Origin of the sequence: Kitasatospora sp. NPDC058218 (assembly GCF_042882445.1) — a bacterium.
Lineage (GTDB): Bacteria > Actinomycetota > Actinomycetes > Streptomycetales > Streptomycetaceae > Kitasatospora.
This window is the reverse complement of the sequence record NZ_JBHVWC010000035.1, coordinates 1-57,671: the sequence shown is the minus strand read 5'-3', so window position 1 is coordinate 57,671 and position 57,671 is coordinate 1. Positions and strand designations below refer to the sequence as shown.

Here is a 57,671-nt window from a genome sequence, read left to right as displayed (position 1 = left end):
GCGGGCGCCGGGCTGCTTGCGGATGATCTGCTTGCCGTCCTTGCTGACCTGCCGGACCTCGACGACCTCCTCCTCGACGGTCAGGCCGCTGATCTCCTGGATCGACTCGACCAGGTAGCCACCGAGCTGCACGCCGAAGATATGGGTGGAAAGAGCATCGCCCTCTGCCATGACTGTCTGTCACCTTTCCTTGCTGCTCGTCCCGGCCGTTCCGGGACCGCCGGACCTGCGGGTCACTCGTCGATGAGGCTGGTGCTGTCGGAGAACTGCGCCAGCCGGAACACCACGAACTCGGCCGGCTTGACCGGCGCCACGCCGATCTCGCAGATCACGCGGCCCTGGTCGATCGATTCCTGCGGGTTGTTGTCCCGGTCGCACTTGACGTAGAACGCCTCCGCGGCCGTCCGCCCGAACAGTGCGCCGCCCCGCCACTCCTCGGTGAGGAACGCGGTGACGTTGCGGCGGATGCTCGACCAGAGCCGGTCGTCGTTCGGTTCGAAGACCACCCACTGGGTGCCCAGGAGGATGGACTCCTCCAGGTAGTTGAAGAGGCGGCGCACGTTCAGGTAGCGCCAGGCCGGATCGGAGGAGAGAGTGCGGGCGCCCCAGATCCGGATGCCCCGGCCGGGGAAGGCCCGGACGCAGTTCACCCCGATCGGGTTGAGCAGGTCCTGCTCGCCCTTGCTCAGGCGCAGTTCCAGGTCGACCGCGCCGCGGATCACCTCGTTGGCGGGGGCCTTGTGCACCCCACGCTCGGCGTCGCTGCGCGCCCACACGCCGGCGATGTGGCCGCTCGGCGGGACGGTGGTGTTGCGCCCGGCGGCCGGGTCGAAGACCCGGATCCACGGGTAGTAGAGGGTGGCGTAGCGGGAGTCGTAGCCCGCCTCGTCGTTGCGCCAGGTCCGCACCTGCTGCGCGGAGAGACCGGGCGGGGCGTCCAGGACGGCGACCCGGTCGCCCATCTGCTCGCAGTGCGAGATCACGGCGAGCTGGACGGTGCGCACGCCCTCGGCGTCGATCTCACCGCGCTGGTGGGAGCCCATCAGGTCGGGCACCGCGACCATGGTGATCTCGTCGATGGTCTCCAGGCCGCCGAGCCCGGTGCGGGCCGCCGCGTCGCCGACGTACTCGGCCGGGTCGAGCCGGGTCACCGCGTCCTGGCCGGCGGCCGGGGCGGGCACGGCGGCGGGGGCGTCGGGCAGGGCCGCGGTCTGGTTCGCGGGCCGGCCCTGGGCGGTGCCGCGCTGCTCGGTGACCTCGATCAGCGCCGAGCCGCGGGCCTGGGTGACGAGGTAGCCCTTGACGTTCCGGCGGGCCGACACCTCGAAGGTCTCGACCACCGCCCCGTCGCGGTGGACCAGCAGCCTGAACCGGTCCTCGGGCGGGTTCTCGCCGTCCGCGTCGGCGATCTCCACCGAGACGCCGGTGAGGCCCGGCCGGGCCGCGAGCAGGAACCCGCCGAGCTCGACGGGTTCCGCCGCGCGCTGCTCGGGGCCCGCGGCGGCGGGCGCGGAGCTGTCCCGGTCGGAGCCGCCGACCCGGACGACGTACGCGGCGCCGCCGCCGTTGGCGAAGTACCCGTAGACCGCGTGGGGCAGGTAGGCGCCCTCGGTGAACCCGCCGAAGCGCTGGGAGTACTGGTCCCAGCTGGTGACGAGCGTCGGCTCGTGGAACGGGCCGGTCGGGGCGAGCCCGACGAACGCGGCGACGGCGGTGCCGACCCCTTCGATCGGGCGGGCACCGGACTGCACCTCCTCCACGTAGACCCCCGGGGTGAGGTACGTCGGCATGCTCGCTCCTTCGTGTCACCGGTCTTCGGTGGACGGTCTTCGGTGGATCTCCGGCCAGGTTCGGCGGACGGCGGACGGCGGACGGCGGACGGCGGAACGCCGTCGACGGACCAGGTCGCGCGCCGTCGCGCCCCCGCCCCCAGCCTTTCCGGCGGGCCGCCGCCGGCGGGAGGGACCGGGGGACCTGCCCGGGGGCAAGGGCGCTGCCCTCCCCGGCCCGCCGCGACGGCCCGCCGGCCGCCCCGGCTCAGACCCGCGTGACCTGGGCCACGTACGGTCCGAACTCGCCCTCCAGCACCAGCCGGCCGAGCTTGCGGTACTCCTGCGCGACCGCCGTCACCGTCTGGGCCATCGTCAGCGGTCCACCCGACTCGGCGGCGAGGTACGCGGCGGTCACCGCGCAGGCCCGGATGGAGCCTCCGGCCAGGTCGAACCGGTCCGCGCAGAAGTGGAGGTCGAGGTCGTCGCCCCGGGGCACCCGGTCGCCCAGGCAGCGGTCCCACAGGGCGAGGCGCTGCTCGGCGTCGGGCACCGGGAAGTCCGCGATCACGTCCAGACGGCGGGTGAAGGCCTCGTCCAGGTTGGCGCGCAGGTTGGTGGTCAGGACGGCGATGCCGTCGAAGGACTCCATCCGCTGGAGCAGGTACGCCGACTCCATGTTGGCGTGCCGGTCGTGGGCGTCCTTGACCTCCGAACGCTTGCCGAAGATCGCGTCCGCCTCGTCGAACAGCAGCACCGCGTTGACGGCGGAGGCCTCGGTGAAGATCCGCTCCAGGTTCTTCTCGGTCTCACCGACGTACTTGTCGACCACCGTGGAGAGGTCCACCACGTACAGGTCCATGCCCAGGTCGGCCGCCACCACCTCGGCCGACATCGTCTTGCCGGTACCGGACGAACCCGCGAACAGCGCGATCACCCCGCGCCCCCGCCCGCCGCCGGGCCGCATGCCCCACTGCCCGAGCACCTGTTCGCGGTGGCGGGCGCGCACCGCGAGCTCCCGCAGGCTGCGGTGGGTGGGGGCGGGGAGCACCAGGTCGTCCCAGCCCACCGCGGGTTCGACCCGGCGGGCGAGGCGGGCGAGCCCCGCGCCGTTCTGGGCCCGGACGGCCGTGCGCAGGTCGGCGGGGGAGACCGGGCGGCCGTCGAGCGCGGCCGTGCGCACCGCGGTGCCGGCGGCCCTCCGCAGCTGCCCGGCGTCCAGGCGGTGCGCGGCGACGGACCGGGCGAGCGCCTCGGCCCCGTCCTCGCCGACGCCCTCGTCGCCCCCCGCGCCGTGCTGCTCGCCGGCCCGCTCCAGTGCGTGCCGCCAGCGCGCGACCTGCCGGTCGGGGGAGGGGGCCGCCACCGTCAGGGTGACGGGGGTGTCGGCCGCCCAGGCGGGTTCCCAGCCGCCGGTCCCGTGGGTGAGGAAGGGGAGGCCGCGCAGGGCGTCGCACAGCGTGCGCAGGACCCTGGCCCGCTCGTCGGGCCGGTCGGGCAGCTCCTCCAGCGGCCCCAGTACGACACCCGCGCCCAGCAGCCGGGCCTCGCGGGCGACGGCCCGGGCGACGCCCGGCACGCCCCGGAGGTCGTGGGACAGCGCCGCCGGGTCCAGGGCCAGCGGCGGCAGCCCGCCCGCCCGCAGCGCGGCGACGGCCAGCCCCTCGGGATCGCCGCCCCGGCTGCGCAGGTGGACATGGCCGGTGCCGGTCCCGGCCGCGGCGGCGGCCCGGCGCAGCTCGGCCGGGTCGACGGCCGGATCACCGGCCGGACGGCCGAGCACACCGGTCAGCAGCGGGTCGGGCGCGGTGTCGCCCAGCAGGTGCGCGGTGACCCGGTCCGGGACGGTCAGCACCCGGGACAGGGGCGGCCGTTCGGGTTCGGTGACCTCCAGCAGACCGCCCGCGACGAGCGGCGCGGAGGGAGCCAGCCGGAACCGGGCCGCCGCCACCCCGCGGTGCCCGCACAGTTCGAGGGCGAGCCCGACGGTGGGCCGGCGGCGCGTCAGGTCGTCGTTGAGGTAGCCGTAGAGCCGCTCGAAGCGGGTGTCCAGGTCCGGCGCCAGGGCCACCAGCAGTAGGTCCAGGTCCAGGGGCGCCAGGGCGAAGCGGGCGGCGAGCACGGCCAGCGGCGAGCCGGGCGGCGGCGCGTCCGGACCGGGCAGGGCGGGCGGAGCGGGCCGGTGTCCCTCGTCCAGGACGCGGGCGACCGCCTCGGGGGTGAGGAACTGGCCGCGGTACGGATCGTCCGGATCGGGATCGAGCGCGCGCCGGATCGCGACGGCCTCGCGCACCCGCTCCTCGACGACCCGCAGCCGCGTCCACAGATACGGGGCCGGGGCCGGGGTCGTCGTCGCGGCCGCGGGTTCCAGCGTCCGCGTCACGGCTGCCGCTCCCCACGTCGGCGGCGGGCGGGGGCCGGCCCCCGTTCCCGGGAGCCGCCGAAACCCTCCGGACCGGGCTCGGCCACCTCCGTGTAGCGCAGGCGCCGCGCGGCCCCCGGCTCCTCCGGTGCGGTCCGGGCCGCGGCGCGGACCACGAGCCCCTCGGTGACCGGTGGGGCGACGGCGGTGGTGGCCCCGGCCAGCGGCGCCCTCACCCGCAGCCCCAGCGACGGCTTCAGCTCGCCGCCCAGCGCCGACCACACGTCGGAGGCGGCGGGCGCGTCGAGCCCGGTGCCGCCGCCGTCCAGGCCCACGATGAGGCCGAGTTCGGCGAGCGAGCCGGTGAGCAGGCGCGGGGGCAGCGCGTCGGTGGACACCAGACACCTCAGCACCTGGGAGAGCAGCCGGTGTTCGTCCTGCGGCCGGCTCGCCCACGCGGTGACGAGGTACGTCAGCTCGAACCAGCGGGCCGGGGCGCGGCGCGCGGCGAGGAAGCCGTCCGCGTCGTACACCTCGCCCGCGCCGCTGGCGCGCCGGGTGTGGTCCTCGCGGACGTCGTACAGGAACACGCACACCGTCGGGGCGCTGCGGCGGGCCGCCCAGTCGCGGGTCGGCGCGTCGAACACCACGTCGACGCCCGACGCGTCCAGGCCGGACTCCGCGAGCAGTCGGCGCAGCCCCTCGTCGACCTCGTGGATCATCGGCGGATCATCTCGTTGGGCGGCTGGACCGTGCCGCTGACCACCAGGAAGTCGGTCCGCACCGGGGAGAAGCCGGGGCCGTTCGCGGTGATGACCCGGGGCCCGGTCTGATCCTTGGCGAGGATCAGCAACTGGCCGATGAACCGGCCGTCCGGCCCGGGGACGGTCGGCGCCGCCGCGGCCGTGATGCCCGGCTGCCAGGTGAACCGCACCGGCGCGCCGGGCGGGAAGTCCTCACCACGTACCGAGGTGACGAAACCGGGCTTGCCGATCGGCGGGACCGCGACGATGCGCGGCTGGAGGATCCGCAGCTGCTGACGGGCTTCGTTGTCCCCGGGGTCGGCGTCCGTGCCGGTGGTGGTCAGGGAGCCGGTCACCAGGCCGGTGAGGGCCTGATCGGGGCTGAGGACGACCTGGACGACGGTCCGGGCGCCCGGGGCGAGGTCGGGCAGGGCGCACACCCAGGCCCGGTCGCAGCCCGGCGGCGGCCCGTCGTGGGGCACGCCCCCGGGCAGGCCCACGCGGAGCCGCAGACCGGTGGCCAGCCCTTCGCGGCCGTTGCGAACGGTGTACGTGAGGACCACGCGACCACCCACGTAACCGGGGTTCGGCTGCGCCGTGAGGCTCAGCCCGGGGCCGGCCGGCGGCGCGGGCGGCAGCGGCGGGGGCGTGCCGACCGGCGACGGGGCCGGCGGAGCGGGGGCGGGTGCCGGGGTCGGCGGCGGTACCGGGGTCGACGGCGGATCCGCCGTCGGCGTCGGCGTCGGGGTCGGGCTCGGACCGGGCGTCGGCGGGGTCGGCGCCGGGCGCACCGGCACCACGGTCCGGCCGGTGTTGTCGCTGGGACGGGGGTCGAGGACGGCACCGGTGACCGACCAGTCCAGGGGCTGGTCGCCGGGCTCGACCCCGGTGACGGTGACCGTGACCGGCACGGTGGCGCCCGGGCGCACCACGCCCAGGGCGCAGACCAGCGCCGCCGCGTCACAGGCGGCGCCGGGCGTGGCGAGGCCCGTGACGGTCACCCCGGTCGGGGGCGCGACGGTCAGCCTGGTCCCGGGCGAGGCGGCCGGGCCGTGGTTGACGACGTCCACCCGGACGGTCCCGGAGTCGCCCGCGGTGAGCGGCGCGGCCGTACCGGGTGCCTGGACCGCGAGGTCCACGGACTGCTGGACGCCCGGTTCCTTCTGGCGGCCCGGCAGCCCGGCGGTGAGCGGGGTGCGGGCTCCGGAGACCGCGTCCACCAGGGACAGCTTCTCCGGGCTGTTGGCGGCGAGGGCGGCCCGGGAGCTGATCACCAGCGTCCTGCCGTCGGAGCTCCAGGCGGCGTCGCGGGGCTGGAAGGGCCCGGTGGCGGTGGTGTCGGGCAGCTCCCGGCCGCAGGCCCCCGGCCGGTCGCGGGCCGCGTCGGGCAGCAGCACCCGGCAGCCGCCGCCCGCCGCGGCGACCAGCAGGATCCCGTTGCGCTCGTCGACCCGGCCGGCGCCGTTCTTGCGGTTGAAGGCGATGGTGGCGCCGTCCGGTGAGAACGCCGGGCTGTCGTCGACGACCTCGCAGGCGCCGGGGCAGTGGGCGGCACTCAGGTCGCGCTGCCGGTCCAGATGGTCCACGGGCACGGTCCACACGTGCTTGTTGCCCCCGCCGCCGTTGATCACCTGGTTGCGGGTGAACGCCAGGGCCGAGCCGTCGGAGGACCAGGTGGGCTGGGCGTCGCCGCCCTGGAGCTGCCCCTCGGGCGGGACGATCACGCCCCGGACCGCGCCGGTGGCGGCGTCCGCGATCAGGATCCGGCCGGGACCGGAGGCGCCGCCGGCCCCGCCGGGGGAGGTCCGGGTGAAGGCCAGGTACCGGCCGTCGGGGGAGAACGTCGGATCGGTGTCCCAGTCCCCGGGGCCGCGGTCCGCCAGCGGGAGCGCCGTCGGGCCGGAGCCGTCGGCGTCCGCGATCCAGATCCGTTCGATCCGCCCGGCCGGCAGGTCCGGTCCGGCCGGCGCGTCCTCGAAGCGGGTCACCACGATCCGGCGGCCGTCGGGCGTGTAGTTCTGCCGCTCGGTCCACGGGTCGTAGCCGGCGGCGGGCCGGAACAGCGGGTCCTTCGCCGGATCCGTCTCGGTGTCGGCCGCCGGGTCCTCCTTGAGGACGGTCCGGTTGAGGTCACGGGGGTCGGAGCCGTCCGGCCGGACGTCCTGCAGGGTCACCACGTGCGGGCCGTCCGCCGAGACGCGTTCGACCACCGCGCCACCGCCCTGGAGCGGGCCGAGCCAGGCGGCCGGTCCGACCTCGCGGTCCTCGCTGAGCACCACCTTCGGTTCGTCCTCCGAGAGCGCTTTCACCCGGAAGACGTGGTCCCAGTCGCCCTCACAGCTACAGGTCCGGTCCGGGCTAAGGAAGAGCAGGTCGTTCCCGTCGGGCAGCCAGGCTGCCCCGTGCGTGCGCCACTGTGCCCGCGGGCCCGCCAGCAGCGGCCCGCCGGTGCGCCCGTCGGTCCACCGCAGCCGGGGTCCGTCCGGTCCGGTGGCGGTGTACGCGATCCGGTCCCGGGTCGCCGGCCCGTCCACCGGGTTCCACACCGGCTCGGTGCCCGCGCCGTCGGCGGGGTCGGAGACCCGGGTGGCGGGCCCGCCCCGCAGCGGCCGGACGTAGACCTGCCGGCCGGCGGCCCGGTCGGCGTCGGAGGAGTACGCCAGCCGCGCGCCGTCGGGCGAGACCGTGGGGTGCTCCTCGTTCGCGGGGGTGTCGGTCAGCCGGGTGAGGCCGGTGCCGTCGGTGCGCACCAGCCACAGGTCGCGCTGGGTGCCACCGGCCCCGGCGGGCCGGGCCGCGTCGAAGACGACCGACCGGCCGTCCGGCGTCAGCCGTGGGTTCGCCGCGTCCAGACCGCTGGTCAGGCGGTGCACCGAGCCGTCGGCGGAGCGCAGGTAGACCTGCGGGGCCTGCTCGTCGCGGCGGCTCGCGAAGACCAGCCGGTCGCCCAGGGCGGCCGGCTGGACGTCGAAGTGCGCCGGGCCCTCGCCGAACAACGGGGGGCTCGTCGTGTCCGTCGCCACCCGGCCGAGGCTCCGGTGGCGGGTACCGGCGTACGCGATCCGGCTCTCCCCGGCGTCGGCCGCCGCGGCCCGGGCCCCGGTGCCGGCCGCGGGGGGCCGGGCCCCGCTGCCGCCCGGGCCGGCGGCCGCCGTCACCGCGAGCAGTGGCGCCAGCAGCAGCAGCGCCGCACCGGCCCTGCCCCAGCGGTGTCGCCGACGGCCGGAGCCACCCGTGCCCATCACGGTCCACCTCACAGTCCGGTCCAGCATCCATGTCCGACGGTGCCACCCTGCCGCCCCGCGGCCGCGGGGCGGCAGGGCCCCGGGGCCGCGCCCGGGGGAAGCACCGGCTGCGCTTTCGGGCAGCCGGTGCCGGTCCGGTCAGATCAGCCCGTTGCGCAGCGCGTAGCCGACGGCGTGGGAGCGGTTGCGCAACTGGAGCCGGGTGATGACCTCGTGCAGGACGTTCTTGACGGTCCGTTCGGAGTAGGAGGTGTTGCGCGCGATCTCCGCGGTGTCCAGGCCCTCCGACACCAGGCGCAGCATGTCCGCCTCGCGCGGGGTCAGCGTGGACAGGGAGACGGCGTGCGGGTCGAGGGCCGACCGCTGCAGGCTGCCGACGTGGTCGAGGAGCTTCGCGAGCAGGTCGCCGGGCAGGACGCCCTCACCGTTCGCCATCGCCAGGACCAGCCGCAGCAGCCGGTCCTGGTCGGCCTCCGCGCGCCGCAGCACCGCGGTGACCCCGCACTCGATGGCCCGCTGTAAGGCGTCACCCGAGTCGAAGGTGCCGACCACGAGCCCGGTGCGGGTGGCGGAGTTGTGGCGCAGCCGGTACAGCAGGGCGGTCGTCTCGTCGTCCACGCTGTCCACGGCGACGAGCGAGACCCGCGCCTCGTGCGCGTCGGCGTCGTCGACCAGTTCCACCTCGGGCCGCTGGCGCAGCTGTTGGACGATCCCGACGTGCAGGACCGGGTCCGAGGCGTACACGGCCACGGTGACCCGTCCGCCGGGCTCGCCGGCCGCCGCGTCGTGCGCGGCCCGGGCGTGGGCCGGGCTGTGGGCCGCCGGGCTGTGGGCCGGGGCGCGGCCCTGGGGCGGGACGGTCGGCCGCGTGGTGCCGGTGCCGGACGGGTGGACGGTGCCGATGAGGTCGGTGTGGAGCATGAGGTGTACCTGTTCCATGATGCGTATGAGGGGAGTACTGCGGGATCTGAAGGCAACAAAGCGCCTGGACAGGGGAGTTGGGAGGAGCTCACGGGGGCATCGCGGCTGCCCGGGGCCTTGCCCCCGAGTCCGTGGAGGCGGGCGGGGCGGCGGCGTAGCGTCGCGGCGTGACGACCCCAGCAGCCACTCCCAGCCCCGGCGCGCCCGGCCTCGACATCCCGTCGGTGACGGTGACGCCGGGCGGTACCGCGACCACCAGCCTGACCGTTCGCAACGACGGCGACATCGTCGAGGCGTACCGCCTGGAAGTCGTCGGTGACTGCGCTGCCTGGACGACGGTCGAGCCCGACCGCGTCTCCCTCTACCCCGGCACCTCGGAAACGGTGACCATCCGCCTGGCGCCCCCGCGTTCGCCGCGGGTGCGGGCGGGCGAGGTGCCACTGGCCGTTCGGGTCCTGCCCACCGAGCACCCCGAGGCGGTCAAGGTCCCCGAGACCACCGTGCGGGTCGAGGGATTCCGGCAGCTTCGGGCCGAGAGCGCTCCCAAGCGCCGCCGCGGCTGGCTGCGCGGACGCTACCGCCTCGCCGTCCACAACGAGGGCAACCTCCCCGTCCAGGTGGGATTCACCCCGGCCCAGCCCGGTGAGGACCTGAAGTTCGACGTCCGCCCCGCGGCTCCGAAGCTGGAGCCGGGCGAGTCGGCGGAGGTGGCGCTGCGGGTCCGCGCCGGGAAGCCCGTGTGGTTCGGGAAGCCGGCCGCCTGGCCGTTCACCGTCACCGTGGCGGAGACCGGGGCGAAGGCCGGAGCCCGGGCCGGCGACGCCGGTGAGGACGACGCAGGTGAGAACGATCGGGAGCGACCGCGGCCGGGGGCCGAGTTCGTCCAGATACCGATCTTCCCGACCTGGCTGCTGGCGGCCCTGGCGGCGCTCCTCGCGCTGCTGCTGGCCTGGTTCCTGCTGGTGCGTCCCGCCGTGCGCAGCACCGCGAGGGAGGCCGCCGACCAGGCGGTCCAGCAGCAGCCGACCCCCACCGAGGCGGCGGCCGGCGGTCGGACCCCGGCGGCGAGCCCCGGACAGCCGGGCTCCGGGGCCGGGAGCACCCCGCCCGGGGCGGGCGCGGGCGGTACCGGCACGGGAGCGGGCACCGGAACGGGCGGCGACACCGGGACCGGATCGGGGGGCGGGCAGCAGAGTTCGGCCACCATCGACCTGACGACGGCCGGCGGGGAGACCAAGGTCGGCACCTACACCGTGCCCGTGGGCAAGACGTTCGGGATCACGGACATCGTCGTCGCCAACTTCCAGGGCGACGAGGGCGTCGTGACGATCGGTTTCGGCGACCGCAAGATCACGACGATCGCGCTGGAGACGTTCCGTAACCAGGACTACCACTGGGTCACCCCCATCAGGATCACTGAGAACCAGACCGTGACGGTCCAGGTGACCTGTGCGAAGCCGGGCACTCCGGCCACCGGCCTGCAGGCCCAGGAGTGCCACGAGGTCCTCAACGTGAGCGGCGTGTTGAGCGACCTCAGGTGAACAGATGCCACACGCATCGTCTGTCAGGTTGTCCCGTGAGCAAAGGGGCGCCCGAGCCGTTCCGGCTGAAAACCGACGGTTCGGAGGCTGGGAAGGCACCCTGCTCGTGACTGTACATTCTCATTTCGGCGGCCCTGGGCAGCTCCGGCCCGGCGTTCGAATGTGAACCTGACGGTCGTTCAAATACGGCTGAATCCGATCCCTCCCGGCGCCCGCCCGGCCGTTCGGGCGCCGACGAGGCAGGACAGTGGCCGTCCCCGGCGTGTCGGCGCGTACCGAGGGCCGGCCCGCGTCACGGGCCGGCCCTCGTCAGCTGCCGGTACGCGTCACGAACCGGCGCGCCTGCGGGCAGTGTCGCCGGCCAGCGACCGGTCGTGCCGGTACGCCTCCTCCGCCCAGCTCGCGAGGTCGCGCAGCTCGGCCTTGAGCTCGTCCCAGGTCTTCATCAGGGAGCCCATCGTCCGGAGTTCGAGGGGGACCATCATGGCGCCCTCCTCCTCGTGCGGGGCGATCTGGTTCATCCCGCCGAACACGCTCTGCTGAGGGATCTGGGGGACGCCCTTCAGCGTCGACTCGGCGAACGAGAGGAGGGACACCGGGAGGCCGTCGATCTCCCGGGTGGCGTCGTCACGGAACTCCAGGTTCGCGCCGCCGTCGCCGGGATCCTCCTGGAACTGCGCGAGCAGGTCGACGATCGCCTCGCTGTTGTCCGAGAGGAATTCCTGGAACCCGGGGTCGAGGAGCGCGCGGACGTCCGTGAGCTGGGAGCGGGACAGCACGACCGTCAGGTTCTTGATCTGGCCCCGGTCCTCGTCCTGAGCGAGGTAGTCGGCCATGGCCGCGACCTGCATGAAGAACAGCTGGCTGTAGCCGTCCAGGGCGTCCGTCTCCAGCCGCTTGCGCTTGCGCGCCGACTCCTGGCCCTGTTCGTACCGGGCCACGACCTGCTCGGCGAACGTCTTCGACTGCGAGAGCCGGAACCGGGCGCGGGGGAGCGGCGCCCCCGGGGCCTGGGGAGCGGCATCCCGGAGGTGGTCGAAGAACATCGGCATCCCGGCCAGCGGCACACCGACCGAGTAGTGGACGAACAGCCCGTCGCCCATGCCCGGGGCGCCGGCGTAGTTCGGGAAGTCGAGGTCCGGGGCGATCCGGGCGTCCTGCCCCGCGGGCAGGATCTCCAGTTCCAGGCCCATGCCCGCCAGCGGGGTCTTCGCGGTGGCCCGGTAGAACGCCTCGCGCACCGTCCTGATCTCGTCGACCAGCCGTTCGAGGGCCGCCGGCCCGGACTCGCTCCCCGTGCCGACCACCGAGACCGCCCCGGTCACGAACTCCAGGTTCGAGTAGTCGGCCCCGTTGCGCAACGACCGCTTGTCGGAGACCAGCTTGAAGTCGGTCGCGGTGCTCTCGGCCAGGTCGGTGTCGCCCTCGTACGTCGCGCCGCCGGACGTCTCGACGGGCATGTCGATCTCCGTCTCGAACCCCAGCTTCCGCTGCACGGCGGGCTCGCCGGCCCCCGCGGCGGCGGCGCCCGGCTCCGCCCGCCGGACCGCCTCCGGCCGGCCGGCCGGCCGCGCCATCACCCGTCGCGCGTTGGCCTCGGCCTCGCGCTCGAAGGAGTCGCCGGGATGGCTGACCCGCAGGCCGTCCCCCCGGTCGGTACCGGCGACGGCCCCCTTCCGCTGCTGGATCACATGGGTCAGCTCGTGCGCGAGGGTGTGCTTGTCGCCGCCCCCGTGTCCGAGGACCACGTCCCGGCCGGAGGTGTAGGCCCGCGCACCGATCTCGGCGGCCGACCGCTGGGCGGCCGCGCCGGTGTGCAGCCGCACGTCGGAGAAGTCCGCTCCGAGCCGCCCCTCCATCTCCGCGCGCACCGGCCCCTGGAGCGGCCGCCCGGCCCCCCGCAGGACATCGTGCACGCTGGACCGCTGGACCGGGTCCGAGCCCTGTTCCTCCCGCCCGCCCCGCGCCATCCGGGCCACGACCGCGTTGCCGATGCTCCGCTGCAGCTCACGAGCCTGCTCGGGGGACATCGCCCCCGCCACGGGCCCGCTCACCCGCGCCTCCCGGGCCCTGCGGTCACCTCCGCCGGCCCGCTCGCCGCCGTTCCCCCTGCGATCGTCCGCCCTCGCGCGCACTGGCCCTCCCGGTCGCCTACCGCTGCCTTGCCCTCCTCTCCCTACACCGCCGGCACCTGCCGCTCCCATCCCCGAAAGTGCACCCCTGGGGCCACGCCCCCTGCCCGACCCGGCTGATCCCGGGCCCACGGGCCGCCGGGGGGGCGTGGCGGCTCCGGTGCGGCGGCTCTCGTGGCCGCCACCCGTCCGCGATGACGCAACCGTATGTGCACGATCGACGATCGATGCCTGATCCCTTCTCGCCTTCATGAACACGTCATGAAGGCGAGAAGGGATCACCCCCGCGCCGTGATCGATCCACGGTTCGAATAACGCGGCGGAGGCCGCACCCGCCTTACCGGCGTGAGCGGACGGCGTGGCCGGAACGGGGCCTCAGGCCTCGCTGCCCGCGAGCAGGGTGAACAGGGGCGCCAGGCCGGAGCCGCGGACCGAACTCGTCAGAGGGGCGAGTTCCGCGCAGATCTTGTCCACGCCCTCCTCGCCCAGCACGGACAGGCCCCCCGACCAGGACAGCTCGTCCGTCTGCTGCTCCACCTTGTCGCGCAGTTCCCGGCCCGCGGTGGTGAGGGCACCGGAATCGGCGTCCAGCAGGCCGCGGGCGACCAGCGCCTCGGCCGCCCCGGACCACTCCTCCGGTGTCCAGCCCCGCAGCTCGCGCATCATCTCGTGCTGACCGAGGTCGGCGACGAGCATGTGATGGGACTGGAGCCCGGTGACGCCGGCGGCGACCCAGGCGGCCAGATGCCCGTCGCCGCGATGTTCCCGTACCGTGCTGGCGAGCTGCCACAGTGCCGCGACCGGGTCGTCCGGGAGCGGGAGAGCGGCATTGGCGGCACCGAGCGGGCGTCCGGTCGTCACGAGCGCCGACGGCAGTCCGGCCAGCCGCGCGACCAGTGGCCCGGCGATCTCGTCGGTGACGCCGGCCTCCCGGAGCAACTCGCCCGCGAGGGCGTTCCGGCGCTCGACGCACTTCGCCGGAGGCACCAGCCCCCACGCGGCGGGGATGGCCTTGCCCACCATCTCCGGCGCGTAGCCGCCGAACGTGGCGACCACCGTCGCGGCGTCCACCGCGCCGAGCGGAGCCGAGCGGAAGGCGATCAAGGTCATCCAGAATCCCCGGAGGCCGAGTTCCTTCCCGACGGCCCGGGTGTGATCCACCGACAGCGCCGGCTGGTAGAGCACCTCCAGGCTGTGCCAGAGCCGCCGTGCCGGGTGCGCGCTCATGCGTCCACCGCTTCCGGGACGCGGAGGATCAGAGCGGAACCCTGGCCGCCGCCACCGCACAGCGCCGCGGCACCGACGCCGCCACCGCGGCGCCTGAGTTCGAGCGCGAGCGTGAGCACGAGGCGGGCACCGGACATGCCGAGCGGGTGCCCCAGGGCGAGCGCGCCGCCGTTGACGTTGACCTTCGCCTCGATGTCCTCGTCACGGAGCCCGAGTTCGCGCGCGGAGTGCAGGCCGACCGCCGCGAACGCCTCGTTGATCTCGATGAGGTCCAGGTCGTCGACCGACAGGTTCTCCTTGCCCAGCGCGTGCCTGATCGCGTTGGACGGCTGCGACAGCAGGGAGTTGTCCGGACCGGCCACGTTGCCGTGGGCGCCGATCTCGGCCAGCCATTCGAGGCCGAGCTCCTCGGCCTTGGCCTTGCTCATCACGACGACGGCGCATGCGCCGTCGGAGATCTGCGAGGCCGAACCGGCGGTGATGGTGCCGTCCGCGCCGAACGCGGGGCGGAGCTTCGCCAGTCCCTCGGGCGTGGTGTCCGGCCGCACGCCCTCGTCGGTGTCGACCACGACCGGATCGCCCTTGCGCTGCGGGACCTCGACCGGCACGATCTCCTCGGCGAAGCGGCCGCTGCTGGTCGCCGCGGCGGCGCGCCGGTGCGAGCGCGCGGAGAACGCGTCCTGGTCCTCGCGGGAGATGCCGGCCTTCGCGCTGTGCACGTCGGTCAGCGCACCCATGAGCACCTGGTCGAAGGGATCGGTGAGACCGTCGTGCGCCGTGACGTCCAGCATCTCGACAGACCCGTACTTGGTGCCGGAGCGGGAGCCGGGCAGAACGTGCGGGGCATTGGTCATCGACTCCATGCCGCCCGCGACCACGATGTCGAACTCGCCCAGGCGGATCTGCTGGTCGGCCAGGGCGATCGCGTCCAGACCCGACAGACACACCTTGTTGACGGTCAGGGACGGCACACTCATCGGGATGCCGGCCTTGACCGCGGCCTGGCGCGACGGGATCTGCCCCTGGCCGGCCTGCAGCGCCTGACCCATGATCACGTACTGCACGGCCTCCGGCGCGAGGCCCACGCGCTCGAGCGCCGCCCTGATCGCCAGGCCGCCGAGGTCAACCCCGGATAAGTCCTTCAGCGAGCCCAACAGCCGGCCCATCGGCGTGCGCACTCCACCGACGATGACAGAGCCTGACATGTTTCTCCCATGCAACGACGACTGATTGCTTCTGATTATTGGACCTGACGGTCAGCTGGTCGACCCCCCAGGAGTGTTGTTCGCGTGGGGCAGGCGCAGCGCGATCAGGGCTCCGACCACCCCCGTGGCGGCCATCACCAGCGCGGTGACGAAGCCGGCGTGCGGCGCGTCGGACGGAGCGTGCATGAGGTTCAGCAGCACCGAGCCGAAGACCGCGACGCCGATGACCTGGCCGAGCTGCATCACCGTGGTCAGCACGCCGCTGGCGTCCGCCGCGTTGGCCGGTGGCACCTTCCAGAGCGCGATGGTGAACAGCGGGCTGAACGCCGAGCCCATGCCGAGGCCGAAGAGCAGGATGCAGATCTCCATCCAGACGGAAATGTGACCGGAATCCATGGCGAGGGCGAGACCGATCAGCGCCAGCATGGTGAGCGACAGGCCCGCCGTGGGCAGCAGTCGGTGCCATCGGGCGGGCAGCTTGCGCCAGTTCATGCTGGCGAAGCCGAAGGCGCACGCACTGGGCAGGAACACCAGCCCGGCGGCCAGCGCGCCGTGGCCCAGGCCGGTCTGCACGAAGAACGCGATCAGGAAGAGGATGGCGCCGTAGTTCGCGGTCGCGGCGAGCAGCGCCAGCGCGCCCGCCGCCATGCCGGGCGCGCGCAGCAGCGCACCGTGGACCAGCGGTGCACCGCCGGTCCGGCTCGCCCGGTTCTCGACCGACACGAAGGCCAGCGCGAAGACCACGCTCAGCGCCAGGCTCACCCACGTCCACGCGGGCCAGCCCAGCTCGTGCCCGAGGACCAGCGGCAGCACCAGCGCGATCACCGCGAGGGACAGCGTGGCCAGGCCCGGCAGGTCGAGCTTGCGGGACGGGTTGCCGGTGTCCTTCGGCAGCGTGCGCGCTCCGGCGATCAGCAGCACCAGACCGACGGGCACGTTGACCAGGAACACCGGCCGCCAGTCGGTGCCGAAGATGTCGGCGCTGACCAGCACACCACCGGCGATCTGGCCGACGATCGCGCCGCCGGCGATCACCGTGGCGTAGGCGCTGAGCGCCTTGGCCCGGGCGGTGCCCGCGAAATTCAGCTGGATGAGGCTGAGCACCTGCGGCACCATCAACGCGGCCCCGGCTCCCTGCACGAACCGGAAGACGATCAGTGCCACCGCCGACCACGCCAAGCCGCAGGCGAGCGAGGCCGCCGTGAAGACGGCGGCCCCGGTGAGGAACATCCTCCGGCGGCCGACGAGGTCGCCGAGCCGCGCTCCGGTGATCAGCAGGACGGCGTAGGTGATGATGTAGCCGGCGACGACGAGCTGCAGCTCGGCGCCGTTGGCGTGCAGGTCGGTGCCGATGCTCGGCGCCGCCACGTTGGCGATGGCGACGTCGAGGATCGCGATGAACACCCCGGTCAGCAGAACGGCGAGGAGTCCGCGCGACGACGTCTCGGCGCGCGCGGCCACCGTGTTGTTGGACATGCTGCGTCCCCCTACTGCGCGAGCGCCTGGAGGCGCTGCTTCGCGCGTTCGGGCAGGACGTACTCGCCGTCCCGTTCGATCTGGTCGTACAGCCGCTCCACGCGCTCGTAGTGGGCGTCGAGGTTCTGGTCCAGCAGGTGGTACTCGGACTTGTTGTACACACCGAACTGGAGGTCGGTCATCAGCCCGAAGGGGTTGATGTGTTCGTTGTGCCGGGTGCCGAACACCAGGTGCAGGAACTCGTCGATGCCCTCGTAACCCAGCGTGGTGAGCAGGAAGTCGATGGAGTCCCGCTTGCGGGTGATCTGGTAGTCGCGTTCGGCCGGGTCGACGATGAAGTCGAGGCCGCTGGACATGCCCGCCGGGTAGTGCACCTTGTTGAAGCAGCGGAAGTCGATCGTCAGCCGGTCCTTCGGCGAACCGGGCAGCGTGCCGTCGCCGTGGGCCCGGTAGTTGTCGAAGACCAGCGCGTCACCGACCCGCGAGTCGCAGTAGTAGCCGGGAGACGGCGTGTCGGCGTACCGCTTCTCCCAGTACTTGGCCATCAGGAAGTCGCGCACGGTCGGCAGGTCGATCTCGGAGAGCTTGCCCTCCAGGAACAGGTAGAGGGCCTTGTCGACGGCGGCCTTCTCCTCCTTGTCCACGCCGTATTCCATGATCTTCTCGTACGCGAACTGCAGGTTCGGCGCCTCGACCTCGGCCTCTTCGAAGATCACGAAGGGCTGCCGGTCGAGCGGGGTCGGCGTCACCGCCGTGTGGAAGCTGCGGTACTCGGTCGGGAAACCGAGCCGCTTCTTCACCAGCGACGGGATCTGCAGCGCGATGCCGCTGGCCGAGTGGGTGCCGTAGGAGCGCTTGTTCGCGGTGACCACGAAGGCGTTGACCACCGCGGTCTCGACCTCGGGGAAGTGCTTGTGGACGATCTCCTGGTTGAGGTCGTAGAAGCGCTTGGCCGACGGTATGAACAGCACGCAGTTCTCGAACATCGTCGACAGCGGGAAGTAGCTGCCGATCGACGCCTCGGCGAAGCTCTCCTGGATGACGGCCTGGCACCGCAGCTGCCGGGCCAGGTTGTCGGCGAGGCCGTCGTCGAGGTTCATCTGCTCGACGACGGTGGGGGTCGTGTCCGGATAGAAGCAGCTGGGATTGAGGACGCGCTTCGGCGGCAGCCGCGACTCCACCTCCCCGGCGTCCACCGGGTACTTGTCCAGAACCGGCATCAACTTCTCGGCGTGCGCGCCGGCGGACGTGTGCAGGAACGTCCCGCTGGGCTGGTAGGTGCCTGTCATGACGGGTTCCTGCTCGGATTCTGCACTCATGCCGTTCCACTCTCCTGTCGATCCGGGTGTCGCTCCGGGGCCGGTGGAGCCGCCCACGCCGGGGCGGCTCCACCCGTGCCTGGTGTCGTCAGGCCCCGACGGGGCCGTGCTTCTTGGCGCCCGCCTCGTCGGAGGCGATGATGCGGTGGACGTACCTCTCGACGAACTGCTCGTCGAACGGCGCCGCGGGATGGTCGTCGCCGCCCAGCACGTGCTCGCCGGCGAGGCCGGCCCCGAAGGTGAGCGTCAGGTTGTCCGGCGTCAGTCCGTCCACGAGTGCGGCGATCCGGGCCAGCGCACTCGTGGTGTCCGCGACCGCGAAGGCCAGGGCCCGCTGCTTCCACTCGTCGAACGGCACCAGCTCACCGGAGCCCGCCGCCGCGCCGACCATCTCGAAGAAGCGGTTGAAGCTCGGCGCCCCGGCGTTGACGAAGTCGTAGTCCCGGCCGATGCGGTCCCGCTCGTCGAGCATGATCGCGGTGATGGTCCGGGACAGGTGGTCGACCGGCAGGACGGCCGCGAGACTGGCGCCCGTGCTCGGGAAGCACCCCAGGGCCATGCTGCCGGCGACCAGGTTGTGCAGGAAGTCGCCGCGGTCGAGCCGGAAGTGGCCCGTCGTGGCCGACGGCCCCACGAACGGCAGCCGGTACACCGAGGCCTTGGCGCCGCGCCAGCGCGCCGCGGTCACCATCTGCTCCGCCATCCACTTGGAGGTGACGTAGCCGTACTCCATCTCGTCCGGCGTGACCTCGTACCCGAGGTAGCGCGGCAGGGTCCCGAAGGTCGACATGACGTGCACCGACTTGCCGCGGCCCGTCGACGCCAGCCGCAGGGCCTCGTGCACACCGACCACGTTCGGGCCGATGTAGTCGCTCAGGGGCCGTACCCAGTCCACGAGGGCGCCGGAGTGGCACACCGCGTCGACCTCGTCGGCGAGTCGGCCGAACGCCTCGTCCGTCAGCCCGAACAGGGGCTGGGACAGGTCGCCCACCACCGGGTGCAGCAGCGACGCGAAGTCGTCCTGCCACATGCCGTAGCTCGACAGCACACCGGTCAGCCGCCGCGTGGCGCTCTCCTGGTCATCGGCCCGCACCAGGCAGTGCGTGGCGACGCCGGCGGCCAGCAGTTCGCGCAGGAGGAAGGCGCCGACGAAGCCCGTGGCGCCGGTGAGGAACACGGATTCCGGACGCCCCAGGTCGCCCCGGCAGTTGTCGAACCGCAGCGTCGGGTCCAGGTAACCCTTGCGCACCGGCGCCATGTCGAGACCGGCCGCGTTGTCCGTGTCCGTCGCACCGGCCGGCCCGGCAGTGTCCTCACCGGTGGAGACGGCCGCCTCCGACGGCGCGTCCAGGCCACGCTCCAGCAGTTTCTCCAGCAGGAACTGAGCCAGCGACTTCAGGTTCGGACGATCGAGCGCGATCTTCGCCGGCAGCGCGAGGCCGGTCATGTCCGCGAGCTGGTTGCGCATCAGGACGGCGGTCAGCGAGTCGATGCCGAGGTCCTGCAGCGGCAGGCCGGGGTCCACGTCGTTCATCGAGGCGAAGCCCAGCGTCCTGGCCACGCCCTCGCGGACCATGTCCAGCACGACCGACTCCTGCTCCGCCGGAACGGTCTGGCCGAGCAGCCTGCGCAGACCCGCACCGCCGTCGCCCTTGGTGCGTGCGCCGCTGCCACCGCGGGTGCTCAGCAGCGAGCGCAGCAGCGGGGGCACGCCACCCTGGCCCTCGTAGTAGCTCTGGAGGCTGGTGAGGTCCAGTGCGGCCGCCACGGTCAGCGGGCGGCCGCTGCGCACCGTCTCCTCCAGCAGCTCCAGGCCGTCCTGCGGAGAGAGCGCGTCCATGCCGGTGCGGCTGATCCGGGCCCGGTCCCGCTCGCTGAGCGTCGCGGCCATGCCCTCGCCGTCCCACGGTCCCCAGGCCACCGAGGTGGCCGGCAGGCCCTGGGCCCGGCGCAGGTGCGCGAGCGAGTCCAGGAAGGCGTTGGCCGCCGCGTAGTTGCCCTGGCCCGGTGCCCCCAGGATGTCGGAGATCGAGGAGAAGAGCAGGAAGAAGTCCAGGTCGACGTCCTGCGTCAGCTGGTGCAGGTGCCAGGCCCCGTCCACCTTCGGCGAGAAGACGGTGTCCAGCCGTTCGGGCGTCAGCGCCGACAGCGCACCGTCGTCGAGCACACCGGCCGCGTGGACCACACCGCGCAGCGGACGGTCGGCGTCGAACAGGGCCAGCACCGAGGCCATGCTGTCCGCGTCGCCGGAGTCGGCGGCCACCACCGTGGCGGTGGCGCCGAGCTCCTCCAGGCCGGCCACCAGCGCGACCGCGCCGGGGGCGTCCGGGCCGCGCCGCGAGGTGAGCACGAAGTCGCGCACCCCGTGGGCGTCCGCCAGCCAGGTGGCGACCTGCCCGCCCAGGCCCCCGACGCCACCGGTGATCAGCACCGATCCGCCCGGCTGGACGAACTCCTTCTGCTCGGTGGGTGTCAGCACCACCTTGCCCACGTGCCGGGCCTGGGCCATGAAGCGCAGCGCGTCGGACGTGGCCGTCATCGGGAAGCTGCGCAGCGGCAGTGGCGTGAGCTTGCCCGCCGCGAACAGCTCGGCCAGCGACACGAGCATCGCGTGCATCCGGTCCGGACTGGCCTCCAGCAGGTGGTAGACCCGGTACTTCACGCCGGGGTGGTTCTCGTCCACCCACGACTGCTCCCGCAGGTCGATCTTGCCGAGTTCCAGGAAGCGTCCGCCCTCGCCCAGCATGCCGAGGCTCGTGTCGATGAACGCGTCGGCGAGCGAGTTCAGTACGACGTCGAAGCCGCGTCCGGGCGCGGTGCGGCCGAACGACTCGACGAAGCCCAGATCGCGGGAGGACGCGATGTGGTCGTCGTCCAGCCCCATCTCGCGCAGCGCCGCCCACTTCGGCTCGCTGGCGGTGCCGTACACCTCGGCGCCGTGCAGTCGTGCCAGCTGGACGGCCGCCATGCCGACGCCGCCGGCCGCGGAGTGGACCAGCACCCGCTCGCCCGGCTTCAGCGCGCCCAGGTCGTGCAGGCCGAACCACGCCGACAGGAACGCCATCGGGACGGTCGCGGCCTCCTCGAACGTGAGGTTCTCCGGGACGCGGACCACCCAGCGCGCGTCGGTGACGACCTCCGCGGCGAACGAGCCCTGGCCGAGGCCCAGCACCCGGTCGCCCACCCGGACGTCCTTGACACCGGCACCGACCTCGGTGACCACGCCGGAGAACTCCATGCCGAACACCGGGAGCTCGACCATGCCGAGCGCGTTGAGCACGTCCAGGAAGTTCACCCCGGCGGCCTTCACGTCGGCCCTGATCATGCCCGCCGCCAGCGGTTTCGGGGTCACCTTGCGCACCGACAGCGGCTGGTCCAGACGGCCCTTGGCGGCGATCTCCAGCTGCCAGCGGCCCTCCGGGGGCAGGGTCAGCTCGCCCGAGGCGCCGACCCGTTCGAGATGCGGGACGAGTACCTCGCCGTGCCGCAGCACGCACTCCGGTTCGTCGGAGAGCATCAGCGCCGGGGCGAGAGCGGCCAGATCGGCGTCCTCGTCGCCGAGGTCGAGCAGGCGCAGCGCGAGGTCGGGGTGCTCGCTGCGGGCGGTGCGCATCAGGCCCCACAGCGGTCCCGCGCCGAGCCCGGAGGCCATGTCGTCGGCGTTGACGCCCACTGCGCGGCGGGTCAGCCACACCAACGGTGGCACGAACCCGGTCTCGGCGGCGGTGTGGAGCTGGCCGAGTGCCGCGGCGGACTGCGTGTGCGCCCCGGCCAGGGTGTCCTTGCCGGCGTCCCACAGGCAGATGACGCCGTCGAGCTCCTCGGCCTCCTCCAGAGAGCGCACCTTGAACGCCTGGACACCGGCCCGGCTCAGCGCCCTCTTCACCTCCGCCGCCCACGGCACGTCACCGCCCGGCGACAGCAGGCCCCAGGAACCGCCGACCTCCGCCTTCTCGGTGTCGGCCGACCGCCAGTTCACCTCGAACCGGAGCCGGTCCACGCCCTCCGCGGCCAGCCTTCGCAGCACCGCGCGGTCGACCCGCCGGGCGTGCATCCGCTCCAGTCGGCCGACGTTCTCGCCGGCGGAGTCGAAGAGGTCCAGGGACGCGTGGAACTCGCCGTCGCCCATCTCGAACTCGGCGACCCGGACCCACACCTCCGCCAGGCCCTTCTCCCGTATCGACAGGCGTTCCGCCTCGAACGGCACGAGCACGTCCTCGGGGTTCGTGTTGTGCATCCGCATGCTGAAGAGCTGCGACTGCATCGCCGAGTCCAGCAGGGCCGGGTGCAGGACGTAGGAGCGGGCGGTGTGCGCGGCCTCCTCGGGCAGGGCCGCACGGGCCCACACCACCCCGTCGGCCTGCCACGCCTCCTGAATGCCCCGGAACACCGGGCCGAACTCGTAGCCGACGGTGTCCAGTTCGTCGTAGAGCGCGGATATGTCGAGACGCTCGGCACCCGGCGGTGGCAGCACCACGGCGCCTGCCGTGACGGGCTTCGCGGGCACGATCCGGCCCTCGGCGTGCAACAGCCACTCGCCGTCCCTGCGGTCCGGCGCGCTGTACACCTGGACCGGCCGGGAGCCCTCGGACTCCTCTCCCACGACGACCTGCAGGCGGGCGGGTGCGCCGCCGGCGAACACCATCGGGTACAGGAAGTCGACGTCGGCCACGTCCCATTCGCCGGGCGCGGTGGCGTCGGCGGCCGAGCGCATCGCCTCGATGTACGCGGTGCCCGGCATCAGGACGGTGCCCATGATCTGGTGGTCCTGCACCCACGCCGGCTCCTCGGGCGCCACCACGGTCGTGAACACGGCCGTCTCGGTGCCGGCGATCCGTACGACGCCGCCCAGCAGCGGGTGGTCGGTGTCGTCCAGACCGGCGCCGACCGAGCGTTGCGTCGACGGCTCGAACCAGAAGCGCTCACGCTGGAAGGCGTAGGTGGGCAGGGCGACCCGCTCACCGCCGGCGGGCCCGAACCAGCCCCGCCAGTCGACCGGCACGCCCCTCACGTGGAGCTCGGCGAGGCTGCCCAGGGCGACGGCGGAGCCGTCCTTGCCCGCGGCCAGCGACGGCAGCCACGCGACGTCGGTCTCGTCGGCCAGGCACGCCACGCCCATGCCGGAGAGCACCGGCTGCGGACCGAGCTCCAGGAAGGTGGTGACGCCCTCGCGGTGCAGGGCCGCGATGCCATCGCTGAAGCGCACCGCGCGGCGCACCTGGCGCACCCAGTAGGAGGCCTGCTCGAACTCGCCCGGCGCGGCCGGGGCTCCGGTGAGACTGCTGACCAGCGGGATCGTCGGGGGACGGTACGTCACGGTCTCGGCGACCGCCTGGAAGCCGGACAGCATGGCGTCCATGTGGTGGGAGTGGAACGCGTGCGACACCGTCAGTTCCTTGACCCGGCGTTCCTGGCCGGCGAAGTGCGCCACCAGGGCCCGCACGGAGTCGGTGTCGCCGGAGACGACGGTCTGTGTCGGGGTGTTGAGGCCGGCCAGATCGATCGTGCCGGTCAGGTCCAGCTCCCGCACCGCGGCCTCGACCTCGGCAGCGCCGGCCTCGATCGAAGCCATCGCGCCGCGGCTGGGCAGCGCCTGCATCAGGCGGCCCCGGGCGGCCACCAGACGGGACGCGTCGGCCAGGTCGAAGACGCCGGCGACGTGCGCGGCGGCGAGTTCACCGATGCTGTGGCCCAGGAGCAGCTGCGGCCGCACGCCCCAGCTCTCCCACAGCCGCCACAGCGCCACCTCCAGCGCGAAGAGGGCCGGCTGGGTGAAGTCGGTCCGGTCGAGCAGCGCGGCGTCGGCGGTCCCCTCCTCGGCCCACATGACGTCGAGCAGCGGACGGTCCAGTTCGGTGAAGTGGGCGACGATCTCGTCGAGCGCGTCGCGGAACGCCGGATGGGTCTCGTACAGATCCCGTCCCATGCCGACCAGTTGACTGCCCTGCCCGGTGAACAGCAGGGCCAGGTGCTGCTCCTGGGCAGTGTCACCGGTCCGCGCGGCGCCGGGCGGGGTCTCCCCGCTGCGGGCGAAGGAACCGAGTTTGTCCAGCAGTTCGGATCTGTCCTTCGCCATGACCACGAGCCGCTTGCGGAAGTGGCTGCGGGTGGTGGCCAGCGAATGCGCCAGGTCGAGAAGCCGGTCCTGGATGTTCATGCCCACGTACTGGTGCAGCGCCTCGGCCTGCGCGCGCAGGGCGGCGTCGGTGGACCCGGACACCACGAACGGCAGCGTCGACGGCGGCTGCGCCGCGGTCCTGTCCGACGGGAGGGGCGCCGGCGGTTCCTCCACGATGACGTGTGCGTTGGTGCCGCCGATGCCGAACGAGCTCACGCCGGCGCGGCGCGGCCGCTCCTTCGGCAGCCACGGCTGCGGCTCCCGGGCCAGGGCCATGTTCGCGCCTGCCCAGTCCACGTCCGGGGTGGCTTCGGAGACGTGCAGGGTGCGCGGAATCACGTTGTGCCGCATGGACAGGACGACCTTCATCACACCCGCCAGGCCGGCGGCCGCCTGGGTGTGGCTGAGGTTCGACTTGACCGAGCCGACCCACAGCGGTTCGTCGGGGTGACTGCCGCCGAAGACCTCGCCGAGGGCGGTGCCCTCGATGGGGTCGCCGAGGCGGGTGCCGGTGCCGTGGGCCTCCAGGTAGTCGATGTCCTTCGGCTGCAGCCCGGACGCGCCGAGGGCCGTGCGGATGACCTTCTGCTGAGCGGGTCCGCTGGGCGTGGTCAGGCTCGCCGCATGGCCGTCGTGGTTGACGGCGGTGCCGCGCAGGACGGCATGGATGGTGTCGCCGTCGCGTTGCGCGTCGGAGAGCCGCTTCAGGATGACGACGGCGACACCCTCACTCCATCCGGTCCCGTCGTTGTCGGCGGAGAACGACCGGCACAGCCCGTCGGGCGACATCCCGCGCAGCCGGCTGAACTCGACGTTCATGTTGGACGTGAGCAGGATCGTCGCGCCGCCGGAAACGGCCAGGTCGCACTCGCCGTCACGCAGCGCGTTGGCGGCGAGGTGAGTGGTCACCAGGGACGACGAACAGGCCGTGTCGATCGTGATGGTCGGGCCTTCGAGGCCGAGCACGTGGGAGATCCGGCCGGACGCGGTCGCGAGCGCGGAGCCCGTACCCACGTACCCGTCCAGGTCGGCTATGGAACCGCCGGTGGTGATGCCGTACTCGTGGTACGAGGAGTTCTTGCCGACGCCGATGTACGTGGCGGTCTGGCTTCCGCGCAGCTGGTCGAGCGTGTAGCCCGCGCGTTCGAACGCCTCCCACGTCGTCTCCAGCATCAGTCGCTGGAGCGGATCCATCGCGTGCGCCTCCCGCGGCGCGATGCCGAAGAACGACGCGTCGAACATGTCGATCGGCGTGGCGAGGAAGCCCCCGCGGCGTGTCACCGACTTGCCACGCACATCCGGGTCGGGGTCGTAGATCGCGTCGGCGTCCCATCGGTCGGCGGGCACCTCGCTGATGCCGTCGGCCCCGCGCTCCAGCAGGTCCCACAACTCGTCCGGGCTGCTCACGTCGCCGGGAAGCCGGCAGGCCATGCCGATGATGGCGATGGGCTCGTCCTCCGCCCGGCGGCTCGACGGGATCTGCGTCGGGCCGGTCCGGGTGCCGGTGAGGTGCGCCGCCAGGGCCTTGACGGTGAAATGCTCGAAGAGCTTGGCCGAGGAGATCGGCCGGCCCAGCACCTTCTCCAGCCGGGTCTGGACGCGGACCACGCGCAGGGAGTCACCGCCGATCTCGAAGAAGTTCTGGTTGACGCCGATGCGGTCGTGGCCCAGTACGTCCGACCAGATCGCGACGATGTCCCGCTCCAGCTCGTTGGCGGGCTTGGCGATGGCTCCGGGGTCGGTGACCGGGCTCGGCAGGGCGTTGCGGTCGATCTTGCCGTTGGGGGTGAGCGGGAACTCGTCGAGCTCGACGAAGAACGTCGGCACCATGTACGCGGGCAGCCGCTCGGCCAGCCAGGGGCGAAGGAGGCGGCCCATCGACTCCTTGGCGGGCTCGCCCGCCGCGGGCACGTTCGCATACCGGGCCAGCGTGGCGCGGTCGGTGGCGGCTGCCGGGCGCAGGCTCAGGTCCGGCGTCAGGCCCGGGTGCCAGAACACCGCGTCGAACGTCCACTTGTCACCGGAGCGGCTGGGGAGCAGCGCGCATTCCAGTCCGGCCTCCTGGGCGACCTCGCTGAGGTCACGGGGATCCACCGGGAGGGCGTACGGTTCCGTCGACTCGCCGAGGGCCCCGACCCGATCGGGCACCCCGGCGAGCCGGCCGTTGGGCACGTCGGTCAGGCGCAGCGGCCCGCCGTCGAGGCCGGCGAGCAGCGCGGGCACGGCTGCGATCTCCAGCGACTCGGTCCGCCAGTCGTGCTCGGCGCCGGCGGCGTGCGCCTCCGGGGCGCCGCCGACGTGGATCGTCACGTCGTAGCGGTAGCGAGTCATCTCGTTGACGTGCCGGCTGTTGCGCAGCATGACGTCCACGCGGGTGATCTGCGGGAAGAGGGAGGGGAGGTCGGCGAAGTAGTCCGGCGCGACGACCAGTTCGCGCTCGGCCCGCACCGCGCGTTCGACGTGGCGGGCCACCTCCTCGGGCGCGAGGTCGTCGTGGCGGAACTGGACCACGTCGGCATGGAACAGGCGCAGCAGCGACAGGTCGCGGATGTCACCGAGGAACACCCGCCCGTCCGTCACCGCGGTGGTCGCCCACTCCAGCACCGAGGTCAGGTAGTCGACGCTCGGGAAGTACTGGGCCACCGAGTTGACGATCACGGTGTCGAAGGAGCCGGCGGCCACGGCCGGCAGGTCGTGCGCCGGGCGGTGCTCGCACGTGACGTTCGGCAGCGACCGCAGGTGGTTCCGGGTGACCTCGACGGCCTGGGCCGAGGCGTCCACCGCGTGGTACGCGGTGCAGTGCGGCGCGACGGCGAACATCATCAGGCCGGTGCCGAAGCCGACCTCGAACACGCGCTGGGGTGCGTAGGACAGGATGCGGTCGACCGAACCGCGCTGCCAGTCACGCATCTCGGCCACGGAGAACGGCAGACCGTCGTAGCTGTTGCGCCAGCCGGCCAGGTTGAAGGTGGCGTCATCGGCGTCGGACTCGTAGGCGCGGTCCCAGGCGCCGGCCCACTCGGCCAGCGCGGCGCGCTGCACCTCCTCGTCGTGGGCGGACTCGGTGGGCGCGGCGGCCTCGCGGACGCAGTAGGCGACCAGTTGCTCGTCGCGGCCGACGACGACTGCGCGGGCGATGTCGTCGTGGGCGGTCAGCGTCGCCTCGATGTCGCCCAGTTCGATGCGGTAGCCGCGGAGCTTCAGCTGGCTGTCGTTGCGGCCGAGCACGCGAAGCGCGCCGGGTGCGACGAACCGGGCCAGGTCGCCGGTGCGGTACAGCGTGTTGCCGGCGCGGAACGGGTCGGGGACGAAGCGGCCCTGGGTCTGCTCGGGGGCGGCGTGGTAGCCGTGTGCCACGCCGGCGCCGCCGATGCACAGTTCTCCGGAGAAGCCGGGCGGCACCGGCGCGAGGTTCTCGTCCAGGACGTAGAGCTGGGTGTTGGCCACCGGCCGGCCGATGACGACATCGCCCTCCGGCTCCACCCGCCAGATGCTGGACCAGACGGTGGTCTCGGTGGGCCCGTACATGTTCCAGACGGCGTCGCCGCAGCCGAGCAGACGGTCGGCCAGTGCGCGCGGCAGGGCCTCACCCCCGCACAGGATCTTGCCCAGGCGGGGGTCGCCCTGCCAGCCCGCGTCCAGCAGCAGCTGCCAGGTCGCCGGCGTGCCCTGCATCATCGTGATCCCGTGACGCTCCATCAGGCCGATCAGCGCGTTCGCGTCGACCGTCTCGTGGGCCTGGGCGATGACCGTGGCGGCCCCGCTGAGCAGCGGCAGGAACAGTTCCAGGACCGCGATGTCGAAGGAGATGGTGGTGACCGCCAGCAGCCGGTCGGTCTCGGCGCAGCCGGGCTCCCGGCGCATGGACTCCAGCAGGTTGCACAGCGCGCCATGGCTGATCTCCACGCCCTTGGGCGTGCCGGACGTGCCGGAGGTGTAGATGACGTAGGCGAGGTCGTCGGCCTGGACCTCGACGCCCGGGTCGGCGGCGTCGCCGTCGGCACGCCCGCCGGCAGCGTCCGTGATGCTCAGGCAGCGCGTCGACCACTCGGCGAGGTTGGCGGGTGTCGCGGTCGGGGTGAGGACGATCCGAGGGTCGGCGTCGTCGATCACCTGGCGGATGCGTTCCGCCGGGAACGCCGGGTCGACCGGCACGTAGGCGGCACCCGTCTTCAGCGCCGCCAGCACGGCCACGACGACGTCGGGCGAGCGGTCCAGCCCTATGCCGACCAGGTCGCCGCGGCCGATGCCGCGCTCGATCAGCGTGCGCGCGACACGGTTCGCCCGGCTGTTCAGCTCACCGTAGGTCAGCCGCGTGTCGGCGCAGATCAGTGCGACGTTGTCGGCGTGACGCTCGGCGGCCTGCTCGAAGAGCGTGTGCAGGCGGTGGCCGAGGACGGCGTCGTCGTCGGTGGCGTTGAAGGCGTCGGTCAACGACGCGCGCTCCGACGCCGAGAGGATGTCGACGGACGCCAGGGTCTCGTCGGCCAGCCCGGGTACGCGGTCGCACCAGCCGCCGATCTGCGCGGCCAGGCGCGCGACGTCGCCGCGGGCCAGACGCCGGGCGTCGAAGTGGAACTCGACCGTCTCGCCGTCGGGTCGGACGACCAGGTTCAGCGCCGGGCGCCGGCCGTCCGCGGGCTCCGCCGCATCGGCCCACGAGATCATCACGTCGGGTATCAGGTCGCCGGCGTCCCACAGCCGGCGCAGCGTCTCGTCCCGTCCGATCTGGTCACGGCGCAGCCATCCCTTCTCCTGCCCGAGACGGAACTCCTCGGCGACCGCCCGGAGGTTGTCGGCGATCGTCCGGCCGGGGTCGACCGTGGCGCGCAGCGGCAGCCAGGCGGCGAACAGGTCCCGGTAGCCGGGGTCGATCCCGTCGCGGGGTGCGGCGACGGCGAGAGTGAGGTCGAACGCCCCGGCCGCCCGGCTCAGGTACGTGCTCACCAGGCCGGCCAGGGCGGACGCTCCGCCGGGAGCGGCGCAGCGCGCGACGACGGGAGCGGCGTCCTGCTCGGTGCCGGAGGCCTGCGGTGTGAAGGGCAGGCGGAACGGGTGGGCGTCGGCGCCGAGACGCTTGCGCCAGTGAGCGGCGGCCTTCGACGCCCGGGTGCCGGTCTCGGTGATGCCGTCCCGGAGCGCGTCGCCGGGAGCCAGGAGGATCAGGCCGGTCCGGACCGCGTTCTCCGTCCGGAGGCTGTCCGGGTCGACCGGCTCGCCCTCCAGCGTGCTCAGCCGGATCAGGCGAACGGCACCGGTGGCCGTGGCCACGTTCAGGCCGTCCGCGTCGCAGGTCAGCACCTCGCCGGGTGCGGCACCGGGGGACGCCGCGCCGACGCGGGCCTCGCGGACGGCGAGAATGCGCCCGTTGACGTTCACCTTGGGCCACACGAGCGGGCAGCCGAACAGCCCGTGGTCGGTCGCCCGGACCATGGCGACGATGTCCTCGGCCTCGCGGGCCCAGTCGATCAGGCCCTCGGCGGAGAACTGCGTGTGCCGGGAGAAGTAGCGACGCGCGGCCAGGTCCTGAGGGGCGGCGGCCTCACGGCCTTCGGCGATGTCGCCGACCAGTTCGGCCACGCTCGCGACAGCCGCCTCGTCGCACTTCACGCCCAGCGACAGCGCGGTCTCGTCGGGCTCGACCGGCACCGGTATCCGCTTGAGGATGTCGCCGCCGTCGACCAGCTCGCCGATCCGGTGCCACGTGATGGCGTAGTCGCTCTCACGGTTGGCGACGGCCCAGGAGGGTGCGTTCAGGCCGGCGTACTCGGGCAGCGGACCGTAGTGGTAGTTGACGCTCGTCCCATGCGCGCATGCCAGCAGTGCCTCGGGGATCAGGGCGTCGTTCCCGATGCTGAGGAGCACGTCGCACGACAGCCGGGCCGGGTCGAGAAGCGCGTCATCGAGGTCGTGGTGGCCGATTCCCGATTTGACGGCCCAGGCGCGGACCAGGGCGTCGCCGGTCACCACCGCCCGGACCCGGTGCCCTGCCGACAGCAGCGCCTCACCGCAGCGAGCGAGGACACCACCCTTACCGATCAGAACCACGTTCAGAGTCCGCATCACTGTTCCCCCATCAGTCTCAGTTCCCCCGTCGCGGAGTTTCAGAGCGATCAACATCGACGACGCGTGGTCATGATGTGCCACTACTTGATGCTCGTCAAGAAGATTCGTCCGCAAGGCCGTTAAGGCCCTGTCAGCTGACGCGACATCAGTTGGCGAGACCCTCGGAAGGTCCACGGCCCCGGGAATCCCTCCGGCCCGGACTGTCAATCCCCTGGTTTGGTAGAGGTCTTCCTGTGTGGCCAGGCCCTCGTGCCGGCGGCTGGCCCGTGCTTCGCCGATGATCCGTTCGAACTCTGCGGGCGGTGGTCCGCCGGCGGCGCTGTGCCTCCGGCGCGTGTCGTAGAAGTCGGTGAGCCGGGTGGCGATCTTCGGCCGCGCCTCGGCTCGGGTGACGACGTGGTGCCGGTGGACGTACTCGACCTTGATCAGCGAGTCGAAGCTCTCCGCGGCGGCATTGTCCAGGGCCGTGTGAGCGCCGGAATGGTTCCGGTTCCCCGGGAGGTCGGCCCTTCGGGACGAGGGTGTTCTCGCTGTGTCGGCCGGCCTCGAAGTCGTCGATGTTGCGGATGGTGGTGTCGATGACCTGGCCGACGGCGGTGTGGGTGAAGTAGGCCTGGTGGGAGGTGATCAGGACCTGGGGGAAGGTGACCAGGCGGGCGAGGGTGTCGTCGCTGATGCCCTCGACCGAGCGGTCGTAGAAGAAGACGCCGGTCTCCTCCTCGTAGACGTCGAGGCCGGCACGGGCACCGGTTCACGTGAAAGAGGAAGGTGGGACGGTGCCGCCGGTGGGTGGTGCGGGAGCAGGGGTGCAGTGGCGTAGGGGTGCAGTGGCGCAGGGCTTCGCCAACCCGCCATCTCATACCGGCCGTTCGGGCACGGGACGCCCTCGGCCAGGAATACGGCAGCGCGTTCGAGCGTAGCAGGGGAGCCCCGGCGCACCAGGATCGATCACCGGCACGCCGGGAGCCCGCCGGGTCGGTCAGGCCCACTCGCCGGCCGTCCGAGGGTCCGGCCGACGGTGCGTCAAGAGCGGCCTGCTGACGGTGAACTCCCGGAAACGGCGGGCTGCTTCGGAATGGTAGGCGGCCCGGTTCCACACCAGGGCCAGCACCCGGTGGCAGTTCGGCGCCGCCACGTGCACCCAGGCCACCGGCACGTGCGTGTCGGTGCCGGCCAGCCGGGACATCGCCGGAATGAGGCCGATGCCCAGGCCGCTGCTGATCATGTCCTGACTGGCGCCCGGCTCGTCGCCCTCGCAGGACAGTCGCGGGCTGAGCCCTTCGGCGGCGAACATCCGGTCCAGCAGGGCGCGTTGCCAGTGCCCGCGGCGGGTGGTGACGAAGGGCTCGTCGGCGAGCTCGGCGATCGTCACGCTCTCCCGGCCGTCCAGCCAGTGCCCGCGCGGCACGGCCAGCAGCACTTCCTCACGGAGCAGCTCGACCGACTCCAGGTCCGGGCCGTCCAGCGGCTGCGAGGCCACGCAGAAGTCGACCTCCCCCGCACGGAGTTGGCGGTCCATCTCGTGCACGGTCGACTGGAAGAGCCGCACCTCGGCGCCCGGGAAGGCGGTCCGGAAGCCGCCCATCAGATGGGTGACGGTGAGCAGGGTCTCGGAGGCCACGCCGACCCGGCCGAGCCCGGTCTCCCGCGCCTCGCTCAGCGCCCGGCGCGCGTCGTCGAGTTCGCTCAGCGCGCGGTCGACGTGGCGCAGGAACACCACTCCGTACTGGTTCAGCCGGATCCGCCGGCCCTGCCGGTCGAAGAGCGGCGAGCCCAGCTCGGCCTCCAGCCGGGCGATGGTGCGGCTGAGCGAGGGCTGGGCGACGTTGAGCTCCTCGGCGGCGCGGCTGATGTGCTCGAAACGGGCGACGGCCTGGAAGTAGCGCAGTTGCAGCAAATCCACGGTTCACCTCTGCTTATGCCTCATGGGTTATCCATACATAGCAAAACCGGTCTTGGAAGGCATAAGCAAGCCTCGCCTAACGTCCTCGGTGGGGTTCGTCGCACAGGTGGTGGGCAGCACTCCTGCCCACCACCCGCACACGCGTAGCGAGGAACCCTCCCTCCCTCCCCTCCCCTCCCATTTCCCTCCTCCTATCCCCTGTCCGCCTGCCGACCCGGGGGCCAACCGCCCCCCAGGAAGGTCGCATCATGAGCGCTGCGGATCTGGCCCGACTCCAGTTCGCGGCCACCACCAGCGTGCACTGGCTGTTCGTCATCCTCACCATGGGGCTGGTCCCCATCGTGGCGATCATGCACACCCGGGCCGCGTACACCCGGGACCCCGCCACCCGCGCGGTACGGGAACGCATGACTCGCTTCTGGGGCCAGCTCTACGTCATCAACTACGCGGTCGGGATCGTCACCGGCCTCGTCATGGAGTTCCAGTTCGGACTCAGCTGGAGCGGCCTGAGCAAGTTCGCGGGCAACGTCTTCGGCGCCCCGCTGGCGCTGGAGACCCTCATCGCCTTCTTCGCCGAGTCCACCTTCCTCGGCATGTGGATCTTCGGCTGGGGCCGGCTGGGCCGCGGCGTGCACGTCACGCTGATCTGGCTGGTCGCTCTCACCGCGTACGCCTCGGCGTTCTGGATCCTGGTCGCCAACGGCTTCCTCCAGCACCCGGTCGGCTACGAGGTGCGCGACGGCGCCGCCTACCTGACCGACTTCGGCGCGCTGCTGACCAACGCCAACGCCCTGGTGGCGCTCGGCCACCTCGCACTCGCCGCGCTCACCACCGGCGGCATGTTCGTCGCCGGCATCAGCGCCTGGCACTTCGCCAAGGGCACCCGGGAGACCGCGCTGTTCCGCAGCTCGCTGCGCCTGGGCGTCTGGATCAGCATGTCGGCCTCGTTCTTCGTCATCATCGTCGGCAACCTGCAGATCCCCGTGATCGAGCGGACCCAGCCGATGAAGGCGGCCCTCCTGAAGGGCGGCGGCGTCGCCGAGGAGCAGGCGCGGCTGGTCGCCCAGCACGGCCCCGGGGACTACGTGCCCTGGCAGGGCTGGGTGAGGAACTCGATGGACCTGATGACGATCCTCGGCAACACGGTGTCGACCATCACGTTCGTCGCCGCCTTCCTGCTGCTGAAGGACCTGCTGGTGCGCAAACGCTGGCTCGCCTACTTCATGACCGCGATCATCCCGCTACCCTTCATCGCCTCCGTCGGCGGCTGGGTGGTGCGCGAGGTCGGACGCCAGCCATGGCTCGTCTACGGGGAGCTGACCGTCGAGGACGCGCTCTCGAACGTCGGCAGGGGATCCCTGATGGTGTCCTGCGTGGTGTTCATCGCCATCTTCACCGCCCTCGCGGTGACCAACTGGACGCTGATCACCCGCTTCGCCCGCCGCGGCCCGGACGGCGCCCAGCTCGGCGCCGGCGAGCCGCCCGCCGACGACCTGCCCGGTGCGGGCGGCTCCGACGGGAAGCAGCCGGTCCCGGTCTTCTGAACCGGACCACCGGCCCCGCGCCGAGATGAACTCCACTGACATGACGGAAGGTTGGGATACATGAGCCTGGAAACCCTCTGGCTGGCCCTCCTCGGCCTGCTGCTCGCCGGTTACTTCGTACTCGGCGGCTACGACTACGGCGTCCAGATGCTGTCCCCATTCCTCGGCACCTCCGGCGGTACCCCGACCGGCCCGCGGGAGCGGAACGCCGCGCTCGACGCGATCGCCCCGTTCTTCCTCGGCAACGAGGTCTGGCTGGTCGCCTTCGCCGGCGTGATGTTCGGTGCCTTCCCGCACCTGGAGGGCAGCCTGCTGTCCGGCTTGTACCCGCTGATCGTGGCGATCCTGGTCGGCCTGGTGCTCGGCAACGCCGCGATCCAGCTGCGCGGCCGCTCCCGCGACCCCCGGGCCCTGCGCCGGTGGAACGCCCTGGTGGTGCTGGGCGGTGCACTGCCCGCCGTGTGCTGGGGCATCGTGGTCGGCCTGCTGCTGCACGGCGTGCCGCGCCGGGCGGACGGCTCCTTCCACATCGGCGCCGGCGACGTGTTCGCCCCGTTCACGCTGACCTGCGGGGTCGCCACCGCCCTGCTCTTCGCCGGGCACGGCGCGGCCTTCGTCGCACTCCGCTCGGAACCCGAACTCGCCGCCACCGCACGGCGGGTGGGCGCCACGCTGGTCGCCTCGGCCGGCGTCGCGAGCGCCCTCGCGCTGGTGCTCTCACTGTTCGGGGCGGGGGCCTCGATGACCAGGCCGGGCACCTCGGCGGTGCTGTTCGCCCTCGTCGCGGCGGCCCTCGCGGCCGGCTGGTGGTACCTGACCCGCGGGAACGACACCCTGGCGTTCACCGCCACCTGCGCCGCCACCGCGCTGCCGGTGCTACTGGTCGGAGCCGGCCAGTACCCGTACCTGCTGGCCGCGTCCTCCGGGGCGGGGCTCACCGTCGACGACGCCGTCGCCGACCATGCCACGCTGAAGCTGCTGATCGGGTTCGGCGTGGTGGTCGTCCCGGTGATCCTCGCCTACCAGGCCTGGAGTTGGTGGGCGTTCCGCGGCCGGACCGGCCGGCGCCACCCCAGCTATTTCTGACCCACCGCCGTCGGCCGCCCGCCCGTTCGCGACCGGCCGACGCCCGTCGGCGGCCCGCCACGCGCGGCACGCGGCCGGCGGCAACACCCGGGAGGGACCACGGGATGAAACCGGTCGAACACCGCCTTCGGCGCGAACTCCAAGTGCTGCGCCACCACTTGACCACCTCCGCCGGACTCGCCCTGCTGGGCGCCGGACTCGTCGTCGGCCAGGCCGGCCTGCTGGCCGGCCTGCTCGCGGACGGCTTCGCCGGACGCGGCCCGCGGGCCACCGGCCTCGCCGCCCTCGGAACCGTCCTCGCCCTGCGCGCCCTGCTGGCCTGGGCCCGTGGCGCCCTCGCCCAGCGCACCGCCGCCGAGGCCAAGCGCGTGCTGCGCGACCGCCTCGCCGAACGCCTGCGGCGCACCGGCCCCCGGCGCCTGGCCGCCCGCCGGCACGGCGAGACGGTCACCCTGGTCACCCGCGGCCTCGACGCCCTGGACCCGTACCTCACGGGCTACCTGCCCACCATGGCCGCCACCGCCGTCGTCCCGCTCGTGGTCGTCGGATGGCTGTGGTGGACCGACTGGAGCTCCGCGCTGATCGTCGTGATCACGCTTCCGCTGATCCCGGTGTTCGGCGCACTCGTCGGGATGCACACCGCTCGGCGCACCGCCCGGCAGTGGCGGCTGCTCGCCCGGCTCGGCGGCCACTTCCTCGACGTGGTCGCCGGACTGCCGACGCTGCGCGCGTTCGGCCGTGAGCACCACCAGAGCGGGGTGGTGCGGGAGATGGCCGACGCCCACCGCCGGGCCACCATGCGGACGCTGCGGGTGGCCTTCCTCTCCTCCCTCGTGCTGGAGACCGTCGCCACCCTGTCGGTGGCGCTGGTCGCCGTCCCGGTCGGCCTGCGGCTGCTGGCCGACGACCTGGACCTGCGCACCGCCCTGGTCGTCCTCTTCCTCGCCCCCGAGGCCTACCTGCCGCTGCGCGCGGCGGCTGCGGCGTTCCACGACAGCGCCGAGGGCATCACGGTGGCCGAACGGGTCTTCGCCGTCCTCGACGACGAGGAGGAGCCGACGGTGGCGGGCGCCTCCGCCGTCCTGCCCGGCCCCGGCCCCGGCCCCGTCCCCGCCGCCGCCGTCGGCCCCGGCCCCGGCCCCGGCCCCTGCCCTGTCACCGTCCCTGTCCCCTGCCCCGACGCCCGGACCGCGCGGCTGCGGCTGGACGGGGTCACCGTCCACCACCCCGACCGTGCCGCGCCCGCCCTCGACGCCGTGTCGCTCACCGTCCACCCTGGCGAGCACCTCGCCCTGGTCGGCCCGAGCGGCGCCGGAAAGTCGACCCTCCTCGCGCTGTTCCTCGGCTTCGTCACCCCCGGTGCGGGCCGGGTCCTGGTCGACGGCACCGACCTCGCCGCGCTCGACCCCGAGGCCTGGCTCGCCCAGGTGGCCTGGGTGCCGCAGCGCCCGCACCTGTTCGCCACGACCGTCGCCGACAACATCCGCCTCGGCCGCCCCGACGCGACCGACGCCGACGTTCGCGCGGCCGCCCGGGCCGCCTGCGCCGACGGCTTCGTCGACGCGCTCCCGCAGGGGTACGCCACGCCACTCGGCGAGCACGGCGCCGGGCTGTCCGCCGGACAGCGCCAACGGATCGCCCTGGCCCGTGCGTTCCTCAAGGACGCGCCCGTGCTGCTGCTCGACGAGCCGACCGCCCACCTCGACCCGGAGAGCGAGGCCACGGTCACCCGGGCCACCGTCGACCTCATGCGCGGGCGCACCGCGATCGTGGTCGCCCACCGTACGAGCCTGCTGCCGTACACCGACCGGACCGTCACCGTCCGGGCGGGCGTGCTGGCCGCCGACGGGCTGGTGCCCGCATGACCCGTCCACCGCGCCCCGGAGCCCCGGTACCCCAGCCCGCCACCACCCCTGGTTCCCAGTCCGCCACCACTCCTGGTTCCCAGTCCGCCACCACTCCTGGTTCCCGCCCCATCCTCCGTCTGCTGCGCCACCTCCTCCCGTACCGGCACCGGCTGCTGCCCGCCGCCCTCGCCGCCGCCGGCAGCGAACTCAGCGGCGCCGCCCTGACGGCCACCGCCGCCTGGCTGATCACCCGTGCCGCCGAACAGCCGCCGATCTCCGCCGTCGCCCTCGCCGTCGTCGCCGTCCGCGCCCTCGCCCTGGGCCGCGGCACCCTGCGCTACGCCGACCGCCTGCTCGGCCACGACGGTGCGCTGCGCGCCGTCGCCGACTTCCGCGCCCGGGTGTACGAGGCACTCGTCCCGCTCGCCCCGGCCGGCACCCCGGCGTTCCGCAGCGGCGACCTGCTGACCCGCCTGGTCGACGACGTCGACGCCGCCCAGGACCTGCTGCTGCGCGTCCTGCTCCCGGCCACCGCCGCCGGCCTGGTCGCGCTCGCCGCCACCGGCACCGCCCTCGCCCTGCTCCCCTCGGCCGGACTGCTGCTCGGGGCGCTGCTCGCCGTGGCGGGACTGCTGGTGCCCGCCCTGGTGCTCGCGCTGTCCCGCCGGGCCGCCCGCACGGAGAAGGCCGCGCGCGCCGAACTCGCCGCGCTCACCGTCGACCTGACCGAGGGCGCCGCGGACCTCGCCGCGTACGGCGCCCGCGGCCGCGTCCACGCGCGGGCGGGCGCGGCCACCGCCCGGATCGCCGCCCTGGAACGCCACAGGGCCCTGACCACCTCGCTCGCCTCCGCCGTCGTCCTGCTCCTCCAAGCCACGGCCACGGTCGGCGTCACCTGGCTCGGCCTGAACGCCCACACCGACGGCCGGCTGCCCGCCGTCCACCTCACCGTCCTCGCGGTGCTCGCCCTGGTCTCCTTCGACGCCCTGGCCGGCCTGCCCGCCGCCGCCCGCCGGCTCGCCGACGTCCGGGCCCGCGCCCGCCGGCTCGCGGACCTCATGGACACCCCGGCCCCGGTCGCCGACCCGGCCGACCCAGCCCCGCTACCCGCCGACGGACCGCTCGGCGTCGAGATCACCGACCTACGGGTGCGCCACGACGCCGACGGCCCGGCCGCCCTCGACGGCGTCAGTCTGCGGCTGGCGCCCGGCCGCAGGGTCGCGCTCCTCGGCGCCAGCGGCTCCGGCAAGTCCACGCTGATCGCGGTGCTGATGCGGTTCGTCCCGTACGAGAGCGGCAGCATCCGGGTCGGCGGGCGCGAACTGCGCGACTGCGCGGGCGCCGACGTCCGCCGCGTGATCACCGGCGTCACCCAGGACGCCCACGTCTTCCACACCACGATCCGGGCCAACCTGCGCCTGGCCCGCCCCGACGCCACCGACGAGGCTCTGCGCGAGGCCGCCCGCCGGGCCCGGCTGCTCGACTGGATCGAGTCCCTCCCCGACGGCTGGGAGACCGTGCTCGGCGGCGACGGCGCCACCATGTCCGGCGGCCAGCGCCAACGCCTGCTGCTGGCCCGCGCGCTGCTCGCCGACCCGCCGGTCCTCGTCCTGGACGAACCCACCGAGGGCCTCGACCCGGACACCGCCGCCGCCGTCCTGGCCGACATCCTCGACGCCACCCGCGGCCGCACCACCCTCCTGGTCACCCACGACCACGCCGCCCTCGAAGCCGTCGACGACATCCTCACCCTCACCGCCGGCCGCCTCGCCACCACCTCGTCGAGGCGATCAAGGCCGACCGCAAGGACCCCAGCGGCCCCTGCGTCTTCCCCGCCTACTTCGCGGTCCAGCTGATCGCCGCCGCCATCAAGGCCGCCGATCACGGACGGTCCGGGTCCCGACATCTGGGTCAAGGACGGCGTTCTCGTCACCTACGAGGGACTGACGCTGTCCACCTTCGACAAGGACGCGGACGGCAGGAGCACGGTCTTGACCGCGACCTCGCGTTCACCAAGCCCCACTTGCCGGCCATGGCCAGCGGCGGGCTGAGGTCCCAACAGCTCCCACACGGGAGACGCCTGCGATCCGGTGACACGTACGACACGGACCGGGCAGGTTCGGGAATCCTCTGTCGCTCGTACGGGTGAGCCGCGTGGGGTGGTGCGGGTGTTCGTGGTCGTTGAGGGCAATGATCGGGCCCGTGGTCCGCGCGGCGGACCGCGGCGGCATGGCGTTTGGGCTGCGCTGTCGGAATCGGGTGAAGGGCGGCTCGCCGCCGATCGGAACGGTTGGGAAGGGGTCGCCCACCGAACATGGTCCGCTGACGAGGCCTTCTGCCTGGGATCCTTCCTCGGTTAAGTTTGCCGACAGGTGAACCTGACGGATCTCCTGCGGCTCACGTGCCTCTCACGGACTGGGTGGCATGAGGTGGGGTCAGGCGTCATGCGGGGCGGACGAGGTAGGCCCTGACCTGCGGAATTCAGACCGACGAATACTAGTCGGACGCCCGTTCGACCGCTGGGGGTCAAGGGGTCTTGGGCGAGAGGCGGGCGCCCGACTCTCCCGGCTGCTTCGTGGTCGCGCCGTCCCGTGATGATGGGGTCCAAGCGTTCAGGGACTGGGGGAGGGTAGCGGGCAGTTCGTCCAGGGCGGTCTGCTGCAGCTTGGGTACGACTCGACCTCATGCACGAGCCCGTGACGGTCGTTTCCTTGACAGTACGGATTTGGACGAACGCTCTCGGAGTGGCGGGCCGCATGGCCTGTGAGCGCCGGAATGGTTCCGGTTCCTCGGGAGGTCAGCCTCTCGGTACGAGGGTGTTTTCGTTGGTGCGGCCGGCGGCGTAGTCGTCGATGTTGTGGGCGGTGGCGTCGATGATCTGGCTGACGGCGGTGTGGGTGAAGTAGGCCTGGTGGCTGGTGACGAGGACCTGGGGGAAGGTGACGAGGCGGGCGAGGACGTCGTCGGTGATGCCTTCGATGGAGCGGTCGGTGAAGAACACGCCGGTCTCCTCCTCGTAGACGTCGAGGCCGACGCCGGACAGGCGCCCGGCGCGCAGGGTCTCGACGAGGGCGGCGCTGTCGATCAGGCCGCCGCGGCTGGAGTTGATCAGGATCGCGTCCTCCTTCATCCGGGCGAGCGCGGCCGCGTCGATGAGGTGGTGGGTGGACGGCAGCAGGGGCACGTGGAGGCTGATGAGGTCGGCGCGGGTGAGGAGTTCGGGCAGTTCGGTGTAGGTCATGCCGAGGTCGAGGCAGGCGGGGTTCTCCGCGATGTCCCAGCCGAGCAGCTCGGTGCCGAATCCGTGGGCGATGCGGGCGAAGCATTCGCCGATCTTGCCGGTGCCGATGACGCCGACGGTCATGCCGTGGATGTCGCGGCCGAGGAGGCCGTCGAGGCGGAAGTCGAACTCGCGGGAGCGGTTGGCGGCGCGGGTGAGGCGGCGGTTGACGGCCAGCGCGAGGGCCCAAGCGTGTTCAGCTACTGCGTAGGGGCTGTAATGGGAGACCCGGGCGATGGTGAGGCCGAGTTCGGTGGCGGCGTCGAGGTCGATGTTGTTGAAGCCGGTGGAGCGCTGGGCGATCAGCTTGGTGCCTCCGGCGGCGAGCACCGCGAGCGTCTCGGCGTCCAGGACGGCGTTGACGCTGCTGCTGACCACGGGGTAGCCGGCGGCGAGCGGGGCGGTGTCGCGGTTGAGGAATACGGCCAAGGTACGCAGAGGGTGCCGGCCTGTGAAGGCCTTCTCCAGGAGCGGCTGTTCGTCTGCTTGGACGCCGTAGGCGAGAATCTCCACCCCTGTCACGCTACCCAAAGAGTTGCGGAACCGTGAGGTCTGGCTCGCTGAGGACGGGGCTGCATGGACTACAGATGAACGATCTACGCGACAGCGACGACCACCAGATGTGGTCCCGCGACCGTGACCAGAACGGGAACTGGAACGGCTGGCACAAGTTCTGATCGTGGTGGGGGAGTCCCGGGGAACCGGTCGCCGGCCGCTCCGGGGCCCTCGGCCCGCTCGTCCTCCCGGCCGGGCCGGCGGGCGGCGGGGTGGGAAGAGCCCTGCCCCGCCGCCCGCCGTTGCCCGAGCGCGCCCGACGTGCCGTTACGCCGTCACATCACCGCGCCGGCAGGCGCGGGGTGCGCGGCGGCTCCGTGCGTCGGCTTCCGGTGGCCTCGAAGGCCGCGCCGAGGGTGAGCAGGGCGTTGTCGTCGTAGGCGCGGGCGGCGAAGGTCAGTCCGACGGGCATGCCGGTGTCGGCCATGGTGCCCATGGGGACGGTCACCGTGGGGATGCCGAGGTGGCGGGGTACCAGGTTGCCGTTGGCGACCCAGACGCCGTTGCGCCAGCCGAGGTCGGCGGACGCCTCGGAGACGTCCATGTCCGCCGGTCCCACGTCGGCGACGGAGGGGAACACGACCGCGTCCAGGCGCAGTTCGTCCATCCACACCTCCAGGTCGACCCGGCGGGTCTCCTCCAGCCCGCGCAGTCCCTCTTCGAGGTGCGGCATGTCGGTGAAGGAGGCGTACGGGCGCTCGCGCACCAGGCGGGGGTAGTCGCCGATCGTGTCGTCGAAGCCGGCGTAGCGGTCCGGGAGTTCGCCCTGCTGCTTGGGCCAGATGGCGGCGCCGTCGACCTCGGCCAGGGTGGCGAGCGCAGGGTCGCCGTTGGCGCGCAGGAAGTCGTCCCAGGCCCAGGCGGACAGGTCCTCGATCTCGACGGTGAGGAAGTCGCTTCCGACCAGGCCGCGGGTGGAGAGCGAGGGTGCGCCGGGGCGGTCGGACTCGTAGTTCGACACGACGGGGAAGTCGACCTCGACGACCTCGGCGCCGGCGGCCTCCAGGTCGCGGCGGGCGGCCTCCCACAGGGCGATGACCGAGGGGCGGGTGTCGACGCGCTGTCCGGTCTGGCCGCCGATGCCGCCGTCGGGGTTGGTGCCGGCGTCGGGGTCGGCGTTGATGTACATCTTGGGGACGCCGATGCGCTTGCCGGCCACCGCGGCGCGCGCCGACGCCGCGTCGGCGGGTGCGAGCGCCGGGTACGAGGCGGGGCGTACCCGCGAGGGCGCGGGCAGCGGCACCCACGGCTGGGCGCGCCACAGGTCGCCGCGGGTCTCCGGGTCGTCGGCCACGATGACGTCGAGCAGTTCGAACAGGTCGGCCATGGTGCGGGTGTGCGGGACCACGACGTCCATGGTCGGTACCAGCGGCCAGTTGCCGCGCACCGAGATCACGCCGCGGCTGGGCGTGTAGGCGCACAGCGCGTTGTTCGAGGCCGGTGCCCGGCCCGAGGACCAGGTCTCCTCGCCGAGGCCGAAGGCGCCGAACGAGGCCGCCGTCGCGGTGCCCGAGCCGTTGGAGGAGCCGGAGCCGTAGGCGCTGGTGAGCCAGTCGGCGCTGTAGGGGCTCTCCGCGCGGCCGTACACGCCGCGCTGCATGCCGCCGTTCGCCATCGGCGGCATGTTGGTCAGGCCGATGAGGACGGCACCGCCCGCGCGCAGCCGCTCGATCGCGAAGGCGTCGCGCTGGGCGACGAGGTGTTCGAACGCCGGCGAACCGGCCGCGGCCGTCAGTCCCTTCGCGAGGTAGCTGTCCTTCGCGGTGTAGGGGATGCCGTCCAGCGGGCCGAGCGTTTCGCCGCGCGCGCGGCGTGCGTCGGAGGCCTCCGCCTCGGCGCGGGCGTCCGGGTTCATCACGACCATCGCGTTGAGCGCGGTGGGGGTGCCGGCCCGGTCGTACGCGTCGATGCGCGCGAGGTAGGCGTCGAGCAGCCCGACCGCCGTGGCCTCGCCCTTCTCCAGCGCCGCGCGCAGGTCGGCGATACAGGTCTCCACAACGTCGAATCGGCGCGTCATGCGGGTGTCTCCTGAGGGTTGGGGCGGACAGGCGAACTGCTGGGCGTCCCGGCCGATCGCGCACACGCGGTCGTCGCGCCTTCCGTCGCACTGACTAGATTTTCAGTCTAGACTCCTGATCCAGATCCCCAGAACCGAGGTGAGGCCGTGCCGATGCCGGAGTCCGATCCCACGCGGCCGCGGCGCCTCCTTCCACCCGAGAGCGCGCCCGCGGCGAGCGCCGAGCCGGGGGCCGCCCCGCAGGCCGCGCCGGCCCCGGTCGACCGGAAGCGCCGGCCGAGCGGCGACGAGGCGCGGGGCCGGGCGATGCTGGCCGCCATCACCGCCATCGCCGAGAAGGGCGCCGCGGCCGTGCGGATGTCGGACATCGCCGCGCGGGCCGGGATGAGCACCGGGCACATCCTCTACCACTTCGGGAAGAAGGACCGCCTCCTGCTCGAAGTCCTCGCATGGAGCGAGGCGGACCTCGGGGCCCGGTTCCAGCAGGCGGCGGACGAGGCGGCCACCCCCGCCGAGAAGCTGGCGCTCTTCGTCCGCTTCTACCTGCCCCGCCAGCAGGGCGACGAACGCTACGCCCTGTGGACGCAGGTCCTGGCCCAGCGCCACGACGACGCCGGCCGGCGACTGCTCACCGAGCTGTCCGAGGTCTGGGAGCAGCGCCTGGAGGTCATCCTCGTCGAGGGCCGCGCGCTGGGGGAGTTCGCCGACGTGGACCCTCCCGAGTTCGTCATCAGGGCCGTGGCCATGCTCAACGGGCTCTCCGGGGACGTGATGTTCGGACGGCCGCGCTGGCAGCACACCTCCGCGAACGCGTTCGCCCTGGCCGCCCTCGAACGCGAACTGCGGCCGACCGGTCGGGCATGACGGCGTGGCTCGACGCCGCTCGTGGGGTTGCCGCGAGACCACCCCGGCCGGGACGTGAGATGCCGTCAGGCCCGGTCCCCGGCTGGGGGCGGGCCTGACGGCATCGGGCGTGACCGGGTGGTCAGTGGGAGGGATCGACGTCGATGTCGACGCGTTCCTGGTAGAAGGCGATCAGCCCGGTCAGGGCCTCCATGCCGCGCAGCGGGACGGGGTACGACCAGGCGATGGCGCCCCCCTCGCCGTGCGGGGCGAGCGCGAAGTGCACGGCGTTGCCCTTGTAGGGGCAGTAGGTGGTCTCCCAGGAGGGGACGAGCAGTTCGCGGCGCACGTCCTCGGGCGGGATGTAGTAGCGGACGGGGTAGCGGCCCTCCAGGACCACGATCGGCCGCTGGCAGTCGGCGAGCACGACGCCGCCGGCGCGCACGACGATCCGGCCGCGTCCGGGCTCCAGCAGGATGCCGGCGTTGGCGTGGCGCACGGGGGTGTGGGAGGGGGCGTCGAAGGCGGCGGCGGGGCGTATCGCGTCGGGCCGGGCGTCGTGGTCGGGGCGCTGGTCAGCCACGGGACACCGCCGGGCTCTGCGCACTGCCCGCCGCACTGCCGGTCGCGCCCGCGCCACCCGCCCCGCCGCCCGGCGGGGGTGGGGCGGCGGCCGGGGTGCGGCCCTCGGCGATGCGCGCCCACAGTGCCACGCCCGCCCCGACCGCGCACAGCGCCGCGGCGACCAGGACGGCGTGGTCGGTCCCGGCGGCCATCGCGTAGCGCGGCCCGCGGTCGTCGGCGGCCTGGCCGGCGACGGTCAGCGTGATGGCGACGCCGAGGGCCGAACCCAGGTAGCGGGCGGTGTTGTTGGCGCCCGAGCCCATGGCCGCGCGGTCGGCGGGCACGCTGCTGACGGCCAGCCGGGCGAGTGCCGCGTTGAGGACGCCGCTGCCGATGCCGGCGAGGACGAGACCGGGGGCGAAGTGCGTCCAGGAGCCGTCGGGGCTCATGCCGTAGAGGGCGGCCTCGCCGATGCCGCACAGCAGCAGGGAGGCGGCGACCTGGGTGGTGGCGGACATCCGGGTGGCGAGGCGGCGGGCCTGGAGGGCGGAGACGACGGACAGGCCGGACCAGATCGCGAGCACCAGGGAGGCCACCAGGGGTGTTTCCCCGGCGGACTTCTGGAGGGCCATCGGCAGGTAGCTCATCAGGCCGACGATGGCCAGGCCGGTGAACAGGGCGCCGCCGCTGGAGGCGATGAAGCCGGGGCTGCGGAACAGCGCGAGGTCCAGCATCGGTTCGGCGATCCTGGCCTCGACGAGCACGAACAGCGCGAGCAGCAGCACGCCGAGGCCGAGCAGGAGCAGGACGGGGGCGCGGCCCCAGCCGTGCCGGCCCTCGGCGAGCCCGGCGATGAGGCAGGAGGCGCCGGCGGCGAGGGTGGCGACGCCCAGCAGGTCGAGCTTGCGGGGCCGGTCGTTGCGGGACTCCTGCAGGCCGTACGCGGTGAGCGCGATCAGCAGGGCGGACAGCGCGGAGAGCACCCAGTAGACCGAGCGCCAGCCGCCGGCGCGCTCCAGCAGTGCCGCGTAGACCGGGCCGACGGCGATGCCCAGGCCCACCGAGGCGCCCCACATACCGAGCGCCCGGACCCGGCCGGGGCCGACCGGGTAGACGTGGCCGATCAGGCCGAGGGTGGGGGCGAGGACGGCGGCCGCGGCGCAGCCCTGGAGGACGCGGCCGATCAGGAACACGGTGGGGCCGGTGGCGGCCGCGGAGACGGCGGTGGAGATCAGGAGCAGCACCGCCCCGGCGCCGAAGACCCGTTTGCGCCCGTAGTCGTCCGCGGCGCTGCCCATGGTGAGGAGCAGGGCGGCCAGGCCGACCAGGGTGCCGGTGAGCACCCAGGTCTGGGCGGAGGGGCCGAGGCCGAGGTCGGCGGCGGTGGGCGACAGGGTGGTGAGCGGGGAGGTGTAGTCGACCAGGACGAGGAGTGTGCCGAACGCGGCGATCGAGAGGGTGAGGGCGGGGCGGCGCCCCTGGGGCGGCGGGCTGGGCGTCATCGGGGTGGTCCTCGCTGCGAGGGGAGTGGGAGAGGGTCTCCGACCTAAGGTCTGTTCATTGAACTCAACTGAATCTATCACGCCGGGTTCGGTGAAGGAACCTTCGGCTAGACTGGCCCGCATGGCGCTGGGAACCGATTACGCACAGCAGGACTGCTCGCTCGCCCGAGCGCTGGAGGTGGTCGGGGAGCGCTGGAGTCTGCTGATCGTCCGCGACGCCTTCTACGGGGTCCACCGCTTCAACGACTTCCTCGCTCATCTCGACATCCCGCGCGCGGTCCTCACCAGCCGCCTGCAGGCACTGGTGGCCGCGGGCGTGCTCCGCAAGGAGCCCTACCAGAGCTCGCCGGTGCGTCACGGCTACGTCCTGACCTCGGCCGGGCGTGAGCTGTGGCAGCCGATCTACGGGCTGGCGCAGTGGGGGGAGCGCAACGCCTCCACCGGCGGGCCGCGCACGGTCTTCAGTCACGCGGCCTGCGGGACGCGGCTCGACCCGGTGGGCGCCTGCCCGTTGTGCGGCGGGGCGGTGGCACCCGAGAACATCACGATGCAGCCGGGCCCGAGCGCGCAGGACCGGCTGCGGCAGGACCCGGTCTCGCGCGCGCTGGCCCGGCCGCACCGGCTGTTGACGCTGGTGTCGCCCGACGCGGACTGACGCACCCGTCCGCCCGGGCGGACGGGCGGACGGACACACACACCCGCCCGCCCGGCCCGGGGGCGGGGCAGGCGGGTCAGGTGCCGCTCCGCCCGACCGCGTGTCCGCGGCCGGAGTGCGGGGAGCGGGGTCAGCGGGGTTCGGCGACCAGCAACTTGCTGTCCAGCGGCAGGTCGTGGACCGCCGCGAGGGTGAAGCCGGCGCGCTCCAGCAGATCGGCGTACTCGGCGCTGGTGCGCTCGAAGCCGCCGGCGATGGTGAGCATGTGGACGTCGAACCAGGCGGCCAGGGACGGGGTGCCGTCCTCGGGGATGACACGTTCGATGATCAGCAGGGCGCCGTCGGCGGGGACGGCCTCGCGGATGCGCTCCAGCACCCGGACGCACGCCTCGTCGTCGCGTCCGTGCAGGACGCGGGAGAGCAGGTAGACGTCACCGCCGGCGGGGACCTTCTCGTAGTAGTCGCCGCTCTCGTAGCCGATCCGCCCGGCGTCGGGGGACTGGGCGAGGTCGGTGCGGGCGGCGTCGACGACGTGCGCGGTGTCGAACAGGACGCCGGACAGCCCGGGGTGGGCGCGCAGCACGGTGGTGAGCAGGGCGCCGTTGCCGCCGGCGATGTCGACGACGGTACGGGCGCGGGAGAAGTCGTAGAGGGCGGGAACGGGTTCGAAGAAGGAGGAGCTGGCGGCCATCGCGCGGTCGAACCGGGCGGTGAGTTCGGGGGTGCGGGAGAAGTAGGGGTACATGGCGGCGCCGTGGACGTGTTCGAAGGCGTTCTCGCCGGTGCGCACGGTGTGCAGCAGCCGGCCCCAGCCGGCGTAGAACTCGTCGCCGTAGAGCAGGGCGAGGTCGCGCATGGAGCCGTGTTCCTCGGTGCGCAGGGTGCGACCCAGCTCGGTGGTCCGGTAGCGGCCGTCGGGGTCGGTGGCCAGTACGTCGAGCTCGACGAGGAAGCGCAGCAGCCGGGTGAGGGAGGGCTGGTGGGTACCGGTGCGTTCGGCCAGTCCGGCGGCGGTGGCGGGCTCGGCGGCCAGGAGGTCGGCCAGGCCCAGGGTCGCGGCGGTGTGGACGGCCTGGGTGGCCCAGGGGCCGATGAGCAGGTCCATCATGCGGCGGGCGGCGGTGTCGGTCATCGTGGGGACTCTCCTGCGATCGGGGGTACGGGGCCGAAGGGGTGTGCGGTCAGGCGAGGGCGAGGGCACGCCGGCGCAGGTTCTCCACACCGGTGTGCAGGCAGCCGCGGGCTATGGCGTCGCCCTGGATGAGGGTGCGGGAGCCGACGTGGGGGCGGGCGCCGATGGCGGTGACCCATTGGACGGATTCGACCGGGGGGCCGTAGGAGAAGCGACCGCGGTGGGCGGTGCCCTGGGTGTCGAGCAGGCGGAAGGAGACCTCGGCGACGTCGAGGCCGCCGGTGGTGTAGGGCTCGCCGTGGGCGTCGGGGATGACGTGGGGGCGGGCCGCGCCGGAGTCGAGGATGTGGCGCAGCAGTGGGTCGGTGGCGCGGCGCACGTCGGTGAGGGCGAGGTGGGCTTCCAGCAGGGCCTCGGCGGCCAGCGGCGCCTCGTCGACGAGGGGGGAGGAGACGAGGAAGCGCCCGGTGGCCTCGTCGGCCTCGACGTGCATGTTCGGGCCGACCAGGTGGACGGTGCCGGCGCGCACCAGGGCGTCGAGTTCCTCGACGCGGGCGGTGGGCGGTCCGCTGGCGATGTAGTTGTTGAGGCCGCTGAACCAGCGGTCGACGTGGTCGCGGTAGGACCCGCCGCGCAGGCCCTGATGGGAAATCACCTGACGGATCTCGTCGCGCAGGTCGCGCATGATGGCGGCGGTGGCCTTGAAGGGGCTGCGGGCGGGGCCCGCGGCGGACTGTTCGAGGTCCCAGCCCAGGCGGCCGGCGATCCAGTCCCGGTAGGCGGCGCGGTCGGCGAAGCGGCGCTCCAGGCTGGGGCGGTCGACCTGGTCCCAGTCCCAGTGCTGGTCGGGGTCCTCGAAGCGGTCGGTGATCAGCTGCCGCATGGCGGGGGTGTCCCAGTCCAGGTCGGCGTAGGCGGCCAGGAAGCTCTCGCGCTCGGCCTGGGGGGCGTCGGCGAGGCGGCTGCGGTAGTAGACGTAACCGACCTCCTTGGCGATGTAGGGCCACAGGTCGGCGCGGAAGTCGAGTTCGCCCTGGCCGGCGGTGCGGCGCAGGCGGGTGATGACCTCGGCGGTCAGGAACCGCGGCTGGTAGCGGGGGACGACCTCCAGGTGCACCTCGGCCCGGGCGAGGTAGGGCACGCCGCGTCCGGAGCCGGCGTACAGCAGCGGTTCGCGGCCGGAGGGGTGGTAGTGCAGGCGGCCGTCCTGGTCGCGGTCGAAGCGTCCGCCGCGTCCCTGGGTGAAGAGGGTGACGTAGTCGTAGAAGCTGAGGCCCAGGCCGCGCAGGACCAGGGGTCGGCCGGCGGGGAAGGCGTCGAGGTCGCATTCGGCGGGGCTGAGGGGTTCGCGGTAGAGCAGGCCGTGGCGCTCGCCGAAGTCCTTCAGATGCTGCTGACCCTTGGTGGGGGAGACCTCGAAGTGGCCCTGGGCGAGGATGACGGCGTCGCACTCCAGGGGCTCGTCCTCGCCTTCCAGCCGCAGGAGTTGGGTGCCGCGGTCGGTGTCGTCGACGGCGGTGGCGCGGGTGGTGTGGATGTGGACGGAGACCTGGGCGGGGGCGGTGCGGATGATCTCCTGCAGGGCCCAGCGCAGGTAGGCGCCGTTGAAGGCGCGGCTGCCGTAGGACCAGGGCAGCATGCCGGTGGCCTCCTGGCGTTCGGCGTCGGTGACGTCGGTGACGCGCCCGTCGGAGACCATGCGGGCGAACTGGTACTGGGTGGGGCCGGGCAGGATGGGGCCTTCGCAGGGGACGGAGTCGTCGGTGAAGACGGTGACGTCGGAGGCGACGGTGTTCATGAGCAGGGAGCGGTCCTGGTCGCGTCGCCAGACGCGGCCGCCGCCGGCCGGGTACGGGTCGACGAGGTGGACCTCGACGGGGATCGCGGGCGCCACCAGCGCGGCGTTGGCGCACAGCCGCTCCAGGGCGACGACGCCGCGCGGTCCGGCGCCCACGATCCCGACACGGAGGATGGCTTGGCTGGTGGTCACAGGGCGGGTTCCTTTCCCGGGGTGGAGGTGGCGCTGTCGGCGGTGGTGCTCCCCGGGGCGGTGGTGTCCTGGGGGAGTTCGCCGAACAGCAGGGGGAAGTAGTCGATGTCGCGGCGCAGGGCCTGGAAGAGGTCCGCGCCGGGCAGGCCGGTGCTGCCGGTGGTGCTGCCGCCGGTGCGGGTGGGGCCGTCGAGCAGGCGGCGGTTGCGTGCGGTGCTGGCGGCTGAGAGCGGCAGGCGGCCGGGGGAGTGGTAGCGCACGGCGCCGTCGCCGTCGCGGCGGGGAATGACCTCGGAGCGGGCGTGGCGGCTGGCGCTGAAGGGGATGTCGAGGCGGCCGGCGGCGAAGGCGGTGACGATCGCGGTGTCCAGCCGAGGGGCGGCGAGGACGGGTTCGACGATCTCGGCGGTCTCGCGCAGGATCCACTCCAGTTCCTCGGCGACGGCGTCCTCGTCGACGGTGACGAAGTCGAGCAGGGGGGAGCGGGCGACGGCGGCCAGGCGCAGTCCGGCGGCGTTGGCGGCGGCGTCGGGGATGCCGTGGGCCTCCTGGTGGGTCTTGGTGATGAGTTTGGAGGCGCCGCCCAGGCGGGCGGTGAGGGCGCCGTAGAAGATGAGGTCGTCGGCGTGGTGGCGCCGGCGGGGGAAGACGCCCATGAACTCGTGGAGAACGGCGTGGACGTCGGTGCCGGCGGGCAGGTAGCGGGCGGCCAGGAGGGGAACGGCGCGCAGGGCGGCGATGTCCTGGGCGAGGTGGCCGCTCTGCGGGTAGGAGACACTGATGCAGCGCACGCCCGCGGCGGCTGCGGCGACGGCCTCCAGCACGCTGACGGCGAGGCTGATGGACGGCGGGACCAGGACGGCGGTGAGGGTGCCGAACAGCTCCCGGTCCATGACCACGCCCAGGCCGGCGAGTTCGCCGCAGATGTGGTCGACCTCGGCCCAGGCGGCCAGCGAGTCGGCGAGGGGCACGTCCTTGGAGTAGGGCAGGTTGTAGGAGATGCCGCCGCCCTCGAAGGAGGTGATGCCGCAGGCCACGGCGGTGGCGAAGAGCTCGCGCGGGTCGGGGGAGCCGTGCCGGATTTCCAGCGGGACGGCGACCAGTTCGTTCAGTTCCCGTCCGCGCTGCCAGCCGTGGGTGACCAGCGGGTAACCGTTGAGGGTGCGGTGGTCGGTGCGCAGGGCCCGGGCGGCGTGCTCGAAGCGGCGCAGCCGGGTGTGCGAGTCGATGGTGAGGGTGAGAAGGTCGGGGCGGCCTTCGGTTTCCAACTCCTTGAGCAGGAGGGCCATTTCGCGGTGCCCGCCGACCCCGCAGCGCGGCTGCAGGGCGGTGCGTCCGCTCTCCCGGGCACGGGCCAGCACCTCGGCGGCGGTGGGCTTGCCGAGTTGGGTGATGTAGGCCGCCGACTCCTTGAGCGTGGGCGGGGCGGGGGGCACGGGGGTCACCGGGCGGCGGCGGCCGGGACGCAGTCGGACGCGGTGGTGGTGTGCAGGGCGTCGAGGGTGGGGACGAGGTCGGCGGCGCTGGCGAGCACACGGTCGACGCCCAGGTCGTAGAGGCGGGTGACGGAGGCCTCGTCCTTGACGCTGCCGACGGAGAGGTTGCCGCCGACCAGGACCGGGCAGTGGATGCGCCCGGAGCGCTTGGCGTCGGCGAGGTCGTGCAGGTCCTCGTGGATCTGTCCGTTGAGGCTGCCGATGAGGACGGCCTCGGCCTGCGGGTGGCGCTCGCACGCGTCGGCGAACTCGGCGACCGGGGTGCAGGTGCCGAGGTTGACGACGGTGAAGCCGTCCGCGCGCAGCGCGTGGGCGATCAGGTGGTTGGCGACGGCGTGGCTGTCGCTGGCTGCGACGCCGAGGATCACCAGGCGGCCGTCCCGTTCGGGTGCGCCGGTCGGACGGGCGGGCAGGGGCGCGGGTATGGACATGGGCATGGGCGTGGGCATGGGAAACCGCCTATCCGTGGAGTACGGGCGGGTACGGGGTGTTGTGGTGCGGAGCGATACGAAGGGTCTGACGGTCCGTCAGGTGGGGCGGATGGTCAGTCGTCGAAGGCGGCGAACAGCTCGCGCTTGCTGACCGAGCGGATGCGGGCGACGTCGAACTCCTCGGGGTCGGCCGCCGAGAGCGAGTCGAAGACCCGGTTGATCGCGGCGACCAGGCCCCACTCGGCCGTGTAGGCGGGCCAGTTGCGGTGGCCGTCCACGAGGTCCTGCTGGCGGGCGAAGATGTAGTCGTGCCACTGCCGGCTGGCGGGGTAGCGGTGGTGGAAGTCATGGACGACGGTGTCGCCGGTCAGCACCAGGTAGCGGGTGGGGAAGTGCACCAGCGCCATGCGGGCGCTCCAGCGCAGCCAGCGCAGCGGGGCGGTGGCGGCGGGCAGGCCCGGGGCGGGTGCCGCCTCGCCGATGAAGATCGCGTTGGTCAGGCTCCCGAAGTACTCGCGGCCGCGGCGCACCGTGGTGCCGGGCGCGGGGAAGGTGTGCTTGACGCACAGCCGCAGGGTGTTGCTGATCTGGTAGAGCACGCCGATCGGCACGAACCAGACCACCAGCACGGCCGGCCAGGCCCCCAGCAGCACGGCCGCCGCCCCGCCGCCGCCGTACAGGGCGAGGGCGATGGCCTTCTCGGCGGCGGCGCTGTCGTGCCAGAAGGAACGCACCCGGGAGATCGCGAAGGCCAGGTGGAAGCGGGGGGAGAGGGTCTTGAGCAGCACCCGCCGCCACATCCGGCGCCGGGTCATGCCCGGGTGCAGGTCGAGGCTGATCAGGAAGGCCTGGACAGTGGGGTCGCGCAACGTCATGTGGTGGACGGCGTGGTGGTCGGCGACATGCTCGCGGCTGTAGCGCTCGAAGTTCTGGATCACCAGGAGGGCGGAGATGGAGTGGCCGACGGCGGTGTCCAGCCTGCGGTGCCCGAACATGTTCCGGTGCGAGCACTGGTGGTAGACCATCATCCGCAGATTCCGCTGGCCGTGCAGGGTCATCGCCCAGCCGGGCAGCAGCAGGAGCAGGAACCAGGCGCCCAGGACGAAGCCGATGGCGGACACGGCCGCGCCGGCCAGTACGGACAGCGAGGCGGTGGCCAGGTGGAAGCCGGGCGACAGGGCCACGGGGCGCTGACCGGCCAGCGGGCGCCCGGTCAGGAAGGTGAGCGGTAGCTGGAGCGGGCCGGGCAGGCGCCGCATGCTCTCCCGCACCGGGTCGGCGGCCGTATCGGCGCCGGCCGGGTCCGGTGCGGCGGCCGGGTGTGGTGTGGCGGCCGGGTTCGCTGTGGCTGTGGTGGTGTGCGGTGCGGCGTCGGAGGCGGTGTCGGAAGTGGCGTCGCGCGTCGTCGGAGAGTGCGACGCGGTGTTGCCAGGTCTCATGGCGGGCGTGCCTTTCTGCTGGGCGGCAGCACGACGCGTCGCCCGCCCCGCTCCGCGGTGAACGCGGGCAGGGCGGAGCGGGGCGGGGTGATGGTCGTGAAACCGCTGTTCGAACAGCACACAGGTCTGGACAACGGGGTGGCGCGAGGGAATGCCCGGCCCACGGCCGCTCAGGCCGGATGGTCCGGGAAGAACATGGGGGCGGCCCGAGGGTGGACGTCCCGGGCGGCGAGCGGCGGGCGGCGCGGCGCCATAGTGGCGCAACCTTGTCATGTCGCCTGCGGTCAGTGCGGCTTCACGCTAACCACGCCTATCGGATCAAGTCAAGCGGCATCCGAGTGGCGAGTGACATCCAGTCAGCTCTGGTCAGTGCGAACGCGAATGGGTTACGCTCCCCAGAACTGGTGAACGAACCTGACTGGCAGTCAGGAGGCGACTCTGCCGGCGGCCGAGGGAACGCGGCGGAGTCCATCCGGATGCCTGGAGGTACGCGAGGGGGCCCCGCCGAGGGGTTCCCATGGGGGAAGGAAGTCACAGTTGCAGACCACGCGACAGCCCTCTGGTCAGGCCGGCTTCAGGGCCGAGGTCGACGTCTTCCGCGCGCCGGTCACCAGATCCAGATGCCCCGCGTCCTTGGCTACCGCCTCCGTCTCCGCATCCGCTTCTGCCGTTCGCGGCCCTGTCCGGCCCCGCGCCTTCGCGTCCAGCACCGGCAGACGGTGGCCGTACGACATCTGCGCACACCAGCGGTCATGAGGAGTCGGCAGGTCCTTGCTCCGCGCCTCGTCGACGCAGGACGGCGCGCGCTGATGATCCCCTTCCGCCCGGCACGGCCGAGCTCGCAGGAACAGCAGGAACGACCCCTGCCCGGCGCCGCCCGCCAGGTCCGGCACCCGCCGTGCCTCGGTGATCGGCGCGCCGGCCCCCTCGGTGTGCCCGCTGTGCGGTCGCGGCGCGTCCGTGGCCGTTCGCGGTCGCGCCCGGCCGGCCGGGTCGTGGTGGCTGTCGTGGCTGTGGTCGCCGTCCAGGTTGTCCGGCGTTCGGCTCCGCGTCTGGTCCAGTGGCCGGGCGCTCTCCGTGGCGCGTCCCTCCCGGCCCCGCGTCCCCGCGCACGTCCGGTGTGTCCGCGTCGTCGGCCCGGGCGCCAACTGATCGGCGCGAGAACACAGTTCTCGCCGCTGTTCGGCGGACCGGTGCCGCGAGCCGTCCTCCGTCCCGACCGTCGCCATCGACTCCTGTACCTGCCCGGCCGCGGATGCGTGCCGGGGCACCCGCACGACCTCCTGCCGGTTCCCCAGTCCCACCGGCAGGTGTCCGACCGTGCGTTTCACCGCCCAGGGCTCCGCCGACAGGGCGGCCCGCGCGGTGCCGGCGGAGCCCTGGGCGGCGCCTGGCCTGCGCGCGTGCGGCGCGGTGCTGTCGGTCGGCGGCGCGGCGGGTTCGGGCTGTCCGGGTGCCGGCAGGGCGGCTGGGGCGGCGGCGAGGCGATGGAGCGTCTGCGGCGAGGGAGGGCGGTGGTCCGTCTCCGGACGTGAGAGGTGGCCGGTCGACGCCGGGGCGACGGCCGGGGCCGTCTGCCGGGTGCGCCGCTCCAGGCGGAGCCGCCTCGATCGGCGACTCAACGCCGGCTGCTCCACTGCCGTCACCACTTCACCTCCGTCATCACTCCCGTCACCGTCACTGCTCCGTCGCCGTGCACGTCCCGCTAGGAGGAACCCTCGATGCCGGCACCGTCGGACGCATGCGCCACTCGCGTTCCGGCTCCGTTCGCCGAAGGGTCTCGGGCCGGCGCGGCCCCGCGGGCGGCCGCAGGGACGTTCCGCAGCCGGTGGTCGGGCTCCGGTGGCCTGGAAGGGCCCCGGGTCGGGCCCGGGTCCGCCGTCACCCCGCAGGTGGCTTCCGGTGCTGCCGGTGGCCGTCCCCGCGCGTCCGTCGTCGTGACAAAGCTATGGCAGGTTTTGTCAACTGGCAATGACCGGACTGAAGTCGGCGTCGCCAGAGGGTCTGTCGGCGCCGGGAGGGTCCTCCGCGAGAACGAGGGCGAGCAGGCCGGGGAACCGCGCGTCGAACTCGGCCCGGCGCAGCCGGTTGTACCGCCGGGCGCCGGCGTCGCGCTGCTCAATCAGGCCGCTCTGGCGCAGCACCGTGAAGTGGTGACTGCGGGTGGCCTTGCTGACGCCCAGTTCGAACGTGCCGCAGGCGCGGCTCCAGTCCGCACTGCCGGCCAGCTCGCGCACGATCGCGCGCCGCACCGGATCGGCGAGCACCTGCAGCACCTCGTGCAGCGTCACCTCCGCCGGGTCCGTGTGCTCAAGGCCGCGCGCACGCCGGGAACGGCTGTCACCCGCCGGAGTCAACGCACTTGACGAACTGTCACCGATGCGACTTTCATTCATGGTGATCGACCTCCATCGAACACTATAGACCGCGAAGGCCCTTCGCGGACCGGGACCGACCATTTCCATCTGAACGGGGGCTACCTGATGAGTGAAGCCATCGAGACCCCCGGGCGCGCCCGGTCCCCACGCCGCCACCCGGGCGCCCCCGTGCGCCGGCCCGGAGGTGCCGGCGGGCCGGCCGGCACCTCCGGGCCCGGCGCGGGTGCCCTCGGTTCGGTCTGTCTCGGCTTCTTCATGGTCCTGCTCGACGGAAGCGCGCTCAACGTCGCCCTGCCCGACCTCAGCGCCGAATTCGGCGGCTCGCTGGCCACGTTGGAGTGGACGGTCAACGCCTACACCGTCGCCATGGCCGCCTGCCTGCTCGGCGGCGGCGCCCTCGCCGACAAGCTCGGTGCCCGCCGTCTCTTCCAGGCCAGCCTGCTGCTCTTCGTCGCCGCGTCCGCCGCCTGCGCGGCTGGGCCCACCATCGGGGCCCTGATCGCCGCCCGCGTCGTCCAGGGCGTGGCCGCCGGCGGTCTGCTGCCCGCCTCGCTGGCCGTCATCGCTCACATGTACCCCGAAAGCGCGGCCCGCGCTCGGGCCTTCACCGTCTGGGGCGGCGTCAGCTCGTTGGCCCTGGTGGCCGGCCCGGTGGCGGGCGGCGCGCTGACCGCCGGCGTCGGCTGGCGGGCGATCTTCCTCGTCAACGTCCCCATCGGACTGGCCGCCGCCGTGGTCTGCCGGCGCAAGGTCGCCCCCTCGCCGGTGCGCGCCGTCCGACTGGACGTGCTCGGCCAGCTCTCCACCGCGGCCCTGGTCGGCTCCGGCATCGGCACCCTGGTCCAGGCCGGGGCCCTGGGCTGGAGCGCGCCACTGACCCTGGTGCTCGCCGTCGCCACCCTCGCCGCCGCCATCGCCTTCGCCGCCGCCGAACGCTTCGCCACCCACCCCGTCCTGCCCCTGGACACCTTCCGCCGCCCCGGTTTCACTCCCGCCCTCACCGTCGGCGCGCTCTACCAGTTCGGCGCCTACGGCGCTCAGTTCGCCATTTCCCTGCACCTGCAGCGCCACTGGGGGCGTGACGCGCTCGGCGCCGGCCTCGCCTTCGTCCCCTTCGCGCTCTGCTGGAGCCTGGCCTCCTTCGTCCTGGCCCGCGCCGTCCACCGCACCGGGGTGCGCGCCCTGCTGACCACCGGCGCCGCCACGGCCGCCGTCGGTGCCCTCGTCCTCCTGCCGCTGGCCGCCACCCCCGACTGGTGGCTGTTCACCGCCGGCAGCTGCCTGCTCGGACTCGGCGCCGGCCTCATGGGCCCCTCCCTGCCCACTCTGGCGCTGCGGTCCCTGCCCCCCGACCGGTCCGGCCTCGCCTCGGGCTCCCTCAACGCCTTCCGCCAGATCGGCGGAGCGGTCGCGATCGCCCTGTTCGGCCCGGTCCTGGCGGCAACGGGCGCCGGCGGCCTGAGGGTCTGTCTGGCGCTGGTCGCGGCAGGCTTCCTGGCCGTCACCTGGGCGGTGCACCGCAGCGTGCGCTGACCCCAATGGCCCCGGCCTTCCGTCCCCGACCTTCCCGACCTGACCTTCCCGACCCGACCTTCCGCCCCCGACCCCGTCCGACGATCCGAGGAGAACGAACACCCATGCGCGCAGTGGTGGTCCACCAGCCTGGCGGTCCCGAAGCCCTCACCCCCGTTGAACTCCCCGACCCGGTCCCGGGCCCCGGCGAAGTCCTGGTCCGCACCGGCGCCGTCGGCGTCAACTTCAAGGACGTCTACGAACGCGAAGGGCGCACCGGCGCCACCGTGCCCTTCGTCCCCGGCTGCGAGGGCGCCGGCACCGTCGTCGCCACCGGCCCCGACGTCACCTCCCCCGCCGTCGGTGACCGCGTCGCCTGGTGGGCGGCCCCCGCGAGCTACGCCGAACTCGTCGTCGTGCGGGCGGGCGCCACCGTGCCGGTGCCCGACGACATCCCCGACACCGACGCCGCGGCCGTCCTCCTCCAGGGCCTCACCGCCCACTACCTGACCACTACCACCTGGCCCACCCGCAAGGGAGCCACTGCCCTGGTCCACTCCGCCGCCGGTGGCCTGGGCGCCCACCTGACGCGCCTGCTCGCCGCCGCCGGCGTCCGGGTGATCGGCACGGTCTCCAGCCCGGCCAAGGCCGCCGCCGCCACCGCGGCCGGCGCCGAGGAGGTCGTCGTCCGCAACGAGGAGGACTTCGCCGCCCGCGCGCGCGAACTGACCGGCGGCCACGGCGTGGACGTGGTCTTCGACGGCATCGGCCGCGACACCTTCGAGGCCGGTCTGACCTGCCTGGCCCGCCGCGCCACCTTCGTCCTGGCCGGCGCTGCCTCCGGCCCCGCCCCCGCCCTCGACCCCCAGTCCCTCGCCGCCCATGGCTCCGTCTACCTGACCCGCCCCACTCTGGTCGATCACGCCACCGACCCCGCCGAACTGCGCGCCCGCGCGGCGGAGGTCTTCGACTGGCTCCGCCAGGGCCGCCTCATCCTCACCATCGCCGCCCAGCACCCCCTCGCCGACGCCGCCGCCGCCCACACCGCCCTGCAATCCGGCCTCACCACCGGCAAGCTCCTCCTGCTCCCGTCCCCCTGACTGCTGTACGGGCACCTCTGCCACCGGCTCCCCGACCGTGCCGGGAGCTCCTCCACTGCCGGGGGGCGTCTCGGGACGTCGGGGGTGTCAGTGGTGTCCAGGGGTGTCGGGGTGCACGGTGACGCTGAAGCCCGGTCCTTCAGGACTCCGTTGGGAAATCCGCAAAACGGGCCGGGGGTCAGGCTGCCAGGTTGAGTGCGGTGAGATGTGAGGTCCGGGTCTTGCCGAGTGGTGTGCCGGTGAGCCAGGCGTCGAGGCGGATGAGGTTGATCG

At 73.2% G+C, this 57,671-nt stretch carries 33 protein-coding genes and 1 pseudogene (1 of these 34 running past the window's edge); 9 read left to right on the top strand and 25 right to left on the bottom strand.

Going from position 1 to position 57,671, the window contains the following annotated elements; translation table 11 throughout:
* From ACFVYI_RS22310 to ACFVYI_RS22285, 6 genes are all read right to left on the bottom strand, one after another.
* Nucleotides 1-171 carry the start of a phage tail protein gene (locus ACFVYI_RS22310; protein ID WP_329884140.1) on the bottom strand. The gene continues 270 nt to the left of window position 1, outside the view, so the window shows 171 of its 441 coding nt (coding positions 1-171); it begins with the start codon at nucleotides 169-171; its stop codon lies beyond the left edge, outside the window.
* Between the two features lie 62 nt (nucleotides 172-233).
* Nucleotides 234-1,790, bottom strand: a complete 1,557-nt coding sequence (locus tag ACFVYI_RS22305) for a phage tail sheath family protein (protein ID WP_387888257.1) — start codon at nucleotides 1,788-1,790, stop codon at nucleotides 234-236.
* 247 nt (nucleotides 1,791-2,037) lie between these two features.
* Nucleotides 2,038-4,152 (bottom strand): AAA family ATPase, encoded by a 2,115-nt coding sequence (locus ACFVYI_RS22300; protein ID WP_387888255.1) that lies wholly within the window; start codon nucleotides 4,150-4,152, stop codon nucleotides 2,038-2,040.
* Nucleotides 4,149-4,853 (bottom strand): DUF4255 domain-containing protein, encoded by a 705-nt coding sequence (locus ACFVYI_RS22295; protein WP_387888252.1) that lies wholly within the window; start codon nucleotides 4,851-4,853, stop codon nucleotides 4,149-4,151. Before ACFVYI_RS22295 ends, ACFVYI_RS22300 begins: the two co-directional genes overlap by 4 nt.
* On the bottom strand, nucleotides 4,850-8,116 hold the full coding sequence (locus tag ACFVYI_RS22290; protein ID WP_387888250.1) for a hypothetical protein: 3,267 nt from the start codon (nucleotides 8,114-8,116) through the stop codon (nucleotides 4,850-4,852). Before ACFVYI_RS22290 ends, ACFVYI_RS22295 begins: the two co-directional genes overlap by 4 nt.
* 141 nt (nucleotides 8,117-8,257) lie before the next feature.
* On the bottom strand, nucleotides 8,258-9,058 hold the full coding sequence (locus tag ACFVYI_RS22285) for a LuxR C-terminal-related transcriptional regulator (protein ID WP_387888249.1): 801 nt from the start codon (nucleotides 9,056-9,058) through the stop codon (nucleotides 8,258-8,260).
* 149 nt (nucleotides 9,059-9,207) lie between these two features.
* Between ACFVYI_RS22285 and ACFVYI_RS22280 the strand changes: the two genes are divergently transcribed.
* Entirely contained in the window at nucleotides 9,208-10,581 is a 1,374-nt protein-coding gene (locus ACFVYI_RS22280; protein ID WP_387888246.1) for a hydrolytic protein, read from the top strand.
* A gap of 326 nt (nucleotides 10,582-10,907) precedes the next feature.
* Here ACFVYI_RS22280 and ACFVYI_RS22275 read toward each other — a convergent pair whose 3' ends face one another.
* The 8 genes and pseudogenes from ACFVYI_RS22275 to ACFVYI_RS22240 form a co-directional block, all read right to left on the bottom strand.
* The gene (locus ACFVYI_RS22275) at nucleotides 10,908-12,635 is read right to left on the bottom strand and encodes a DUF4157 domain-containing protein (protein ID WP_387888244.1); all 1,728 of its coding nucleotides are present in this window, start codon (nucleotides 12,633-12,635) and stop codon (nucleotides 10,908-10,910) included.
* Between the two features lie 453 nt (nucleotides 12,636-13,088).
* A complete protein-coding gene (locus tag ACFVYI_RS22270; protein ID WP_387888242.1) occupies nucleotides 13,089-13,940 on the bottom strand; it encodes a hypothetical protein in 852 nt (283 codons plus the stop codon).
* A complete protein-coding gene (locus ACFVYI_RS22265) occupies nucleotides 13,937-15,145 on the bottom strand; it encodes an acetyl-CoA C-acetyltransferase (protein WP_387888240.1) in 1,209 nt (402 codons plus the stop codon). The genes ACFVYI_RS22270 and ACFVYI_RS22265 overlap by 4 nt, the downstream gene beginning before the upstream one ends.
* A gap of 51 nt (nucleotides 15,146-15,196) precedes the next feature.
* Nucleotides 15,197-16,621: an MFS transporter gene (locus ACFVYI_RS22260; protein ID WP_387888238.1), complete on the bottom strand. Its 1,425-nt coding sequence runs from the start codon at nucleotides 16,619-16,621 to the stop codon at nucleotides 15,197-15,199.
* An 11-nt stretch (nucleotides 16,622-16,632) separates the two neighbouring features.
* On the bottom strand, nucleotides 16,633-17,940 hold the full coding sequence (locus tag ACFVYI_RS22255; protein WP_387888235.1) for a hypothetical protein: 1,308 nt from the start codon (nucleotides 17,938-17,940) through the stop codon (nucleotides 16,633-16,635).
* Nucleotides 17,941-18,028: 88 nt separating this feature from the next.
* On the bottom strand, nucleotides 18,029-30,121 hold the full coding sequence (locus ACFVYI_RS22250) for an amino acid adenylation domain-containing protein (RefSeq protein ID WP_387888234.1): 12,093 nt from the start codon (nucleotides 30,119-30,121) through the stop codon (nucleotides 18,029-18,031).
* 511 nt (nucleotides 30,122-30,632) lie between these two features.
* Nucleotides 30,633-30,860, bottom strand: a pseudogene (locus ACFVYI_RS22245) (2-hydroxyacid dehydrogenase); the annotation flags it as partial.
* Nucleotides 30,861-31,103: 243 nt separating this feature from the next.
* The gene (locus ACFVYI_RS22240) at nucleotides 31,104-32,027 is read right to left on the bottom strand and encodes a LysR family transcriptional regulator (RefSeq protein WP_387888232.1); all 924 of its coding nucleotides are present in this window, start codon (nucleotides 32,025-32,027) and stop codon (nucleotides 31,104-31,106) included.
* A gap of 248 nt (nucleotides 32,028-32,275) precedes the next feature.
* Between ACFVYI_RS22240 and ACFVYI_RS22235 the strand changes: the two genes are divergently transcribed.
* The 4 genes from ACFVYI_RS22235 to cydC all read left to right on the top strand — a co-directional run bounded on the left by ACFVYI_RS22235 (nucleotide 32,276) and on the right by cydC (nucleotide 38,360).
* Nucleotides 32,276-33,571: a cytochrome ubiquinol oxidase subunit I gene (locus tag ACFVYI_RS22235; RefSeq protein WP_387888230.1), complete on the top strand. Its 1,296-nt coding sequence runs from the start codon at nucleotides 32,276-32,278 to the stop codon at nucleotides 33,569-33,571.
* A 60-nt stretch (nucleotides 33,572-33,631) separates the two neighbouring features.
* Nucleotides 33,632-34,657 carry a cytochrome d ubiquinol oxidase subunit II gene (gene cydB, locus ACFVYI_RS22230; protein WP_387888227.1) on the top strand — a complete coding sequence of 342 codons (1,026 nt, stop codon included), beginning with the start codon at nucleotides 33,632-33,634 and terminating at the stop codon, nucleotides 34,655-34,657.
* Between the two features lie 104 nt (nucleotides 34,658-34,761).
* A complete protein-coding gene (cydD, locus tag ACFVYI_RS22225) occupies nucleotides 34,762-36,522 on the top strand; it encodes a thiol reductant ABC exporter subunit CydD (protein ID WP_387888224.1) in 1,761 nt (586 codons plus the stop codon).
* Nucleotides 36,519-38,360: a thiol reductant ABC exporter subunit CydC gene (gene cydC / locus ACFVYI_RS22220; RefSeq protein ID WP_387888221.1), complete on the top strand. Its 1,842-nt coding sequence runs from the start codon at nucleotides 36,519-36,521 to the stop codon at nucleotides 38,358-38,360. Before cydD ends, cydC begins: the two co-directional genes overlap by 4 nt.
* A 941-nt stretch (nucleotides 38,361-39,301) precedes the next feature.
* On the opposite strand, the gene ACFVYI_RS22215 is transcribed toward cydC, so the two are convergent.
* Together ACFVYI_RS22215 and ACFVYI_RS22210 are read right to left on the bottom strand one after the other, a co-directional pair.
* Nucleotides 39,302-40,297: a 2-hydroxyacid dehydrogenase gene (locus ACFVYI_RS22215; RefSeq protein WP_387888218.1), complete on the bottom strand. Its 996-nt coding sequence runs from the start codon at nucleotides 40,295-40,297 to the stop codon at nucleotides 39,302-39,304.
* 322 nt (nucleotides 40,298-40,619) lie between these two features.
* The gene (locus tag ACFVYI_RS22210) at nucleotides 40,620-42,356 is read right to left on the bottom strand and encodes an amidase (protein WP_387888216.1); all 1,737 of its coding nucleotides are present in this window, start codon (nucleotides 42,354-42,356) and stop codon (nucleotides 40,620-40,622) included.
* A gap of 153 nt (nucleotides 42,357-42,509) precedes the next feature.
* On the opposite strand from ACFVYI_RS22210, the gene ACFVYI_RS22205 reads away from it, so the two are divergent.
* Nucleotides 42,510-43,220 (top strand): TetR/AcrR family transcriptional regulator, encoded by a 711-nt coding sequence (locus ACFVYI_RS22205; RefSeq protein ID WP_387888215.1) that lies wholly within the window; start codon nucleotides 42,510-42,512, stop codon nucleotides 43,218-43,220.
* 121 nt (nucleotides 43,221-43,341) lie between these two features.
* Here the strand turns inward: ACFVYI_RS22205 and ACFVYI_RS22200 are convergent, their stop codons facing one another.
* Together ACFVYI_RS22200 and ACFVYI_RS22195 are read right to left on the bottom strand one after the other, a co-directional pair.
* Nucleotides 43,342-43,782 carry a DUF427 domain-containing protein gene (locus ACFVYI_RS22200; RefSeq protein WP_387888212.1) on the bottom strand — a complete coding sequence of 147 codons (441 nt, stop codon included), beginning with the start codon at nucleotides 43,780-43,782 and terminating at the stop codon, nucleotides 43,342-43,344.
* Nucleotides 43,775-45,265 carry an MFS transporter gene (locus tag ACFVYI_RS22195; RefSeq protein ID WP_387888209.1) on the bottom strand — a complete coding sequence of 497 codons (1,491 nt, stop codon included), beginning with the start codon at nucleotides 45,263-45,265 and terminating at the stop codon, nucleotides 43,775-43,777. The genes ACFVYI_RS22200 and ACFVYI_RS22195 overlap by 8 nt, the downstream gene beginning before the upstream one ends.
* Before the next feature lie 121 nt (nucleotides 45,266-45,386).
* Between ACFVYI_RS22195 and ACFVYI_RS22190 the strand changes: the two genes are divergently transcribed.
* Nucleotides 45,387-45,920, top strand: coding sequence for a winged helix-turn-helix transcriptional regulator (locus ACFVYI_RS22190; protein ID WP_387888206.1), 534 nt, complete (start codon nucleotides 45,387-45,389; stop codon nucleotides 45,918-45,920).
* A gap of 130 nt (nucleotides 45,921-46,050) precedes the next feature.
* On the opposite strand, the gene ACFVYI_RS22185 is transcribed toward ACFVYI_RS22190, so the two are convergent.
* The 7 genes from ACFVYI_RS22185 to ACFVYI_RS22155 form a co-directional block, all read right to left on the bottom strand.
* Nucleotides 46,051-47,052 carry a methyltransferase gene (locus ACFVYI_RS22185; RefSeq protein ID WP_387888203.1) on the bottom strand — a complete coding sequence of 334 codons (1,002 nt, stop codon included), beginning with the start codon at nucleotides 47,050-47,052 and terminating at the stop codon, nucleotides 46,051-46,053.
* Nucleotides 47,053-47,101: 49 nt separating this feature from the next.
* Complete coding sequence (locus tag ACFVYI_RS22180) at nucleotides 47,102-49,042, bottom strand: FAD/NAD(P)-binding protein (RefSeq protein ID WP_387888201.1); 1,941 nt, start codon at nucleotides 49,040-49,042, stop codon at nucleotides 47,102-47,104.
* Complete coding sequence (locus ACFVYI_RS22175; protein ID WP_387888199.1) at nucleotides 49,039-50,478, bottom strand: methylaspartate mutase; 1,440 nt, start codon at nucleotides 50,476-50,478, stop codon at nucleotides 49,039-49,041. The genes ACFVYI_RS22180 and ACFVYI_RS22175 overlap by 4 nt, the downstream gene beginning before the upstream one ends.
* Before the next feature lie 5 nt (nucleotides 50,479-50,483).
* Nucleotides 50,484-50,969, bottom strand: coding sequence for a cobalamin-dependent protein (locus ACFVYI_RS22170; protein WP_387888197.1), 486 nt, complete (start codon nucleotides 50,967-50,969; stop codon nucleotides 50,484-50,486).
* 113 nt (nucleotides 50,970-51,082) lie between these two features.
* Nucleotides 51,083-52,408 (bottom strand): fatty acid desaturase, encoded by a 1,326-nt coding sequence (locus ACFVYI_RS22165; protein WP_387888194.1) that lies wholly within the window; start codon nucleotides 52,406-52,408, stop codon nucleotides 51,083-51,085.
* A 563-nt stretch (nucleotides 52,409-52,971) separates the two neighbouring features.
* Nucleotides 52,972-53,301 (bottom strand): hypothetical protein, encoded by a 330-nt coding sequence (locus ACFVYI_RS22160; protein WP_387888191.1) that lies wholly within the window; start codon nucleotides 53,299-53,301, stop codon nucleotides 52,972-52,974.
* 1,068 nt (nucleotides 53,302-54,369) lie between these two features.
* Nucleotides 54,370-54,699: an ArsR/SmtB family transcription factor gene (locus tag ACFVYI_RS22155; protein WP_387888189.1), complete on the bottom strand. Its 330-nt coding sequence runs from the start codon at nucleotides 54,697-54,699 to the stop codon at nucleotides 54,370-54,372.
* 192 nt (nucleotides 54,700-54,891) lie between these two features.
* On the opposite strand from ACFVYI_RS22155, the gene ACFVYI_RS22150 reads away from it, so the two are divergent.
* Nucleotides 54,892-56,319 carry an MFS transporter gene (locus tag ACFVYI_RS22150; RefSeq protein ID WP_387888186.1) on the top strand — a complete coding sequence of 476 codons (1,428 nt, stop codon included), beginning with the start codon at nucleotides 54,892-54,894 and terminating at the stop codon, nucleotides 56,317-56,319.
* A 104-nt stretch (nucleotides 56,320-56,423) separates the two neighbouring features.
* Nucleotides 56,424-57,398 (top strand): quinone oxidoreductase family protein, encoded by a 975-nt coding sequence (locus tag ACFVYI_RS22145; RefSeq protein WP_387888184.1) that lies wholly within the window; start codon nucleotides 56,424-56,426, stop codon nucleotides 57,396-57,398.
* The last annotated feature ends 273 nt before the right edge of the window (nucleotides 57,399-57,671 follow it).

What these genes read in the sequence shown, in the direction of transcription:
- ACFVYI_RS22150 (WP_387888186.1), top strand. Translation starts at nt 54,892, where the DNA reads ATGAGTGAAGCCATCGAGACCCCCGGGCGCGCCCGGTCCCCACGCCGC.
- ACFVYI_RS22265 (WP_387888240.1), bottom strand. Translation starts at nt 15,145, where the DNA reads ATGTCAGGCTCTGTCATCGTCGGTGGAGTGCGCACGCCGATGGGCCGG.
- ACFVYI_RS22235 (WP_387888230.1), top strand. Translation starts at nt 32,276, where the DNA reads ATGAGCGCTGCGGATCTGGCCCGACTCCAGTTCGCGGCCACCACCAGC.
- ACFVYI_RS22260 (WP_387888238.1), bottom strand. Translation starts at nt 16,621, where the DNA reads ATGTCCAACAACACGGTGGCCGCGCGCGCCGAGACGTCGTCGCGCGGA.
- ACFVYI_RS22195 (WP_387888209.1), bottom strand. Translation starts at nt 45,265, where the DNA reads ATGACGCCCAGCCCGCCGCCCCAGGGGCGCCGCCCCGCCCTCACCCTC.
- ACFVYI_RS22165 (WP_387888194.1), bottom strand. Translation starts at nt 52,408, where the DNA reads ATGAGACCTGGCAACACCGCGTCGCACTCTCCGACGACGCGCGACGCC.
- ACFVYI_RS22250 (WP_387888234.1), bottom strand. Translation starts at nt 30,121, where the DNA reads ATGCGGACTCTGAACGTGGTTCTGATCGGTAAGGGTGGTGTCCTCGCT.
- ACFVYI_RS22305 (WP_387888257.1), bottom strand. Translation starts at nt 1,790, where the DNA reads ATGCCGACGTACCTCACCCCGGGGGTCTACGTGGAGGAGGTGCAGTCC.
- ACFVYI_RS22285 (WP_387888249.1), bottom strand. Translation starts at nt 9,058, where the DNA reads ATGGAACAGGTACACCTCATGCTCCACACCGACCTCATCGGCACCGTC.
- ACFVYI_RS22190 (WP_387888206.1), top strand. Translation starts at nt 45,387, where the DNA reads ATGGCGCTGGGAACCGATTACGCACAGCAGGACTGCTCGCTCGCCCGA.
- ACFVYI_RS22170 (WP_387888197.1), bottom strand. Translation starts at nt 50,969, where the DNA reads ATGTCCATACCCGCGCCCCTGCCCGCCCGTCCGACCGGCGCACCCGAA.
- ACFVYI_RS22185 (WP_387888203.1), bottom strand. Translation starts at nt 47,052, where the DNA reads ATGACCGACACCGCCGCCCGCCGCATGATGGACCTGCTCATCGGCCCC.
- cydC (WP_387888221.1), top strand. Translation starts at nt 36,519, where the DNA reads ATGACCCGTCCACCGCGCCCCGGAGCCCCGGTACCCCAGCCCGCCACC.
- ACFVYI_RS22205 (WP_387888215.1), top strand. Translation starts at nt 42,510, where the DNA reads ATGCCGGAGTCCGATCCCACGCGGCCGCGGCGCCTCCTTCCACCCGAG.
- ACFVYI_RS22210 (WP_387888216.1), bottom strand. Translation starts at nt 42,356, where the DNA reads ATGACGCGCCGATTCGACGTTGTGGAGACCTGTATCGCCGACCTGCGC.
- cydB (WP_387888227.1), top strand. Translation starts at nt 33,632, where the DNA reads ATGAGCCTGGAAACCCTCTGGCTGGCCCTCCTCGGCCTGCTGCTCGCC.
- ACFVYI_RS22290 (WP_387888250.1), bottom strand. Translation starts at nt 8,116, where the DNA reads ATGGGCACGGGTGGCTCCGGCCGTCGGCGACACCGCTGGGGCAGGGCC.
- ACFVYI_RS22255 (WP_387888235.1), bottom strand. Translation starts at nt 17,940, where the DNA reads ATGAGTGCAGAATCCGAGCAGGAACCCGTCATGACAGGCACCTACCAG.
- ACFVYI_RS22295 (WP_387888252.1), bottom strand. Translation starts at nt 4,853, where the DNA reads ATGATCCACGAGGTCGACGAGGGGCTGCGCCGACTGCTCGCGGAGTCC.
- cydD (WP_387888224.1), top strand. Translation starts at nt 34,762, where the DNA reads ATGAAACCGGTCGAACACCGCCTTCGGCGCGAACTCCAAGTGCTGCGC.
- ACFVYI_RS22270 (WP_387888242.1), bottom strand. Translation starts at nt 13,940, where the DNA reads ATGAGCGCGCACCCGGCACGGCGGCTCTGGCACAGCCTGGAGGTGCTC.
- ACFVYI_RS22145 (WP_387888184.1), top strand. Translation starts at nt 56,424, where the DNA reads ATGCGCGCAGTGGTGGTCCACCAGCCTGGCGGTCCCGAAGCCCTCACC.